The following is a 46,037-nucleotide window of genomic DNA, read 5'->3' on the forward strand; positions in this document are numbered from 1 at the left end:
TGTGCGAGGACATCGCGAACAGTTTGGCGCGCTTTGCGCCGGGAGGTTCGGGATGCCATTCGAGGACACGAGCGCGATGTCTCCGGTCCAAACAGGGGGGGAGATTGGCAGACCCAGCGTCTCGCTCATTCCTGCGGCGATGAAGGATTGGCGAAGGCTGACGTGAAGTCCGATCTCCCCCCTTGTACTGCCCCGCCGGCGTCTCAAACAAAAAACCCGGCTTCGCGCCGGGTTTTTCAAACGCTGCGAGCCAACCAGCCTCAGCTCACCTTGACCTTGGCGGCGGCAGCTTGGTCCTCGGTCAGCTTCTGCTGGAACATCTGCGCGAAATCGATCGGGTCTAGCATCAGCGGCGGGAAGCCGCCGTTGCGTGTTGCCTCGGCGATGATCTGCCGGGCGAACGGGAACAGCAGCCGCGGGCATTCGATGAACAGGATCGGCAGCATGTGCTCCTGCGGGAAGCCGCTGATGGAGAAGACGCCGCCATAGACCAGCTCGACGTTGAACAGCACTTCCTGGTCGAACGACGCTTTTGCGTTCAGCGTCAAATTGACGTCGAACTGCTTGTCCGAAAGCGGGTTGGCGTTCACGTTGACATTGATGGCGATGCCCGGAGCCTTGTCGCGGCCGCGCAACGAGTTCGGTGCGCCGGGGCTTTCGAAGGACAGGTCCTTCACATATTGCGCAAGCACGTTGAGCGAAGGCTGCGCCGCATTTCCATTACCGTTGGCTGCGCCGGTCGGCGCGTCGTCGTTGCTGGCCATAAGCTGTGGTCCTTTTGCCTGGGCAGCGTTGCTGACCGGATTGAAATTCGGGCGTTCGCTATCATGGCCGGCCCGACAAGACAAGTTTGCAAAAGACACCGGTTGCCTTGCAGCTACTCGTCCTTGAGGCGGCGCCAGGGAGAACCCGGTCCGCGCGTATGGTCGTCGGCCCGCGAATAGTCGCCGTCGTCGAGATCGATGGTCTTGCCGCGTTGCCTTGCCCGCAAACCACTGCTGAAATCGGTTGCCAGCACGATGCGGCCTTTCAGCATCCGCCAGGCAAGATCGCGCACCGGCGGCAGGAACAGCAGAAGGCCGAAAATATCCGAGATGAAGCCGGGGATGATCAAAAGGATCGCTGCCAGCACGATCATGGCGCCATGCGCAAGCTGGCCGCTCGGATCACGCCCGGCATCCATTTCGGCACGGACCCTGGCCATGACGCCAAAACCCTGGTGCCGCAGCAGCAGGGCGCCGGCGACACTCGAGGCCATCACCAAGCCGACTGTCGCCAGCGCGCCGACCTGGCGGCCGACAATAACGAAACCCGCTATCTCCAGCAGCGGAAGCGCGAGAATGAACAGGGGAAGCAGCGAGATACGCAAATCTTGACCGATCGTTTCGATGTTTTGCCGGCCGGCGAGCAATCGCCGCTGGCACCAGAGCTGTTAGATAGGTATGGCTGCCTTTGATTTGAATGATTGCGCCATGCGTTCTATATGCTTTGGATACTGAACGCTATGTGATCGCGGCCCTTGCTTGGCCGCTGGTCCGGCCAAAGCAGGGATTGATTGGCGCAAGATATGGGCTTCTTCGACTTCGGCACGATTTTCTTTCTGATTGCGGCGGTGGTGATCTTCTTCCAGCTGCGCAACGTGCTTGGCCGACGCACGGGCAACGAGCGCCCACCCTTCGATCCATATACGGCAGCGCGCAAAAACGACAAGGATGCCGCCCAGAAACCCGAGAACGTGGTCTCGCTGCCGCGCAAGCGCCTGGCGGGAGAGCCGGCGGCCGATGCCTATGTGGCGATCGATGCCTTTGCCAAGCCGGACACCGATCTCAACCGGGGCCTGCGGGCGATCAAGGACAATGATCCGACCTTCGACCCGAAGACCTTCGTCGACGGCGCCAAGATGGCGTACGAGATGATCGTCATGGCCTACGCCGATGGCGACCGCAAAACGCTGAAGAACCTTTTGTCGCGCGAGGTCTATGACGGCTTCGTCGCGGCCATCGGCGACCGTGAGGCGAAAGCCGAAAAGATCCAGTCCTCCTTCGTCGGCATCGACAAGGCCGACATCGTTTCGGCCGAGATGAAGGGCAGCGAGGCCCACATCACGCTGCGCATTGTCAGCGAACTGATTTCGGCGACCCGCGACAAGGCCGGCGCCGTCATCGACGGCGATCCCGAAACCGTCGCCGAGGTCAAGGATGTCTGGACCTTCGCTCGTGACGCGCGCTCGCGCGATCCGAACTGGAAGCTCGTCGCCACCGAAGAAGAAGACTGAACTGGACGGCGGCGGAGGCTGTCGTGTCGCTTTCTCGAGCCTTCAGCGAAAAATCCTTTGGCGAATTGCCGGGCTGGGGTGAGGACGACCATCTCCCTGCCTTTGACGCCTTTCGCCGCTCAGCCTTTCATATCCTGAGCAAACCCTACCGCTCCGGCGCGCTCGGCGTCGACTACAATGGCTTTGCCGACGCCTATGCCGAAGCGCGCACCGTTTCGCCGGCGAATCGGTCGCAGGCTCGAAGCTTTTTCGAGCGCCATTTCGTTCCGGCCCGTATCGATGCCGAAGATGGTGGTCCCGGCCTGGTCACCGGCTTTTATGAGCCGGAGGTCGAAGCCTCGCCGGTACGCACGCAACGGTTTTCGGTGCCGTTGCTGGCGCGCCCGGCCGACCTAGTCGACATCGACGACGGCAATCGTCCTTCAGCCTTGGATCCTTATCTCGCCTTTGCTCGTGCGGCGCCGAACGGCCCGGTCGAATATTTCGACCGCGGCGAGATCGAACGCGGCTCGCTTGCCGGAAAAAGGCTGGAAATCGCTTGGCTCGCCGACAAGGTCGACGCCTTCTTCATTCACGTGCAGGGCGCGGCACGCCTCAAGATGACCGACGGCAGGCTTCGCCGCATCACCTATGCCGCCAAATCCGGCCAGCGCTTTACCGGACCGGGCAAGATCTTGAGCGAGGAAGGCGAGATCCCGCGGGAGAAAGTGACGATGCAGTCGATCCGTGCCTGGTTCAAGGCGCATCCGGAACGCGTCGACGAGATCCTTTGGCGCAACCGCTCCTACATCTTCTTCCGCGAGATGGGCGTCGACGACCCAGAGCTCGGCCCGATCGCTGCCGCCAAGGTGGCGCTGACACCCGGCCGCTCGATCGCCGTCGACCGACTGCTGCACACGTTCGGCACGCCCTTCCATATCGATGCGCCGTCGCTGACCGCTTTCGACGGAAAACCGTTCCGGCGGCTGATGATCGCGCAGGACACCGGCTCGGCGATCACCGGGCCGGCCCGCGGCGATCTGTTTGCCGGGTCGGGCGATGCTGCCGGCGAGATCGCCGGCGTTATCCGCAACGCCGCAGATTTTTATGCGCTGATCCCCCGGCCGCTGGTTTCAGGAGCAGGCCGATGACCCGGCGCATCGACAGGCTGAGCGAGGACGACCGGGTGCTGTGGAACCTGGTGGCGCACACGGCAAAACCGCTGAAGGGCAGAACCGCCGTCGAAATTCCGCACGTCGGGCCGGAGATCGACGAGACCAGGCAGGCGCCGCCGCCGGCACAGGTCGCGGGCAATGCTGCCACGGCCGCAAAGCCGAAGGCGCAGCATGTCTCCCACGCACTCGACGAACCGACGCTGGACAAGCTGTCGAAGGGCCGGCTGCCGATCGAGGGCCGCGTCGACCTGCATGGCCTGACCCAGGACGAAGCCTATTCGCTGCTGTTTTCCTTTCTGCACCGGGCGCATGCCGGCGGCATCCGCTACGTCCTGGTGATCACCGGCAAGGGCTCTTCGTCGGGCGGCGATGGCGTCTTGCGGCGCGCCGTGCCGTCATGGCTGTCGACACCGGCCTTCCGGCCCCTCGTCTCCAGCCACGACCATGCCGCCCGCAAACATGGCGGCTCGGGTGCGCTCTATATCCGCTTGCGGCGGGCGCGCTCATGAGGACACGCCGATGAGGGACGCACCTATGAGGATGCACCCATGAAGGTGCGCTTGTGACCCCATTCGGCGAAAAGCTTCGCGTGCTGCGAAACGAGCGCGGCGTCAGCCAGAAGGACATGGCCAAGGCGATCGGCGTCAGCGCAGCCTATCTCTCGGCGCTGGAACACGGCCGCCGCGGTGCGCCGAGCTGGACGCTGATCCAGAAGATCATCGGCTATTTCAACATCATCTGGGACGACGCCGAGGAACTGGCGCGGCTGGCCGAAACCTCGCATCCGCGTGTCAAGCTCGACACGTCGGGCCTTAGCCCGGCGGCGACCGAGCTTGCCAACCTTCTGGCCGACAACATCGAAAAGCTTGACGAAGCCGAGCTTCGCCGCATCATTGCGTCGCTCCGCGCCGCACTGGCACGACCGAAATGAGCTGCCTTGTTACTGGACAGAGCCGACCAGCACCTGCTGGCCGCCGCGGATCGACACCCAGCGGCCGGTATTGTCGATCGCCTGCCGCTTGAGGAAACGATAGCCGGTCTGGTCCCAGGAACGGACCTGGTCGGTCAGATTGTCAAGGATGTAGTCGCCCTTGTCGGTGCGCACCGTCAGCACGGCGTGGCCTTCGCCATCCGGCTTGCGCACGACGGTCATCAGCAGATCGGAAAACGAGACGCCCAGCCGGTTCAGCTCACGGCGCTTTTCCAGGACATAGTCCTCGCAATCGCCGACGCCCTTGTCGGGATAGGCCCAGACCTCGTCCTTGCCGTAGATGTCGAAGTCGCTCTCCGGCTTGACGGCGGCGTTGACCCTTGTCGTGACGCTGAGCAGCTTGCGCCACAGCGAGCCGGTCAGACTGGCGGGCGACAGATCCTTCGGGCGGATCGAACATTCGGACGCGTAGCTCTTGCAGAAATCATAATGGCCGATCGGCTGCGAGGTCGGGCCACCTGTTATCATCGGGCTGGCTGCCGAGGCCGAACCGGCCCAACCTGCCGCCACAGTAAGTCCGGCCAGCGCACACAGGCGCAGCGTTCTCGCCATTGGTGAGGAAATCATTGTCCCCGCTTGTCCCTTGTTGTTAACGAAACGTTAAGGGGTATTTACAGTCCGTGTCAATTATGAGGATGGATTGATTTTTGCGGCATGGTTACCCGCGTGGCGCCAACGCGACTATTGTGCAACAGGTCGACCGGCCGCACGGCCCCGCCAACCGATGATTTTGGCATTGACCGACCTGATGCGGATTGACGGGCATCATCACTGGTCGCCTATTTCTTGCCGGTCCTGACCAGCTTGGGCTTGACCGCAACACGGTTCTGACGGCCGTAGCTGGTAATGAAGTCGACGATGCGCGGCACGATTTCGGAGCGGAAGCGCGAGCCGTTGAACACACCATAATGGCCGACCGCCGGCTGCATGTAATGGGCGTGCCTGTCGGCCGGGATGTTGATGCACAGGTCGTGCGCAGCCTTGGTCTGGCCGAGGCCGGAGATGTCGTCGTTCTCGCCCTCGACCGTGAACAGGGCGACATTGCGGATCGCCGAAGGGTCGACCGCCACGCCGCGATGCGTCATCGTGCCCTTGGGCAAGGCCTGGCGGACAAACACGGTGTCGACGGTCTGCAGGTAGAATTCCGCCGTCAGATCCATCACCGCCAGATATTCGTCGTAGAACTCGCGGTGCTTCTCGGCATTGTCGCCGTCATGCTTCACCAGATGCATGAAGAAGTCCTTGTGGGCGATGATGTGGCGGTCGAGGTTCATGCTCATGAACCCCGAAAGCTGCAGGAAGCCGGGATAGACCTCGCGGCCGAAGCCCGGCACCGGCCAGGGCGCGCGCATGATGACGTTGTCGCGGAACCAGTCGATGCCCTTTTCCTGCGCCAGCAGATTGACCGCCGTCGGATTGCGGCGCGTGTCGATCGGCCCGCCCATCAGCGTCATCGTCGAGGGCACGAACGGATCACCCTTGGCTTCCATCAGTGCCGCCGCCGCCAGCACCGGCACCGAAGGCTGGCACACCGCCATCACATGGGTGTCGGGACCCAGCGCATGCAGCATGTCGACGATGTAGTCGATATAGTCGTCAAGATCGAAGCTGCCGTCGGCAAGCGGCACCATGCGGGCGTCGACCCAGTCGGTGATATGCACGTCGGCATAGGGCAGCATCGCCTCAACCGTGCCGCGCAGCAGCGTCGCGTAGTGGCCAGACATCGGCGCGACGATCAACAGTTTCGGATCCGGTCGGCGCCCAGCAGGAACCGCCCGCTCGAAACGGACCAGGTTGCAGAACGGCCGCGACCAGACGGTATGTTCGCTGACCTCGACGGTTTTCCAGTCGACCACGGTCTTGGTCAGGCCGAATTGCGGCTTGCCGTAGCGGCGCGTCGTGCGCTCGAACAGTTCGGCCGTTGCCGCAACCGAGCGACCCCAGGACGTGTGTGAGACCGGGTTGAGCGGATTGGAGTAGAACAGGCGCACCGCATCGGCATAGAGGCGCGCCGGCTGCAAGGCGGCGTGGTTCAGTTCGTAGAGCTGGTAGAACATCGAGAACCCCGCTGCCGACTGCGATCGAAGGGCCGACGAGCAGCGCCGAGCCTTGAATGCCTTGCGGGGAAGTTAGCAACAATCTGCTGCGATGCAATACGTCAACTTGCGTGATTTAGGCTCGTTCTTTCGTCCAAGGCGTTGAGAATCCGCCTGGAACGGCAACAGCCGGCTCAATGTGCACCTGCGAAGGCCAGGCAGGCAGCACGGCTATTGGGGACGAGCGTCGGAGGCGGTGTCCGGCCGTGGCGGCCGTTAGACCCGTGCCATGCAGACAGCGGTGTGACCCGAGCTGATGAAGCCAAGCTGACTGGCGGCGCCCTTCGACAGATCGAGCATCCGCCCCTTGATGAACGGGCCGCGGTCGTTGATGCGCACGACGACACTGCGGCCATTGTTGCGATTGGTCACCTTCAGCTTGGTGCCGAACGGCAGGCTGCGATGCGCGGCGGTCAGCGCCGACGGGTTCATGCGTTCGCCGGAAGCGGTTCTGGAATGCAGTGAGTACCAGGACGCACGGCCGCACTGAGCGGCGGCGCTGGCAGTGGATGCGCCGACCATCAGGCCAGCCGCGATCGTGGCCGCGACAAGCGCGGTCTGGTTGCTTTTGTTCATGTGTTGGGGACTGGCTCCGTTGACAGACCCGCAGCGGTTAGGGACGAATGAGGCAGCAAATGCGGCAATGATCTGTCGGTTCCATGGCAATGTTACACGTTTGGAGTCGACGCGAAACAATTTGTCAGAGATTTCCCGCAGCGCGGCACAGCTTCCTTGATGATCTTTCCACCGATCTCCGCATGTCTTGCGCAGGATCAGAGGTTAGCATCTAAGTAGAAGTTGGCGTGATTGGGCTGCTTCTTTTAGCTGTTCCATTTCGGCCGGAATGCGGCTGATGATCGACTTGGAGAGGAGTTCTAGCGATGAGATTGATCAAAAATCTGCTGGCCTTGATTGTGCTCGCCATCGGCGTGCTGTGGTCATTGCAAGGCATCGGTTGGGTCCAGGGCAGCTTCATGACCGGCCAGTCGCAATGGCTCTATGCCGGCATCGTGACCGTGCTGGTCGGCCTGGTCGGTCTCGCCTGGGCAAACCGTTCGCGCGGTTGAGCAGGCGTCCATGCTCAGGCGCCCGCCGGAGCAGCACACAGCGGACCCGTGGCGGCCGCTCACCGCGACCAGTACTGCCAGCCCCAGTAGAAACTTTCGTCGCGCGGCGGCAGGCGGTTGCGCTCGGCATCCAGCTGGACCGGCGTCGGCGTTTTGCGTTCGCCGTCAGGCGGCTGTTTGTCTCCGGCCTTGATCAGGCGGAGCCAATGGCCGAAATGCGCAAACAGTACAGCGGTGGAATGGGGCATCGTCACGTCTCCGGTCCGGTTACTCCCGCCCCGCCCACGGGACGAGAACCCGCTCGATCCTGCGGATGATGAATTCGAGCACGAAGGCAATGGCAGCGATCACCAGTATGCCCATCACCACCACGTCGGTGACGAGGAACTGGGCAGCGGACTGGATCATGAATCCGAGCCCGCGCGTCGCGGCCACCAGCTCGGCGGCGACCAGCGTCGACCAGCCGGCGCCAAGCGCGATGCGCAGCCCCGTCAGGATCGAGGGCAGCGCGCTGGGCAGGATGACGTGCCTGATCACCTGGCGCTGCGTGGCGCCAAGCGAGCGCGCTGCACTGATGCGCTCCTGCGAGACGCCGCGAACACCCGATGCCGTCGACAGCGCAACCGGCGCCAGCATGGCAATGGCAATTACCAGGATCTTGGATGGCTCGCCAATGCCGAACCAGATAATGATCAGCGGCAGATAGGCGAGCGGCGGGATCGGCCGCAGGAATTCGAGCAGCGGATCGAAGATGCCGCGCCCGATCGTGCTGATGCCGATAGCCAGCCCGATGGGAACGCCGACGAAAACGGCCGCGACCAGCGCCGCAAACACCCGCCACAGGCTGGCGGCGATATGCTGGAGCAGCGTTGCGTCGACAAAGCCGTCACGGGCGACGACGACAAATTTGTTCCAGACTGCCACAGGCGACGGCAGGAAAACCGGCGACACCAATTGCAGGCGGGCCGATGCCGTCCACGCCGCCAGCATCATCAGAATGGTGATCGCGCTAACCACGCGGGCCGAAACGCGGCTGCGTCTCGGCCGCGGCCGCGACCATGGCACCGACAGCGCGTCGGCTCCGTCGTCGACCTTGCGCTGCGGCCGCTCGGCATAGGAGGTAACGGTCATGCTGCCTCCCCTTCGAAGATCGCGTCGGTCAGCTCGCCGCGCGCTGCGGCGAAGGCGGGATCGGCCTTGATGCTGCGAATGGCCTCGCCGGCTGCATAGCGCCGGCTGAAGCCGGTCTCGAAGCTCCACACCACCCGGCCAGGGCCGGGAGCGAGCACAATGATACGGGTTGCCAGCACCAGGGCTTCCTCGATGCCGTGCGTGACCATCAGCACGCCGACCTGGCTCGCCGTCCACAGATCGAGCAGCGTTGTCTGCATGCGTTCGCGTGTCAGCGCATCGAGCGCGCCCAGCGGCTCGTCGAGCAGCAGGAATTGCGGCTCGGCCGCCAGCGCCCGGGCCAGGCCGACCCGCTGGCGCATGCCGCCGGAAAGCTCCCAGATGCGCTTGTCGCCGGCGCCGTCGAGTTTCACCAGCGCCAGAAGGTCGTCGGCAGTCCGCGCCCGTTCCGCGGCCCTGACACCGCGCAGCCTGAGCGCAAAGGCGACATTTTCCCGCGCGGTCAGCCACGGAAACAGCGCGTCGTTCTGGAACACGACGGCGCGGTCAGAGCCTGGCGCCGTGATCGGCCGGCCGCCAATCGTGGCGCGTCCGCGCACAGGCTCGACCAGGCCCGCAGCGACGTTGAGCAACGAGGTCTTGCCGCAGCCGGAGCGGCCGACCAGGACAACGAAGTCATCCTTGGCGATCTCAATCGACACATTTTCGACCGCCGGCGCCGGCTGACCGTCATAGTGGACCGAGACCTTGTCGAGCACGAGATGCGTCATGGGAACCTCGCCGATATTCCGAATCTGTCTGCCCCGAAGCCGCTCCTCGCAAGCGGTTCGGGGCAGGGAGCACGCGGCGTCAGGGAAGGAGAACCGCGCGCGTTGGCGTCAGTTCGAGGCAAGTGCTTCGCTGACATATTTCGACGACACGTATTCCGAATAATCCGGCAGCACGGCGTCGATCTTGCCCTGCTCCTTGAGGAAGGCCGATGTCGCCTCGACCGCTTTGACCGTGCCGCCACCGAGGAACTTGTCCGAGGCTTGCTCCTCGAGCGTCGGGAAGACATAGCCCCTCAATAGTTGCGGCACGTCCTCCAGCTTGGCCCCGGTGATCGTGGCGATCTTCGCCGCTTGCGGCGACGTCACCGACCAGGCGTCCGGCTTGGCCAGGAACTCGGCATAGGCCGCGCCCGTCACCTTGACGAAGTCGCGCACCGCTTCCGGGTTCCTTTCGGCGAAATCGGTGCGCACGATCCAGGCGTCGAAGGTCGGCGCGCCCCAGGCGGCGACCTGCGAGGAATCCAGCACGACCTTGCCCGAAGTCTTGATCTGACCGAGTGCCGGATCCCAGACATAGGCGGCGTCGATGTCGCCGCGCGCCCATGCCGCCGCGATCTCCGGTGGCCGCAAATTGAGAATATCGATCGACTTCGGGTCGACACCCTCATGCTTCAGCGCGGCAAGCAGGCTGTAATGCGTCGTCGAAACGAAGGGCACCGCCACCTTCCTGCCGGCAAGGTCGGCGGCCTTCTCGATGCCGGCGCCGTTGCGGGCGACAAGGGCCTCGGATTCGCCGATCAGCCCGACAATGAAGATTGTCTGGATTGGAAGCTCGCGGCTCGCCGCCGCCGCCAGCGGGCTCGAACCGACATAGCCAATGTCGACCGATCCGGAAGCGATGGCGGCGATCACGTCGGCGCCGGAATCGAATTTCCGCCAGTCGATTGCCGCCTTGGTCGCGCTCTCATAGGCGCCGTCGGCCTGCGGCACCTTCGAGGGCTCGACGACCGTCTGGTAGCCGATAGTGATCTTGAGGTCCTGCGCATCGGCTGGGCCGAGAAAGGCGGCGCCAGCCAAGGCCGCCGAGGACAAGAGAACGATACGTCGCGAAATGGTGGACATGAAACGCTCCTTGGAAACGAGGAAAACCCGGATTGCGTTTCATAGTCATCTAACTCTATCGTTCTTGTAGAGTTAAATCCTTCCAATCGGTGCGGTCTTGTTAGAAAAATTCATCTGGCTATGGCAGTTCGCGCGCTTCTGGGTGACGGCTCGGGTGAGAACTATCGTCCTTGCCCGGGAACCTCTTCCACGTCGTCCTTGCGCGCAACAAGGATTTTCCCGTTTTCGCCCCTGCATCGGCAAATCCATACTGTGGATAGCCAAGAAATTGGAAACAAGTTCCCTGTGTTCGCGGTTAAGTCTAGTATCCTTATCGACATTGAAGGATTGGAGAGGACGATGAGCGACGCCACCCTCCTTGTTGCCGCGCGCGGCATGCTTTGGCCTTCAAATTCAGGGGCAGAAGCTGCTGTTGGTATTCTCGCCGATCGGGACATTCCTGCCGCCGGCCAGTTTGCCGGTGTGTCATTCGCGGTGGCTCCTGTGCTCGCAAGAGCACAAGCCCCGGCCAAAATGGCCATTGCGGCGTGAAAACGAAGCAAAATCAACGTTTCTCGGCTTGTATATCATGTCACTAGAATTTATCTGTAGTGACAGCTTGGACGCGGCGGGGAGGCACGCCAGGCGTTTCGCAACCGGTGGCCTTGCGCCATCGCATGACAGAGAAACGTGCGGGTTATGCTCACGAAAAAAGGTAAATACGGCCTCAAGGCGCTCGTCCATCTGGCGCGCCTGCCGGTTGGACAGCTCGCCTTCGTCAACGACATCGCCACAGGAAACAATATTCCGAAGAAGTTCCTCGATGCCATCCTTGGCGAATTGCGCAATGCCGGTTTCGTTCAGAGCCGCAAGGGCAAGGAAGGCGGCTACCGGCTGGCACGCCCAGCGGACGAGATCAAGGTCGGCCACGTCGTGCGCGTGCTCGACGGGCCGCTTGCCCCCATTCCTTGCGCCAGCCGCACCCAGTATCAGCGCTGCGAAGACTGCAACGAGGCGACATGCCAAGTCCGACACCTGATGCTGGAGGTCCGGCAGGCCATCGCCGAGGTGCTGGATCAGCGCAGCCTCGCGGAAATGCGCGACATCGCCGGCGACGAGGATTTTTCGGCGGCGTTGAAAATCCAGGCCTGAACCAATCTCTCCTGAGCCGGCGACGATCGCCAGGACAGCTGGTGTGCGCATGACCGGGCGCGCTACGCCAAGTTCGATCATCATTGTCGGCGGCGGCGCCAGCGGTGTCGTGCTTGCCGCTCATCTGCTGAAGTCGCCCAATCCCGATCTACGTGTCAGCCTGATCGAAAAACGCCCGCATTTTGGGCAAGGCATGGCCTATTCAACGCTGCTGTCGGCGCATGTGCTGAATGTCAGCGCGTCGGGCATGAGCGCCTATGCCGACGATCCCGGCAATTTCTCGCGCTGGCTGCTTGAACGCGGCCTGGCAACGCCGGAACAGGCGCCGGTCTATGCGCCGCGCAGCGTCTACGCCCGCTATCTCAAGGAGTTGCTCGACGAGCTCGAGGCGCGTGAGCAGCAGACGGGCCGGCTGCGCTTGATCCGCGAGGAGAGCCTGTCGATCTCGCCGACCGCGTCAGGCGTCGAAGTGGCGCTGGCCAACGGCACCAGCGTGGTTGCGCATCTTGCCGTGCTCGCCACCGGCCACGACGAAGAGCCGGGGGCGGGGCAGGGGCATGCGATCAGGATGGGATCCGAGGCGGACACTGCGCTCGACCCCGAAGCCCGAGTCCTGGTGCTGGGCACCGGCTTGAGCATGGTCGATGCCTTCCTGTCGCTCGAGCAGCGCGGCCACCGCGGCGCGATCGTCGCGGTGTCGCGGCGCGGCCTGCTGCCTTCGCCGCATCGCAAGGGCAATCCGATCAAGCTCGACGTTGCCGACATTCCGCTCGGCACCCAGCTTTCCTATTTCGTCGGCTGGTTCCGCGACCTGATCCGGGAAAACCAGAAGGCCGGCATCGACTGGCGCGACGTCGTCGACGGTCTGAGACCCTTCAACCAGAAGATCTGGCAGAACTGGCCGTCCTCGGCCAAGCGCCGCTTCGTCGAGCACACCAAGGCCTGGTGGGACATCCACCGCCATCGCATGGCGCCGGAAGTCTACGCCCGCGTTGCCGAGGCGGTGCAAGCGGGCCGCATCCGCCTTGTCGCCGGCCGCGTCGTCGAGATCGCCGCCGGCGACGGCTTCAGCCTACAGGTCCAGTCGCGCCACACGCAGCAGCTCGAAAGGTTCGACGTCACCCGCATCTATGATTGCACAGGCATCGCCAGGGACATCTCGACCACCTCGAACAGCGTGGTGCGGTCGCTGGTCGAGCGTGGACTGGCACGGCCGGATCCGCTGCGCCTCGGCCTCGACGTGACCGCGAACTGCGAGGTCATCGCCGGCGACGGCACGGTATTCGCCAATATCCTCGCCGTCGGGCCACTGACGCGCGGCACCTTCTTCGAAATCGACGCCATTCCCGATATTCGCGTGCAGTGCGCGCGGCTGAGCAAGCGCTTGCTCGGATGAGGCCGCCTCTGTCTTGACGCGATCTCGGATGCAAGACCACTGTCGCCGGGTGAAAAGATCTCGACCGCATAGCCGCGTTCGGTGAAGGCGAACCAGGGGTGCGGGAGCTCGCTCCACCAGAGCCGACCAGCAGCCTGTGGTGGTCGAGACAGCCAGGCGATGACGCCACACGTTTCGGCCGTCTCGCATCGACCGGATTGATGTCGCGCACGCTCGTCTTCGTTCTCCTCCATGGATTTTGTAGTCGGCGAGGCCGTGAGCCGCGACCCTGGCCAGATGGCCGGGCAAATTCTGCTTTCGTCGTCACCGTGCCTTGCCTACCATGGCGCATGACCCAACGCGGAAGACTCTACGGCTGTCCGGTCGAGTTCGCGCTCGACGCGCTCGGGGGCAAATGGAAGACGGTGATCCTGGCGCGCATCAAGGAACAGCCGATGCGCTATTCCGACCTGCGCCGGCTGATTCCCTCACTCTCGGACAAGATGCTGACGCAGCGCCTGGCCGAGCTTGTCGAGATCGGCTTCGTCACGCTCCAGACGTCGCCCGACGGCAAGGGGCGCTACGCCTTGACCGGGCGCGGTGAAGATCTCGCCGCCGCGCTCCAGGCGCTCTACGACTGGGGTAGCGTGCACGGTCGCGCCGAAGGCGTGCGCTTTCGCACCGACAGCGCAGCCACCACCTAGATCAATTCCGGGAAAGCGCGGAGCGGTTTTCCGTCCGCAATTGCGTGAAACCGTGAATGGCTCCAGCAAGCCGATTGCCCTCAACCCGCGCCGGCAAGGGCGCTGCAGAAGCTTGCGACGTTGGTGACGACGGCTTCGCCGAGGAAGCGTAGCGTCGCCATCGAGCGGTCGCGCGCTTCGCGGTTGCCGAAGCCACAGGCATCCTCGATTACCACGGAGACAAAGCCATTGTCGGTCGCCTGGCGAACGGTCGGCTCGATGCCGATCTCCATGGCGATGCCAGCGAGCGCTATCGTGCGCACGCCGCAATCGCGCAAGGCAAAGCCGAGCGCGGTGGAATCGAAGGCCGACATCGTGAGCTTGTCGAATACCGCCTCGTCCGCGCGGGGGTCCAGCTCGGGCACGATCCGCGTCGCTTCGGCGTCGCGCGGGAACCACGGCTCGACCGTGTCGGGGCTGTCGCGCCGCTGCCAGGCCATGGCGGGGCGCAGCTGCGTCGCGCCCATCCATTTGCGCGGCAGCGACAGGTGGCGCGTGAACGCCACCCGCATTCCGGCCCCGCGCGCCGCTTCCAGCACCGTGCCGGTACGCTCGACGATGGTCGCGGCGCCGGCCACCTGCCGGCAGATGCCGACCTGCATGTCGTAGACCACCAGCGCCGTGCGGCGCGGATCGCACCACTCAGCCAGGCTGGCCGGGATTTCGATCCCGTCGCTCGACCGGATCATGCCGCAGTCCGGTCCCATGGCTTGGCGATATCGACCGTCGGATCGAACAGGAATTCCAGCGGCAATGGCGCGTCGAAGGCGATGAAGTGCCATTCTAGCAGCCCGGCCTTGGACAGCGGGAAGTCCTCGGTGTAGCGCCGCGCTTCCGCGACGCTGTCGAGCTCGAAGACGATGATGACGCCGCCAATATCGGCGCGCGCATAATTCTCGCGCACGATCCCCGCCTTCCAGAGCCGCCAGACATTCGACACTTCGTCGCGCAGATAAGGCCGCAAATCGTCGAGCGTGACGCCGGGCTTGAAATTGTCATAGGCAAGAATCTTCATCGGCCGTTCCTTGTATTGCTGTTCGCCCAGCGCCGGGTAGCATGGCCGAATCGGCGGCCGCAACGAACGAGATGGTGCGTTGAAACGCCCGCACGATTGCCGTTGATCCTATGGGCGGCCGCGGGATAATTTTTGCTGAAGAGGAGGAAAAAGTGCGGTGACCATCGAAAGGCTGAACCCCGAGGGCATGCACAGCAATCCGGCCTATTCACAAGGCGTGTCGCTGCCGGCATCCGCGCGCATCGTGCTGGTCGGCGGCCAGAATGGCGTCGACGCGCAAGGCCGGATCGTCGCCAGGGACGATCTCCCTGCGCAGACCGCTCAGGCGCTTTCCAACCTGGCAAAGGTGCTGGAAGCCGGTGGGGCAAAGCCTGAAGACCTCGTCAGCCTCTCGGTCTATATCGCCGGCGACCTGGACATAGGGCCGGCCTTCGGCGCCTGGATGGCGTTCTGGGCAAACCGTGGCGCGCCGCCGATCATCAAGGTGCTGCGCGTCGCCGGCCTCGGCAATCCGGATTTTCTGATCGAGATCGAAGCCCAGGCCGCGATCGCCTGAACCCTAAGCGGGTTCTGCAAATCTTTTGCCCCTGCCTGCAGGCCGACGAAGCTTTCGCGAAATTCCATTCCCCTGCTGGCGGCCGGATTGGCACGATCTATCTTCTTTCCAACTGCAAACGGCTGGAAAAGACGGTAGGTTGCCGTCTTCCAGGGCGGTTGCTCATTCTGGCAACGGAGCATCTGACATGAGCAAGCACAAGATCGTGGCATCGGACGATGCATCGTCCCGCCTGCGCCCGCCTTATGCCTCGGTTCTCGACCTGATCGGGCAGACGCCGGTCGTCGAGCTGACCAAATTCGACATCGGCAAGTGCCGGCTGTTCATCAAGCTCGAAAGCCAGAATCCCGGCGGCTCGATCAAGGACCGCATCGCGCTGTCGATGATTGCCGCCGCCGAAAAACAGGGCAAACTGAAGCGCGGCGGGACGATTGTGGAGGCGACCGCCGGCAACACCGGTCTTGGTCTCGCCCAGGTCGGCATCCCCAAGGGCTACCGCATCATCCTGGTCGTCCCCGACAAGATGTCGCGCGAAAAGATCCAGCATTTGCGGGCGCTCGGCGCGGAGGTGCGGATGACGCGTTCCGATGTCGGCAAGGGTCATGCCGAATATTATCAGGACATGGCCGAAAAGATCGCCGCCGAGCTGCCCGGCGCCTTCTATGCCAACCAGTTTGCCAACCCGGCCAATCCGCTGGCTCATGAAACCACGACCGGACCGGAAATCTTCCAACAGCTCGAAGGCGACGTCGATGCGGTTGTCGTCGGCGTCGGGTCCGGCGGCACGCTGACCGGGCTCGGCCGCTACTTTGCGAAAGTCTCGCCAAAGACCGAGATGATTTTGGCCGATCCGGTCGGCTCGGTGCTGGCGCCGTTGATCAAGACCGGCAAGATGATAGAGGCCGGGAGCTGGACCGTCGAAGGCATCGGCGAGGATTTCGTCCCGCCCAATGCCGATCTGTCGCTGGTCAGGAAGGCCTATTCCATCCCCGACAAGCAGAGCATGCTGGCGGTGCGCGACCTGCTTTCGAAGGAAGGCATCCTCGCCGGCTCGTCGTCCGGCACGTTGCTTTCGGCAGCGCTCCGCTATTGCCGCGAGCAGACCGTGCCGAAGCGCGTCGTCACCTTCGTCTGCGACAGCGGCAACAAGTACCTGTCGAAAGTGTTCGACGACTTCTGGCTGGCCGAGCAGGGCCTTGCCGAGCAGGAGCAGCATGGTGATTTGCGCGATCTGGTGATGCGTTCGCACCGCACCGGTGACACCGTGTATGTCGGTCCGGACGAAAGCCTGCTCAACGCCTATGGCCGTATGCGCCGCTCGGACGTCTCGCAGCTGCCGGTGCTGGACGAGGGCAAGCTCGTCGGCATCATCGACGAAAGCGATATCCTCGCCAAGGTCGAAGGCCCCTATGACAGCCGCTGGGACCGCTTCAAGGCTCCGGTCAGTACGGCCATGACCTCTACCCTGCACACGCTGCAAGCCAGCCAGACGCTGGACGCGTTGCTGCCGGTGTTTGATCGCAACGAGGTCGCCATCGTCTTCGACGGCGACGAATTCATCGGGCTGATAACACGCATTGACCTGATCAACCATCTGAGGCGCGCCCGATGACCGTCAAAGCCACCGTATCGGGCAAAAACCGCCTCGCCTTTTCGACGCGCACCATCCATGGCGGCCAGAGCCACGACCCGACGACGGGCGCGGTGATGGTACCGATCTATGCCACTTCGACCTACGGTCAGCAGAGCCCGGGCGTGCACAAGGGCTTTGAATATGCCCGCAGCCAGAACCCGACCCGCTTCGCCTTCGAACGCGCTGTGGCCGATCTCGAAAGCGGCACAGCCGCCTTCGCCTTCGCTTCGGGGCTGGCAGCGATCGCCACTATTTTCGAACTGCTCGATTCCGGCGCCCACATCGTCGCCACCGACGACATCTATGGCGGCACGTTTCGGCTGCTCGAGCGGGTGCGCAAGCGCTCCGCCAACCTCCAGGTCGACTTCGTTGACTTCACCGATCTTGCCGCGGTCGAGGCGGCGATCCGCCCGGAAACCAAAATGCTCTGGGTCGAGACGCCGACCAACCCGCTGCTGCGTGTCGTCGACCTCGAAGGCGTCGCAGCACTTGCCAGGCGCAAAGGCGTGCTCTCAGTCGCCGACAACACTTTCTGCAGCCCCTATCTGCAGCGGCCGCTGGAGCTCGGCATCGACATCGTGGTCCATTCGACGACAAAATACCTCAACGGCCATTCCGACATGGTCGGCGGCGTCGCCGTGGTCGGCGACAACAAGGATCTCGCTGACCGGCTGAAATTTCTGCAGAACGCCATCGGCGCCATTTCCGGGCCGTTCGACAGTTTCCTGGCGCTGCGCGGACTGAAGACGCTGGCGCTGAGGATGGAGCGTCATTCGTCGAACGGCCAGAAGATCGCGCACTGGCTGGAAAGCCGTCCCGACATCCGCCGTGTCATCTATCCCGGCCTGCCCAGCCACCCGCAGCACGCCATCGCCAGGCGGCAGATGCACGCCTTCGGCGGCATGATCACGGTCGAGCTCGACCGCGACCTCGCCGGCACCAAACGCTTCCTCGAACATACGCAACTGTTCACGCTGGCCGAAAGCCTCGGCGGCGTCGAAAGCCTGATCGAGCACCCGGCGCTGATGACGCACGGCTCGATCCCGGCGAAAAAACGCGCCGAGATCGGGATTTCGGATTCGCTGGTAAGGCTGTCAGCCGGGATCGAGGATGGCGACGATCTGATCGCGGATCTGGATCAGGCGCTGGCGAGCTGAGCCCGCCAACAAGAACCTGCGAGACGTCGGCAGGACAGTGCCCCCCTCTGCCCTACCAGGCATCTCGGCCACGAGGGGGGAATTTGGCCGTCATCTTGCGCTGAAACACGCACGGGACGGCGAAGCTGCCGATCTCCCCGCTTGTGGGGGAGATGTCCGGCAGGACAGAGGGGGCGTGAAGGATCGCGAACGAGCGGCGCTTATTCTGCATCCATATCCATGTGTCTTACATTCTATTCCGTTGACCTTGGCGCCATCTGGCAGAATTGTAGCTTCCTGATCCACCTTGCTGCCTGGCTCCGGAAGCTATGAACAACCGACAACGCAACCAACCGACGGCAAGCGATACCCCGCTCACCTTCGCCATCCTGGTCTTCCCAGGCTTTCCGATGATGGCGTTCAGCTCGGTGATCGAGCCGCTGCGCGCGGCGAACGTGCTGGCCAAGCGGGACTGGTACCGCTGGATCATCGTCGGCGCCGCCGAAGGCCCCGTCGAGGCCTCGAATGGCGTCGTCATTCAGCCCGGCTTTTCCGCCCATGACGCGCCGAAGGTCGATCGCATCGTCGTCTGCTCAGGCGGTGACGCCGATCATCTCGTCGCCGAGGATGCCGTGAGCTGGATCCGCAAAAGCCTGCGCGGCGGTGCCCATATCGGCGCGGTGGCGGATGCCGCCTTCTTCCTGGCTCGGGCCGGCCTGCTCGACGGTCATGCCTGCACCTTGCACTGGACCAGCCAGGCTGCCTTCACCGAAGCGTTTCCGGACATCGAGCTGAGGCGCGATCTCTATGTCATCGACCGCAAGCGCTTCACTTCGGCCGGTGGCGTCGGCAGCCTCGACATGATGCTGGAGATCATCACCGGCGATTATGGCGCCGAACTGGCCGCCGGCGTCGCCGAATGGTTTGTGCACAGCCCGCTACGCTCCAGCGTCGACCGCAAGCTGATGCCGCTCAGGCTGCGGACCGGCGTGCAGAACGAACTGGTGCTGTCGGCCATCGCCATCATGGAGGATGCGGTGGAGGAGCGGCTCGGCATGGCGGAACTGGCGGGGCGACTTGGTATCTCCTCCGATAAGCTCGAACGCAATTTCCGCTCCGAACTCAGTATCTCGCCCAACGGCTATTACCGCCGCCTGCGGCTGAAGCGTGCCGCCGACCTCCTGGCGCATTCGACGCTGATGGTGCGCGACGTGGCGCTGGCCTGCGGCTTCGCCTCGATGTCGAGTTTTGCGCGGGCGTTTCGGGAGGAGCATGGCCATGCGCCGAAGGTGATGCGGAGGCATTAGGTATTTCGGACGTTGGCGGGACAGCGCCCGGGACAGCGCCCCCTCTGTCCTGCCGGACATCTCCCCCACGAGGGGGGAGATTGGCAGCTTCGATGCTCCGCTCCTCCTGCGACGGTGGAAATTCACGAAAGCGGCGATGACGAGCCGATCTCCCCCCTTGAGGCAGGGCTATCGCAGATGGAAAGCCGAGGCTTTCGCTCTACGACGTACCCCCACCCCTAACCCCTCCCCACAAGGGGGAGGGAGACTTCCGTTGGCGCTGACCTCGGCAAATTGCCTGCCTTTCGGCGCCAAAAGGGGAAGTAAGGGCGGGCGGCAGCGTTCCCTCCCCCTTGTGGGGAGGGTTAGGGTGGGGGTCCATCTTCGTAAGAATCCAAATGCGATTGCCCTGCCCCTTGAGGGGGGATGTCCGGCAGGACAGAGGGGGGCGCCGTAGAACGCTACGGAACGACTTCAAGCGGTATTTCGCACAACATCTGCGGTATCTCGCACAGCCTCTACGCGGCGCATGGCCCATCCTCGCCGCTTCCAGGAGGCACCCATGAGCATCGTCGTTTTTGACCCCGACAGCACCGAGGATGTCGACTTTAGGGATCGCATGCGCCATCCGGCGGCGGCGGATCCGGCCGGCGGTATGTGGCTGTCGGACACCGAGCCGTCCTTCATCGACGCCGACGCGCTGCGCAAGGGCCGGCTTGCCAGGCTGCGCGCCTGGATGCGCGAGGCCGGCTATGGCGGCGTCGTTTTGTTCGATCCCTACAACCAGCGCTACGCCACCGGTTCGCGCAACATGTTCGGCTATTTCCTGCGCAACTCGACGCGCTATTTCTTCATACCCACCGAAGGGCCGATCGTGCTGTTCGAATATCCGCAGAGCTACCATGTCTCGATGGTGCTCGACACGATCGACGAGGCGCGTCCGTCCAAGCTGGTCTGGTCGTCGGTGTCAGGCCGCGACGACGAGACCGCCGGCCCGTTCGCCGATGAGATCGCCGAATTGCTCAAGGTGCATGGCGGCGGCTCGATGAAGCTCGGCCTTGACCGCTGCAGTCATCTGCAGGCACTGGCGCTCGAAAAGCGCGGCTGCGAAGTGCGGGATTGCCAGGGCGAGATTTTGGCGGTGCGCGCGGTCAAGACGCCCGAGGAAGTAAAATGCCTGCAGGTGTCGATGGCTGGTGCCGAGGCTGCGGTCTATGCCGTGCGCGAGGCGATCAAACCTGGCGTTTCCGAAAACGAGCTGTTCGCCATCATGTATGGTGAGGTCATCCGGCAAGGCGGCGAGTTCATCGAGACCCGGCTGCTGACCTCGGGCCAGCGCACCAATCCGTGGTTCAACGAGGCGAGCGGCCGCAAGATCAGGCCGGGCGAACTCTTGGCGCTCGATACCGATACGATCGGCTGCTACGGCTATTATTCGGACTTTTCGCGCACCTTCCGTTGCGGACCGGGCAAGCCGACGGATTATCAGAAGTCGCTCTACCGCATGGCGCACGACCAGGTTCAGCACAATATCGGGGTCGTCAAGCCGGGCATGGCGTTTCGCGAGATTGCCGAAAGGGCCTGGAAGATACCGGACCGCTTCGTCGACCAGCGTTATACCTCGGTCATGCACGGCGTCGGCATGCATGGCGAAACGCCGTTCATAGCGCACGCCATGGACTACGAGACCTATGGCCGCGACGGTTTCATCGTGCCCGGCATGGTGGTCAGCGTCGAAAGCTATATCGGCGAGAAGGGCGGCCGCGAGGGCGTCAAGCTGGAAGACGAGATCCTGATCACCGAGACCGGCACCGAGCTCCTGTCGCGCTTCCCCTATGAGGATGATTTCCTTGACAGACACGTTTGAGTGCTGACAGGCAGTTTTGCATGAAAAGCCCGATCTCGATCAAGCGCGGCAAGGCGGCGGCGGTGTTTATCGATCTCCAGGAGGAGCATCGGCGGGACAAGCGCTATCTGGTCGAAGGCTATGGCGATATCCTCGCCAACGTCCAGCGCCTGCAGACAGCAGCACGGGCCAATCATGTGCCTTTGTATCACTGGGCCTATATCGTCGATCTCGCCACGGCGCGGCCGTTCCACCCGGTCGAGGCCAGCGGCAAGTCGGCATTTTCCGACAAGGACGATCCGCTGACTGCGATCTGCGCGGAAGTAGGCCCGGCGACAGGCGAGATGATGTTGGTCAAGACCGATGCCAGCGCCTTCCGCGCGGGGCCTGCCGCCGAGCGGCTGAAGGCCGATGGCATCGAGTGGCTGGTCGTTGCCGGCGTCTGGACCGAGGCCTGCATCGATGCCACCGTCAAGGATGCGGTGGCGCTCGGGTTTCGAGTGCTGCTGGTCAAGGATGCCTGCGGCAGTGGCAGCACGGCGATGCACCAGACGGCCATCCTCAACCTTGCCAACCGGCTCTATGGCGGTGCCGTCACCACCACCGACGGCGCCTGCCGGCTGCTGGCAGGCGAGACGGTCGAAGCCTGGCCGGTCGAGGGCTCGGTGCCGCTGCGCTTCAGCTATGAAAATGCTGCCCGGCTCTACGCCGAGCTCTGAGCGGGATCGCGCAGCGATGATCACCGAGGCCGAGCGACCCGGAACGAGAGGGCGCGGAAAATACCAGACGCTGCTCGATCCGGAGCTGTGGGCCTATATCGATCGGGTCAACGAGTGGTATCCGCCCGAAATCGTCTACATGCCGATCGACAGGCAGCGGGCGGTCTATGATGCCATGTGCCGGGCGTTTCGCGAGCCCTATCCACCCGGCGTCAAGGCCAGCGACAGCGCGGTTCCTGCCGGCGACCGTGCGATCCCGGTCCGGCGTTACCAGATGGCGGGCACGGCGCCGCAGGCGATGGTTGTCTATTATCACGGCGGCGGCTTCGTCCTTGGCGGCCTCGACAGCCATGACGACATCTGCGCCGAGATATGCGCCGGCACCGGCTTTGCCGTGCTGTCCGCCGATTACCGGCTGGCGCCCGAGCATCTGCATCCGGCCGCCTTCGACGATGCGCTGGCCGTATTCGAATGGGCGACGGCGACGGCCGGCCTGCCGATAGTGCTCTGCGGCGAAAGCGCCGGCGGCAATCTGGCCGCTGCGGTGGCACAGGCGACACACCGCCATCCTCGCCATGCGATCGGCCAGGTGCTGATCTATCCCGAGCTCGGCGGCCCGGAACCAGTTGGCAAAGAGAGCGCCGGCTCCTGTGTCGAGCACGCCGAAGCGCCGCTGCTGACGTTGCGCGATATCGAATTCTATCGCAACGTGCGCTCCGCAAAGGCACAGTCGCCCGACGATCCGACCTTTTCGCCACTCCGAGGCAGCAATTTCTCCGGCCTGCCGCCGACCTTCATCATCACGGCCGAGTGCGATCCGCTGTCCTCCGACGGCGAGGCCTATCGCGACTGCATCCTCGCCGCCGGCGGCCGCGCCTGGTGGCGCGAGGAGCCGCGTCTGGTGCACAGTTTCCTGCGCGCCCGCAAAACCGTTCCGCGCGCCGGTGAAGCCTTCGCCCGCATCATTGCGGCCATCGCCGCGCTTGGCAAAGGCGACTGGCCTTACTGAGGTTGCGAAGGCCCCCTCATCCGGCCGCTTCGCGTCCACCTTCTCCCCGCTGGCGAGAAGAGCCTGGCATCAACGCAGGCGACCTCCTCTCCCCCCGGGGGCGAGGTCGGATTGCCCCGAACTGCCCTTCGCAATTCGGTTGGCGATCCGGGTGAGGGGGACCTTCCGCTTGCGGAACAGCGCACAAGAACTGCGGAAGTCCGAACACTCCCCCACGGGCGCTCGCCCTATCATCCCCGAGGCAATGGCGCTCCGGCGATCGCATCCGTCCCCCGCGTTTGGCGATCGGCAGAGGTGCCCAACAACAGGGGAATGACGACAATGAAGTTCATGCTGACCGATCGAAAACTGCATCCGCAGGCCGAGCCCGTCGCCGATGGCTTCAAGAAAGGCCAGATGAACCGGCGCGAATATCTCGCCACCATGGCTGCGCTCGGTGTCAGCGCTGCCGGCGCGCTGGCGCTTGGCGGGCTTGCTCCGTCACCGGCCAGGGCCGAGGAGGCGAAGCGCGGCGGCGTCTTGCGCGTTGCCATGAATGTCAAGGGCTGGAAGGATCCGCGCACCTTCGACGGCGTCGAGATGTCCAACGTCGCCCGCCAGTGCAACGAATATTTGGTGCGCTGGAAGCGCGACTTCACCTTCGAGCCATGGCTGCTCGAGAGCTGGGAGACCAGCGACGACGCCCGCGTCCTGACCCTGCATATCCGCAAGGGCATCACCTGGTCGAACGGCGACACCTTCAACGCCGACGACGTGATCCACAATCTGACGCGCTGGTGTGATGCGTCCGTCGCCGGCAATTCAGTCGCCGCGCGCATGGGCGCACTGGTCAACGCCGATACCAAGAAGCCCGTCGACGGCGGCATCGAGCGCGTCGACGACGTCACCGTGCGGCTCAATTTGCCGAAGCCCGACATTTCGCTGATCGCCGGCATGGCCGACTACCCGACGCTGATCATGCACCGCAGCTATGAAGGCGACGGCGATCCGCTGAAGGCATTGGCGATCACCACCGGGCCTTGCGAACTCGTGGCATGGGACGCCGAGGTCGGCGCCGAAGTCCGCCGCAAAGACAAGCCATGGTGGAAGGGCGAGTTCTACCTCGACGGCATCAAATGGGTGGACTACGGCTCCGACCCCAATGCGATGCTGTCGGCCTTCGAATCGGGCGAGATCGACACCGATCACGAAACCGCCTCCGACACGGTTGCGCAGACCGACTCCATGGGCCTGAGCAATTCGGAAATCGCCACCGGCTCGACCATCGTCGCGCGGTTCAATATCGGCAATCCGCCCTATGACGACATCAAGGTGCGCCGCGCCGCCCAGCTCGCCGTCGACAACGCCGCCGTGCTGAAGATCGGCATGGACAACCGCGGCAAGCCTGCCGAGAACCATCATGTCGGGCCGATGCATCCCGAATATGCCGATATCGGCCCGGCCGTCCGCAACATTGATCAAGCCAAGGCCCTGCTCGCCGGGGCCGGCAAGGCCGACCACGAATACGAACTCATCTCGGTCGACGTGGACTGGCAGAAGAGCTCCGGCGACGCCATCGCTGCGCAGATGCGCGAGGCCGGGCTGAAGATCAAGCGCACCGTGCTGCCGGCCGCGACCTTCTGGAACGACTGGAGCAAATATCCTTTCTCCTGCACGGAATGGCTCGGCCGGCCGCTCGGCGTCCAGGTGCTGGCGCTCGCTTATAAGTCTGGCGCCGCGTGGAACGAGACCGCCTACGCCGATCCGGAATTCGACAGTCTGCTCGACAAGGCGCTGGCGATGCCCGATCCCGGCGCCCGCAAGGAGCTCATGGCCAAGATCGAACAGAATCTGCGCGATTCCGGCGTCATCATCCAGCCCTACTGGCGCTCGGTCTACCGCACCTACCGCAAGGGCGTGCATGGCTGCGAGCAGCACCAATCGCTCGAGCAGCATTTCGAGAAGGTCTGGCTCGAGGCGTAGCCTTGCAGACGACCAATTGTCGGGGCCAGCGCCGCTCTTTCTTCCTTCTCCCCTTGTGGGAGAAGGTGGATTGGCGCGCAGCGCCAAGACGGTTGAGGGGTGCGGACGGAGTGCCGTCAGTATCAAGCTGGAACACCCCTCATCCGGCCGCTTCGCGTCCACCTTCTCCCACAAGGGGAGAAGGAAGAGCCACGCCAGGCCTTGAAATCTCCAGTCCAAGCCGCACGGTCTCCCGCACCAGCAGGTCCAGATCGTCGCGCCGGGTGCGGTGGTTGTTGATCGCCACCCTGAGGCTATGCTGGCCATGCACCGTCGTGTCGGAAATGGCGGCGATGCCTTCTTCCTGCAGCCTCAGCATGATCTCGGTATTGAGCGCTTTCAGGCGCTCCCCGCCCAGTCCGTCCGCGCGGTAGCGAAAGCACACGATGTTGATGCTCACCGGCGCTACCAGTTCGAGTGCCGGTTCGGCCGCGATCAGCGCGCCGAGATAATGCCCTTGCGCGATGTTCTGGTCGATCAGCCGGCTCCCAAAATCGCGCAAGCTGTGTGCGCTGCTCGCCTATCTGGCGCTGGCGCCGCATCCGGTCGGCCGCAGCCGCCTCTGCGAGCTTTTGTGGGATGTGCCGCCCCCACTGTGCCTCTATTTGGCACTCCGCAGCGTTGAAAAGTCGGGCAAAGGGCACGTTTCTTTCGGCCCTCGCAAGGGTTGGCTGGGTTCGACAAAATACCACAATAGATCGCGATTGGGGTGGGTTCGTCGCGCCCTTTTTGTAGAGCTGGCGCAAAATTCACAACAGCATAGAATATTGCTTGTACTAACTCGGCTTAATGAGAACAAACCTAAGGAAGCATTCCTGAATCTTGCTGCTGGTCACATTTCAGTATCTGCTAAGATAGCCCGTGCTGATTCCGAATTATTAAGCATTTGCAAAATTCAATCCTGCGATATTGGGATTTGTCCTTGTCATAGGCTGACTTGGATGCATTTCTTGGAAGCACAGCCGCGTCAGCGGATCGTTGAAACATGCTTGGGCGGACGGGGCACTAAGCATGGAGAGGAATATTGACACTCGCTAATGCGGCGGCCCCGGCCGGGAGCGTTCGACCCGACGCAAGAGACTACGGCAACCGTCGGCTAAGTCGTCGAATGCATCGCCCACAGCCTGGCTCTCGTTTGATGGCCGGCGAAGCTTTGCCCTCCTCCGATTGGCGCCAGCCTTCGCGGCAAAAGCGGGGATCGCCGCCTGCAATGGCCTTCCGAAATGGACGATGTCCGCCGCCAGCCAGTCGGAGGAATGAATCATGAAATTCGTAATCTATGCGGCCTTGGCCACTGCTTTGATGGCGATCGCCGGTTGTACCACCGACGACTACGGCGGTTGTCGCGGAAAGGGCTGCCTGGCTGATCGGCCCCATAAAGGTGGCCGACAGATTGACTATCGGCCGCAGTTCGACAGGAACGGCAATCCCAACTTCGATACCAGGGGCCGTTACATCGGCTGCCATGGGCTCGGATGTAAAGTCGACGATCCTGATGACGGGGATCAAAGTATCGACGACAGACCGCAGTACGACAGAGAAGGCAATCCCAACTTCGATACGCAAGGCAACTACCAAGGCTGCCGCGGCATCGGCTGCGAGGTCGATACACCGGACGATGACAATTCATCCGACGATGACGATTCCGATTAACGGACTCGGGGGCGAACAAGGAGGAAGCCAATCATGTCTGAATTCAGCGGCCTGGTCCGGCGACATGCCAAAATCGTTATGGTCGGCCTTGCGGGGTTGGGAATGGCGCTGACGTCCGCTTTCGCTGCGAATAACGCCTGTGACGGTATAAAGGTCGAAGTGACGAAGGCGCGCAAGCAGGAATATGCCCCTCTCGTCGTCTCGGCGATGACCAATAAGTTCAAGCCCGCTCAGGCAAAGTTCTTCACGATCATGGAGAGCGGCAGCTGGAGCGCCGCCTACGTCTCCACGCCGGTGAGCGACGACGGCGTGATGTTCTTCCAGACAGTCGACGGAAAGAAGCAGTTTCGCGACGTGTGGGGCGGCTATGCCGAGCCGTCGGAAAAACCTGAACTGGTATCCTGGGCGAAGAAGCTCGGAGCGCCGCAAGACCTGGCAAAGTGTTTTGCCGAGGAAGTTACGGAACGACGGTGATGATCGCTGGAAATTGCCGCTGACCGTTGGTGCAGGGGGAGAATGATTGGTGAGCGCTCCGGGGCGCCGGGGCTCTGAGATCGACTCCAATCATCAGCTGCAGGATGTGCAAAATGCAAACCGTTCGAAAATCCAGACTGATAATGCAGCTCGCCCGTGCATTGGCAACTTCAGTGAAAATGACGGCTGTTGTGAGTGTAGCTGTCCCGCACACGATCAATGTTGCGTATGCCAGCAAATATGATCTGCCGAAACCCTATGTTTCCCGGGCTCTTAACGCGGTTCTGATACCGATCAATCACGCCTCTCGGCACCGCTACCAGATCCCGCCCAAGCTTCGCGGCGTGTATGTCCTGGCCGTTGCACCCCACGGTGTTGCCGCGCGGCAAGGCATCCGACCGGGTGACGTGCTTGCCACAGTGCGGCATCAGCCGATTTCGACGCCGCGCGATGTCGATAGGTTCGTTTGGGCCGCCCTTGCCGCGAGTGCCACCAGTTTCCTGTTTGGCGTGAACCGCGGGACAGAAGTCACAGACGTCGTCGAGGTCAACACCAACATCACCGTCAACAACTTCAACACCAACATCTCGGTCAACAATATCTCCCAATGGACGAGTGTCGACAATCGAGAGGAATGGACGCAGATCGTCGATGAGTATGACGAGGAGATGGAGACGGGCCTCAATGACACAAGCTATCGCGGGGACGACTCGCAGCCTGGGGACGCCAGTCAGGACGCAGAAACGTCTCCTCCCGATGCCGATGACAAAAGTTCCGATGATCAGGACGATCCGAGCGATCAGAACGACGACACTGACGACGATAGTACGGATAACGATGCGTCGGATGACAGCACTGACAACAATAGTTCCGACGATCAGGACGATTCGAGCGATCAGAATGACGATGCAGACCCAACGGACGGTGGTGATGGCGACAACAACACCGACACTGACGACAACAGCTCGGATGACGATGCGACGGATGACAGTACCGACGACGCTGCCGGATCGAACGACGACGATGCCAACTAGCAGCCGACCGGGCCGGCAGTTCTAAACAGAGGTCAACCGATGAAAACCGCGACGCTGACCATTGCCATGGTCCTGGCCATGCCGGCTTTCGTTTTTGCCCAGGACAAGTGCTACGACGCCGCCAAGGATCAGGCCGCCGCGAACGAGTGCGCCGATGCCGCGTCCAAGAAATCCGACAACAAGCTCAACGAGCTTTACAAGCAGATTGAAACCCGCGTGAAGGATGATGTGGATACCAAGACGCTTTTTGTTCAAGCACAGCGCGATTGGGTCAAATTTCGCGACGCGGAGTGCAGTTTCCAGACCGTGGGAGCGGCCGGAGGAAGTGTAATGCCAATGCTCGTCGCGCAGTGCATGGACAGCCTGACGCAATCCCGTGTCAAAGACTTCGAGGATTACCTGAAATGCCAGGAAGGCGATCCGAGCTGCCCCGTTCCGGCAGCGAACACATCACATGCTGCACCTGCGGTGGCCGAAGAGACCGTCCCTGTCCAGGCTGCCGGACCGATACTTATTCCATTGCAACACGTCAGGGAATACGGAACCGACGGTGGTTATCACAAACTCGGGATCATGGTGGGCATCAATAGTGCCAAGCCTCGTCTGTTCGAATTCGACACCGGGTCGGATGAGTTCAACGCGGAGATCGATTCGAGCGTCCCTGGCGTAAAGCCGGTGCCCGGCAGCAAGCCCGCAATGTACGCCTATGGTGACGGCACCTATGGCGATTGGGTACAACAGGTACGGTTCGACAGCCTGTCTTTTTACGATCCGGATGATGCGTGGGAGCCTGTCGTAACCTTCGACGGCGGCTTTAGCGCTGCTCGGGTGGTGGATTACGTCTACACCAAGGGTTTCGGCGACCTCGAGGATGTGAAATTGATGCAGAAGCCCGTTGGTCAATACGGCGATACGCCAGTCTACGCGGATCTTAATGCGCGCGAGAGAATGCAGAAAGGCGAACCCGGTGGTTCGACGACGTTTTACGGCATCTTTGGAGCCGCCGATTTTATCTTTCCAGGAGACCAGACCAGTGCCCCCGGCGGTCAAACCCGAAGCGGCTATGTGGTCTCTGCCAATGCAAATCTTGGAAAAAGGAAGACGACACCGGGCTGCGGTCCGTGCCTGACGCTGAATTTGTCCCCCAGTCTGAGATCCCAGTTTACGGCCCTGACGCCGTGGGGCGAAGGGGATTTTCAGGCTTACCAGAGACGATTCCCGCGATCAGGCGCGAATGCATCCAATGAGTACGAAGGGTCTTACCGTTATACGATTTCTTTTGACCATAAGGGAAAGAAGCAATCGGTTGATTTCAGCGGACCCGTCTTATTGGATACAGGAACAGCGACATTTGTTCATATTACGAATGAAGATACTTTAAATAAGCTCAAGTCGAAAGGTTTTAAAATTGATAAATACAGTTCTGGCATAATAAACTTCAAGTTTTTTGGATTTGACGATAGTTTCAACAACAGGGAATACAGCGATGTCGTTATCGATCGCCAAAGCGATGAGGAGAGAGGCCATGGAATTTGGGTCGGCCTACCCTTCTTTCAGTCCAATTCCGTGATGTATGATCTGGAGAACAAAACAACCGCCTATTCACCCTATTTTGTCAGCGCTGCCGACTTTACGACAGACGCGGCTGTCAAGGATCAAGTGCAGCTCAACCGAGTGAACGGCGAAATGGGCAGCGACGGATGGCTCGGATTGGCCGGGAACATCTTCGGCGCCGGCGACTTCACGATCGAGAAGGACGCGGACGTGCGCATGACCGGGGCCAATACCTACACGGGCACAACCCACATCGCGGCCGATGGCTATCTTACTCTGGCCGGGCCGGGCAGCATCGAGCATTCCTCGCGCGTCATAGTCGACGGTGTGCTCAACATCGATCAGAAAGGAAACCACCTGAAGCCCTGGGGAGTGGCGCACTCCCTGAACGATACGGCCATTCGCAACCTTGGCGGTAAAGGCGAGGTCTATCTGGGCGCGGGCAGACTGATCCTGACAGCAGCCGACGGGCAATTTGATGGAACCATCGCGGACTTTGATGACGCCGGCGACAGCGGCGGCCTCGTTGTTGCCGGTGGCAAGCTGACGCTGAGCGGCAAGAACAAATATTCGGGCATGACGGAAGTGGTGGCGGGAGCGGAGTTGCACGTGACCGGCTCTTTGACCGGTGACGTTTCCGTCTCGGGACTGCTTGTCGTTGACGGAGAGGTCTCCGGCGAAGTCATGGTCAAGGAGGGCGGCACGCTGACCGGCTCAGGAAAGGTCGGCAACGTCACGGTCGCCGAAGGTGGCAAAGCTGATCCAATGAAAACCAGATAATCGGGCCATGGGCCGATCGTGGCAATAACGGACAGCTGACGAGAACATAGGGCGGGGCTGAGCAACTTAAGAGCTTGACTGCAATCGGAAAGGGAAATCGATGAAAATAGCGATATTGACTGCTGCCGTGGTTCTGGCTGCGCCGACATTCGCCCTTGCCAAGGACAAGTGCGCCGATGCCAAGGATCAGGCCACCATGAATCAGTGCTTCGGTGCCGAGTTCCAGAAATCCGACAAGAAGCTCAATGAGCTTTACAAGCAGATCGAAGCCCGCCTGAAGGACGATGCGGATACCAAGAAGCTTCTTGTTCAGGCACAGCGGGATTGGGGCAAGTTTCGCGACGCGGAGTGCAGTTTTCAGACTGCTGGATCGGCCGGAGGAAGCGTAATACCGATGCTCATCGCGCAATGCATGGACGGCCTGACGCAATCCCGTGTCAAAGCCTTCGAGGGTTACCTGAATTGCAAGGAAGGCGATCTGAGTTGCCCCGTTCCGGCCGCGAACTGACACGTGCTGCAACTTATTTGATCATGATGAAGCCGGCGGCGAGCATGACGTCGCTGCCAGATATGAACAATGCGAGGGGCATCATCACTGCGTGGGGACTTGAAGGAGGTGGATTGTGAAACGCTGCGGATCATCGCTCGCAATGGCGATTGCGGCATCTGTGCTGCTGGCATCTGCCGTGCCGGCAACAGCCCAGGATGACATGGGCTTCGACGTCAACGTCACGCTGTCCAAGAAAGCAGCCGCCAAGCTCGCGGCTGAAAAGGAGGGAATCGTCGTCTTCGCCTCCTATTACGGCGACCCCAAGCCGAGCGCCGCGAAGCACGCCAACGAAGTCGGCCTGATCGATCTCACACCGCACGACGAAGAGGTGGAGATACCGGGCACAGGCGGCCACGCCCGCATCAGCGGCGCCAAGGTCGACGCAAAGCGTCTCGACTGGCTTGCCGGCCCTCCCGATGTCAACGTCAACGTTGCGTCGGCGCGCAAGAGCAGCTCGGTCAATCTGCTCGGCTGCGATTTCATCGACGGTCCACTCAGCAACGTCCAAAGGGCGCCCGTGACGCTTCATTGCGGATTGATCGAAGAACATGTGGACACGAAGTTGAAGCCATAAGGCTCGCAAAAGTCATGCGCGTCCCCGGCGCCAACGGATCGGCGGCACGACCTGACCTACTTCAGGGAGGAGATATTCATGCGCCCACTGTTCGCTATCTGTGTCTGCCTGGCTATCATGTCCTTGTCTGCAGCCGCCCATGCCGAGCGCCGTTGTGGCTGGTACTCCAGCCCGACCCCCGGCAACCTCGTCCTGACCGACAGTGACGGGGATTGGTGGATCCAGATGCAGGGACGCCCGGATCCCAAGGGCATCGACAATGTGCCGGCCTTTGACGAGCGGCAATTCGTCGAGACCAATGTGCCTGGTTCGGGTCACGGCTACGGATGTGCGTGCATGAACGTCGTAACCAACGCCAAGCAACAGAAGATCACCAGAGTGATCTCGGGCCAAATCCTTCCGCTGCTGCGCTGTCGCAACGACAGATCGCTGCCTAACCCGGAAGGATAATTGTTGGATATCTTGTGGATACCATGGCTGACGGTAGGCAGCTTAGAGCATTGGATCAAGAAAAAGCCCGGCAAACCGGGCTTTTTCTTGGGTCTCTGAAACCGCATCAATCGGTTCGAAACGGGAATTTGGTGCCCAGAAGAGGACTCGAACCTCCACTCCTTGCGGAACACGGACCTGAACCGTGCGCGTCTACCAATTCCGCCATCTGGGCTGGTGCGCGCTCATTAAGCGGGCGAGGGATGAGTGTCAACGCGCTTTTTTGAAAGCCGCGTTCCTTCTCCGGCTCAATGCTCCAGCACTTCCTTCGACGCCACCGTGGAATCGGCGTTGAGCGTGTAGATGATCGGCACACCGGTGCCGAGCTCGAGCTTGACGATCTCCTCGCCCGATTTGCCGTCCAGCGCCATGATCAGCGCGCGCAGCGAATTGCCGTGCGCCGCCACCAGCACGGTGCCGCCGCGCAGCACATGCGGTTGCAGATCGTGCAGGTAATAGGGCCAGACGCGCGCGCCGGTGTCCTTCAGGCTTTCACCGCCGGGCGGCGGCACGTCATAGGAGCGGCGCCAGACATGCACCTGCTCCTCGCCCCATTTCTTGCGCGCATCATCCTTGTTGAGGCCGGAGAGATCGCCATAGTCGCGCTCGTTCAGCGCCTGGTCGCGAATGGTCTCGAGGTCGCTCTGGCCAACGGCGTCGAGAATATGCTGGCAGGTCTTCTGCGCCCGGATCAGCGACGACGTGAAGGCGATGTCGAACTTCATGCCGCGCGCCCTGAGCTTGGCGCCGGCCGACTTGGCCTCGGCATGGCCCAGTTCGGTCAGGTCGACGTCGCGCCAGCCGGTAAATAGGTTCTTCAGGTTCCATTCGCTCTGGCCGTGGCGCACGAGCACGAGAGTTCTCGACATATTTGCTCCTTCAAATCTTGTGGATCAGCCAAATCTTGTGGATCAGCCAAATCTGTGGATCAGCTTGTCAGGCCGAGCACGTCCCGCATCGAATAGAGGCCCGGCTTGCGGCGGCGCGCCCACAGGGCTGCCTTGACCGCGCCGCGGGCAAAGATCGCCCGGTCCTCGGCATGATGGGCAAGCGTGATGCGCTCGCCGGTACCGGCCAGCACCACACTGTGGTCGCCGACCACCGAGCCGCCGCGCAAGCTGGCGAAACCGATCGAGCCTGCCTTGCGCACGCCGGTATGGCCGTCGCGCACGCGAACATCGTTGCCGGCAAGTGCTACGCCGCGCCCGGCAGCGGCGGCCTCGCCGAGCAGCAGCGCCGTGCCCGACGGAGCATCGACCTTGTGCCGGTGGTGCATTTCCAGGATCTCGATGTCGAAATCGTCGGCATCGAGCGCGCGCGCCGCCTGCTCAACCAGCACCGCCAGCAGATTGACGCCGAGGCTCATATTGCCTGACTTGACCACCGTCGCGTGCCGCGCCGCCGCCGCGATCCTGGCATTGTCTTCAGCCGAGCAGCCGGTGGTGCCGATGATATGGACGATGCGCGCCTGCGCCGCATAGCCGGCGAATTCGACGGTCGCTGCCGGCGTGGTGAAATCGAGCACGCCGTCGGCCTTGGCGAAGGCCGGCAGCGGATCGTCGCCGATCGCCACGCCGCGCCTGCCGACGCCGGCCAGCTCGCCGGCATCCTTGCCGAGATGTGGCGAACCGGCCGGCGCGATGGCGCCGGCGACACGCGCGCCCGGTATCGTGTGGATGGCGCGGATCAGCGCCTGGCCCATGCGGCCAGCCGCGCCCACCACCACCAGGCCCATTTCACTCACGGTCGGCGTGTCGCTCATGAATGTCTCCCGACCGCCTTTTTCGCGTGATCATTTTGCGCCGCAGTCTGGATTGGCTTGGCGTCATCGACAAGCCCCAGCCCTTTCCTGCCTTGCACCCGATGGAACCGCGCATAGACGCTGTGCGGGTCGGCCATCAGCGAGGCATGCGTGCCCTGTTCGACCAGCCGGCCCTGCTCCAGCACGATGATATGGTCGGCATTGACCACCGTCGACAGCCGGTGCGCGATGACAATGGTGGTGCGCCCTTCCATGACATGGGTCAGCGCTTCCTGGACGCGGGCCTCGGCCTCGTTGTCGAGCGCCGAGGTCGCTTCGTCGAGCAGCAGGATCGGCGCCTGCCGAACGATGGCGCGTGCAATCGATACGCGCTGGCGCTGGCCGCCCGACAGCGTCACGCCATTCTCGCCGACCGGCGTGTCGTAGCCTTGCGGCTGCTGGCGAATGAAATCGTGTGCCGCGGCCTGTTGGGCGGCGCGTTCAATCTCTGCGTCGGTGGCGCTCAGCCTGCCGTAGCGGATGTTGTCGCGGATGGTGCCTTCTAACAGATAGGGCTGCTGCGATACATAGGCGATCGAGCCGCGCAGCGAATGCTTGGTGACCTTTGAAATGTCCTGGCCGTCGATTTCGATCCTGCCCGACTCGACATCGTAGAAGCGCTGCAGCAGCGCAACCAGCGTCGTCTTGCCGGCGCCCGAGGCTCCGACGATGGCGGTCACCTTGCCGGCGGCGGCGACAAAGGTCAGATCCTGCAGGACCGGCGCCTCTTCGACATAGCGGAAGGACACGTTGTTGAAGCGCACTTCGCCAGAGGTGAATTTCGCCTCGGCGGCTGCCGGCACGTCACCTTGCTGCGGCTCGAGGTCGAGAAGCTCGTAGATCATGCGCGCATTGACCAGCGACTTTTCCATGCCAACCTGCATACGCGCCAGCCGCCTGGCCGGATCATAGGCAAGCAGCAGGGCGGTGATGAAGGCAAACACCGCGCCCGGCGGCTGGCCGCCGACGGTCGCCCGGTAGCCGGAATAGGCGATGACGCCGGCGACGGCGAAGCCGGCCAGCATTTCGGAGATAGGCGTCAGCCGTTCCGAGACGCGGGCGATCTTGTTTGCCCGCTGCTCGGCGCCCGCGACGAGGCCGCCGATGCGGCGCGACAGCTCTTCTTCCAGGGTGAAGGCCTTGACGATGGCGATGCCTTGCGTCGCTTCCTGCATGGCGCCGATCAGCCGCGAGTTGATCTGCACCGATTCACGGGTGATGCGACGCACCCGGCGCATCAGATAGGTGACACTGTAGATCAAGGGCGGGCCGATCAGCAGCGACATCGCCGAGAGCATCGGGTCCTGCCAGATCATGACGCCGACTAGCGCGACAAGCGATACCGCATCGCGCGCCAGCGATGTCAGCGTCATCGACAGGAGATCGCGGATGCCGTTGACGTTCTCGTTGATCTGCGCGGCGAGCCGGCCCGAGCGGGTGTCATTGAAGAAGCCGACGCCGAGCTTCATCAGATGGTCGAAGATGCGGCGTTGATAGCGCGCCACCAGATTGTTGCCGATTTTGGCCAGCGTCACTGCCTGGCCGTAGCTGGCCAGGCCGCGCAGCATAAAGGCGGCCAGGATCGACACGCTGATCAGCGCGATAAGATCGCCGCGCCGTTGGTAGAAGATCTGATCGATGACATCCTTCATGATCCAGGCTGTGAAGGCGGTCGTCGCCGCGATCGTCACCAGGCACAGCACGGCAAGAGCATAGTACCAGCGATAATCGCGGCTGTTCTCGGCGATGATGCGGCGGATCACCGCCACGATCTCGCTGGGACGGACTTTCCCTTTGGTTGGTGCTGGAATTGTCACGTTGGAGCGCTTTGTGGTTTCGGTTCGGCCGGACTGCAATTCGGCAACCTCTTAACGCCCCGATGGCGGCTTGCCTATGGCCGGGGACGGCGAAACTTCGTCGCGGCGCAGCTTGTGTCCTAAACCCGCCAGCGCCGCCCCGCCGTCTGCACGCCGAACAGCGACGGATTTCTGGCATAGGCGGCCAGCCCTAAAAGCGCCGCAAGCGGATGGGTGATGACGTAGACCGGCATGCCGCGCATCAGGGCGCTGTGCGGCGCCTTGTCCTCGAAGGCGGCGCGGAAATTGCCGGTGCGCAGCGCCGGCAGGATTTTTTGCGCGATGCCGCCGGTGAGAAACACGCCGCCGCGGCTCATGAACACCAGAGCGAGATCGCCGGCGGTGCGCCCCAGGCAAGTGACGAAGATCGACAGCGCCTCTTCGGCCACCGGATCGTTCTTTGCCAGCGCCGCGGCGGTGACCTCGGCAGGCGTTGTAAAGGGCGACGGCTTGCCGTCCGCCTTGGCCACCGCCCGGTAGGCATTGACCAGGCCGCGTCCGGACAGGATCTGTTCGCCGGAGATGCGGCCCTCGAGCTTCTCGATATGCGGAAACACCTGGAAATCGCGCGGCGAGCGCGGGCCGATATCCATATGGCCGCCCTCACCGGGTACCGGTATCCAGTGATGCAGCGCATAAACCAGCCCGGCGACACCGAGCCCGGTTCCCGGGCCGAGCACCACCCGCCCGGAATTCGGTTCCGGCTCGTCGCCGCCGATCTTCTCCATATGCTCTTCGCCGAGCGCGACGACAGCCAGCGCCTGTGCCTCGAAGTCGTTGAGCACCACGACGTCGCTGAGACCGAGACTGGCGAACATCTGTCTCGGCTTGACGATCCATGGGCAATTTGTAAGCGGGATCTCGTCGCTTTCGACAGGACCGGCTACCGCCAGCACAGCTGAATTCGGCCGGACCGACGAGCGGTCGAGCACGGCCGACTGGATCGCCTCGTCAATCGTATTGAAGTTGGCGGTCTGGACGATGGTCGGCTCGCCGGCCTCGGAATTCGCGTCTAGTACGATCGAGAAGCGCGCATTGGTGCCGCCTATATCGCCGATCAGGATCGGAAATCGCAACAGAGTGTCGTCGTCGCTTACGCCTGGCATGCTCTCGTCCGTTCCCGACGCGTATCGCCGTTCTCTCGTTGACTAGCGCATGACCGCAAAAAGGGAAATCGGTTTTCGAAGTGGAGATGCACGGATGCAGACGGCGAACACGCTGCCCGCATCAGTGCCCCGGTCGTGGCCGCGGCAGCGGAATGCCGATCTCGGGCGTCGCCACAAAGGCGTTCGCCGAGGCCGGAAGCGCTGCCGCGCCGGCTGCGACCGTCGGCGGCGGCGAAGACTCTGCCGCGGGAGCAGGTACGGCCGCGATCGGCACGCCGTCGCCATAGTAGGTGACTGCTTCCGCCGACGGCGGAGCTGGCGCGTCGAGCACGAACTGGCATTGCCTGGGCAGGTTCGCCATGGTCATCAGGTCGCGTGCCTTCGGCTTGTCCGGGTTCTTGTTGGGGCGCCACGGCTCCTCGGTGAACCACCAGGCCAGCGCCTGGTCGCAGCCATCGCTTGGCGCCGTCGCTTCCTGTGCCTTGCAGTCGGGTGATCCAGCCTGGCAGCCGATGCGAATGTGGAAGTGGTAGTCGTGGCCCCAGAACGGCCTGACCTTGCGCAACCAGCTACGGTCGCCTTTGACCGTGTCGCAGAGCTTCTTCTTGATCCCGGGATTGACCAAGATGCGCTCGACTTCGGGATAGCTCGCGGCGCGCTTCAACAACCGCGTGTGCATCGGCGTCCACAGCCCGTCCTTCACCAAATGGGTCTTTTCATCGACCATCAAGGTAGCGCTGATGTTTTCGCGCTCTTCGGCCGAGAGCTTACGGTCGGGCATCGGCGTCAGCCAGATGTCGGCGTCGAGGCCGATCTGGTGCGAGGCATGGCCGGTCAGCATCGGACCGCCGCGCGGTTGCGAGATGTCGCCGATCAGCAAGCCAGGCCAGCCGTCGGCAGCGGCATCGCGCGACAGTTTCTCGATCAGCGCGATCATTGCCGGATGGCCCCAGCGACGATTGCGCGACGGTCGCATCACCTCCCAGTGCCGGCCGTCCATGGGTAGGGCGACGCCGCCGGAAAAACAGCCTTTGGAATAAAAGCCGATCGATTGCGCTGCTGCGAGTGCCGGCAGCTTTTTGGCGCCGAACAGGTCCTTTGCCCGTTGCTCGGCGCTCCCTGGCTGCGTTGCAAGCGCCGCCAAGCCGGCGATGGCCAGTACTGCCGTCAGCAGCAGCGTTTTGCCCGGCAAGGCTCGCGCTAACGTCTTCCCCAAGCTGGACCCCTCCGCGATTTGAACCGCATCATACCATAGCCCGCGCAACGTATCGATCATGACCGTTTCATCGGGCTGCGCGCCTCGCCGTCGCGCCAGTCGCCGCTCGCCCACATGGCATCGAGCGCCGAGCGATAGTCGGGAAAGCGAAAGCCATAACCGGCCGCCTTGATTGCCGCATTGGCGACACGCTTGTTCTCGCTGTAGAAAGACCGCGCCATGGGCGAAAGTTGGGCGGTCTCGAACGGAATTTCGGGCGGCGGCTCGATGCCCATCAATTGGGCGGCATAGGCGACGACGTCCTGCGGCGGCGCCGGCAGGTCGTCGGTGACGTTGAAGATGCCGCCGCGATTGCCCTCGGCGAGATGCCAGAGCGCACCGGCAATATCGTCGCAATGGATGCGGTTGAACACCTGGCCCGGCTTGACCAGCCGCCGCGCAGTGCCGTTTTCCAGGTTGACCAGGGCGTTGCGGCCCGGCCCGTAAATGCCGGAAAGCCGCAGGATCGCCACCGGCCGGTGGATGTCATGGCCCAATTGTAGCCAATCCTGCTCGGCTGCAACACGCATCACCGACCGCTTCGACAACGGCCGGCATTCGGCGGCCTCGTCCACCCAATTGCCGCCACGGTCGCCATAGACGCCGACGGTGGAGAGATAGGCGATCCATTCGAGCTCCGGCATGTTGGCCGCGATCTCCTCGCGTGCCGCGCCCAGCATCGGGTCGCCGGCCTTGTCCGGCGCGACCGAGACGACGAGATGGGTTGTCTTCCCAAGGGCATCGCCGATTTCGGAGGTCAGCGTGCCATCGAAACGCAGCGGCACGATACCGGCTTGCCGCAGCGCCGCGAATTTTTCCAGCGACCGTGTTGTACCGAAGATCGTTGTGTCGGCATCCCTGTTGGCGCGGGCGAAGGCCCTGCCCGAATAACCGGCGCCGAAGATGAAAATCTGCTTTTTTGTCATGTATGCGCCTCGATCGGCTTTGGCAGGGCCAGAAGCCATTCGCCTCTCACCGCCTCTTCATGTTCTGCTTGCAAAGCGGCTGCGGCACGTTCGGCGAACTCCCGACCCGGCACCAGCCGCGACAGCGCCCATACCGCAGCTCCGCGAACCAGGGGCGAGGCGTCGTCGAGCAGCGCGCGAACGGCGCCGGCCAGCGACAAGTCCTGGGAATTGCCGGCCGCTATCAGCACGTTTCGGATAAAACGGTCGCGGCCGATGCGCTTGATCGGCGAGCCCGAAAAAAGCGTGCGGAAGGCAGTGTCGTCGAGACGCAGCAGCTCGGCGAGCGGCGGTTCGCGCAAGTCCGCGCGGGCGGCAAGCTTTGCCTCCGAAGCGGCTTGGGCGAACTTGTTCCACGGGCAGGCGGCCAGGCAGTCGTCGCAGCCATAGATGCGATTGCCGATCTTTTCCCGGAACTCATGCGGGATCGGTCCTTTGTTCTCGATGGTGAGGTATGAAATGCAGCGCCGCGCATCGAGCCGGTAAGGCGCCGGAAAGGCGTCCGTCGGGCAGGCGTCGAGGCAGGCCCGGCAGGAGCCGCAATGATCGTTCTCAGGCGCGTCCGGCACCAGCTCGGCCGTCGTGAAGATGGTGCCGAGGAACAGCCAGGAGCCATGCGCGCGGCTGACCAGGTTGGTGTGCTTGCCTTGCCAGCCGAGGCCGGCCGCCTCGGCCAGCGGCTTTTCCATCACCGGCGCGGTGTCGACAAACACTTTCACGTCCCCGCCGGCGCGCGCCACGATCTTGCCGGCGATCTCCTTCAGCCGGCCTTTCATCACGTCATGATAGTCGCGGTTCTGCGCATAGGCCGAGATCGCGCCGCGGTCGCGCTTTGCCAGGATGTCGCGTGGGTCGTGGTCGGGGCCGTAATTCATCGCCAGCACGATGATCGAGCGGACCTCTGGCCAAAGCGTCGTCGGTTTGCCTCGCCGCTCGAGCGTTTCGGCAATCCAGCCCATCGAGCCGTGAAAGCCGTCGGCAACGAATTCGGCCAGCCGTTCCGGCGCCTGCGGAATCGCATCGGGCGTGGTGACGGCAACGGCGTCGAAGCCGGCATTCCGCGCCTCGCGGTCGATCAGCGCGCGCAGCTTTGCCGTATCAGAAATCGAGGTCCGCATAATGTGACACCGGCGACAGGCCGCGCACCCGGTCGGACAGAAGCGGCCGGAACGAAGGCCGTGATTTCACCCTTGTATACCATTCGCGCGCGGCGCTGTGTTCGCGCCAGTCGATCTCGCCGAGATAGTCGAGCACCGACAGTGCCGCCGCCGCCGCGAGATCGGCATAGGTGACCTTGTTGCCGGCCAGCCAATGACGGGTGCCGGCCAGCCAGTTGGTGTATTTCATGTGCTGGCGGATATTGGCGCGGGCGGCGCGGATCGCCGCCGAATCGGGCGAGCCGCCGCCTGCCGTTTCCGGCATGACCGGCTTCAGGACGCGCTCGCGCACTAGGTGCCGGGTAACCTCGCTTTCCGCCTTGTTGAGGTACCAATCGGTCAGCCGTCGGATTTCGGCGCGCTCCATCGGATCCTCGGCGAACAGCCGCTTGTCGCGCTTGAGTACCCCGCGCGTCTCGTCGAGATATTCGGCAATGACCACTGCGCCGACGATCGGCACGTCGCCTTCGGCGAGCAGGATCGGCAGCGTGCCGGCCGGGTTCAGCGCCAGGAACTCCTTGCGCCGCGTCCACGGCTTCTCTTCGATCAGCGCCAGTTCCTCGCCATACTCGCCAAAGGCGAGGCGGACGAAGCGGCAGCTGGCGAACATCGGATGGTGGAAAAGCGTCAGCATGGTCCCGCGATAATAGAGCGCACTGGCAAATCGCCGGCTGCGCCGGTAAGTCTTGGCCGCCCGATTCAGGGGCTGTCAGGGTGCTGCGACCTATAGGGGGAGTTCCGCGCCGTGACAAGCAAGCCCTTTTCTCACGCCCTCACTCCAACGCCGAGGTTGCCATGGAAAGCCAGACCGTCGTCGAAGCGCTGCTGCTCGGCATGCTCGAGGGCCTGACCGAGTTTATTCCGGTGTCTTCAACCGGTCATATCCTGCTTGCCGGCCATTTCCTCGGCTTTCATTCGACCGGCAAGGCCTTCGAGATCCTGATCCAGCTCGGCGCCATATTGGCGATTCTCAGCGTCTATTTCCGCCGTCTCTGGAAGATGCTGCTCGAGCTGCCCTACGATCGGCTGACGCGGCATTTCGTCCTTGGCATCCTCATCGCATTCCTGCCGGCGGCCATTATCGGCGCGCTGGCGCACGATTTCATCAAGACGGTGCTGTTCGAATCGCCGCGGCTGATCTGCATCATGCTGATCATCGGCGGTGTCATCCTGCTGCTGGTCGATCGCATGAAGCCGAAGCCCTATTACCACGATGTCGAGCGGTTTCCGACCAGGCTTTATCTGCAGATCGGGCTGTTTCAGTGCCTGTCGCTGATCCCCGGCACGTCGCGCTCGGGTTCGACCATCGTCGGCGCGCTGCTGCTCGGGGTCGACAAACGGGCGGCGGCGGAATTCTCCTTCTTCCTTGCCATCCCGACGATGGTCGGCGCCTTCGCCTTCGACCTGTTCAAGAACCGCAATGTGCTGAGCAGCGCCGACCTGCCCATCATCGCCGTCGGTTTCGTCGCCGCCTTCGTCACCGCGCTAATCGTCGTGCGCTTCCTGCTCGACTACGTCTCGCGCCATGGCTACGCGCTGTTCGGCTGGTGGCGGCTGGTCGTCGGCATCGTCGGCCTGGCGGGGCTGGCCATCTGGGGATGAGCCGGCGCGGATAGCGCAATCCCAGCCGGAACTCTATTCTTGCCCGAAGTCGAGCCATACGATCTTGTGGACGTATGGTTGGCAGGGGGAATGCGTGAGCGAAGTTCTTGACGCCCTCGTTATTGGCGCCGGTCCGGCGGGACTCGGCGTCAGCTACTTCTTGAAACGGCAGGGCCGCGACCACCGTGTACTCGATCGAGGCCGGATCGGCGAAACGTGGCGAACGCAGCGGTGGAACTCGTTTCGACTGAATTCGCCGACCATTCGCTCCATCTTACCCGGTGATTCCTACGAGGGGCCCGAGCCGTGGGGCGCGATAACCCACCACGAATTTGTCGCGTATCTCGAAGGCTATGCCGAGCGGCACCGCCTGCCGGTAAGCACCCAAACTCCGGTGCAAGAGCTGACGAGAGACGACGGGATCTTTCGCATCACCACGACGGACGGGGCATTTCTGGCGCGCAATGTGGTGATCGCCACCGGCGACCAGAATCGGCAGGTCCGGCCAGCAGGGTCGGCGGATTTGCCAACCGCAATTCGCCAAGTCGATTCCTCGGCTTATCGCAACCCGGCCGAGTTAGAGAGTGGCGCGGTGCTGGTGGTCGGCAGCGGTCAGTCGGGCGGCCAGATCGCCGAGGATCTGGCGCTGGCCGGACGTGCGGTCTTTTTGGCGACCAGCCGCAACGGCCGTTGGGTGCGGCGCTACCGCGGGGGCAACATACTTAAATGGCTGACGCTGTCCGGTTTTCTCGACGTTCCGCGCAAGGAACTCGTCCTCCCCTCCGGCAAGCTGCAGGCCCGCGCGCTGGTCGGCGCGACCCATACGATCAGCCTGCAATCGCTGAGTGCACAGGGCGTGGTGCTGCTCGGCCGCTTCAGGGGTGTGGAGAACGGCAACCTCGTCTTCGGCGACGAGCTCGACGACCATATGCGATTTGCCGACGAGGTCTCCGCGAATGCCAAGCGCCTGGTTGACGAGTACATCGAGCGCGCCGGCCTCGAAGCGCCACTGGCCGAGGATGATCCAGCCGAGACGATTGAACCGCGCTTGCCCGATCCTCCGATCCGCTCCCTCGACTGGACGGCGAGCGGCATCAGATCAGTGATCTGGTGCACCGGCTTCACCGGCGATTTCTCATGGGTTCGGCTTCCCGGCGCGCTCGATGCAGCCGGCCAGCCCGTCCACGAGGATGGCGTCGGCGTTGTTCCAGGTCTCTTTTTCGCCGGCCTCGATTTCGGATCGACGCGGAAGTCGGGCACCATACCGGCCATTCCAGAGGAGGCGGCCGCCGTCGTGGAGCGACTCGTCCAAGCGGGAGCCGACTTGCCACGGAACGACGTCTAAACGAGCCGTCGAACGCGGGTTCTTGAACGTGCAAGAACATGACAGCTCTGGCGCGATCAAGACGACGCACGCTGCCTTTTGTCGAAGCGCACCGACAATTTTCCGTAGTCCGATTGGTGCGACAGCCAGAAATCGCCGGCACCTTCGATACGGCGCTCCGATTCGTGGCCGACTGCATCCATTGCCTCCATCAACGTGCGGCGGCCTTGACCTCGGCGTCTTGACCTCGGCTGGTCGTCGTCGTGCTGACAGCACTGGCAATATGGGGTGAGCCGGCGCAGTCGTTCGGAATGGTCGACCCGGAGACGCCAAAGGAGGTGCATCAAGGCGCGCGATCGGTCAGCGCGTTCGCACCTTCCTCCGCGGCGCAATGTGCGCAGCAGTAGATGATGTCATCCTGTTCGACGCCATGTCCGATGATCCGGCATCCGCAATGCGGACATATCGGAGCAAGTTTCTGGACCGCGCATTCGAAGCTGTCGAACGTGTAGGTCTCCTCGGCCATCGTCACTTTGAAAGCCTTGTCGTAGTCATTCCCGCATTGATCGCATCTGGCCATAGTTCGTTTCCTTCTTTCACGGCTTCAAGCTCGACCAACCTGTCGCGCGGCGATAGGTTCCCGCCAGGATCAGGGGGCCGTCCTAAGGCGGAGACGAGCGCGAGCCTACGCCACGGCGCTGTTCGATCGCACGGATCACCTCGTCGATATCCCGCGGCTCGATGTCGAGTTCCTTCAGGCCAGGCGCGTCGATTGCTGCCACATTGTCCTGACGCATAAGATCGATCTGGTTGCGCGTTATGGGGGCAGCCGGGAGGAGTTCCGCGACGCCAGCCAAGGCGTTCCATACCGCAAACGGCACCGGCATCAGCTTGACGTGCGTATCGAGCTGTCGGGCGATCTCCCGAAGCAGTTCCTTATAGGTATAGATGCGCGGGCCACCGAATTCGAATATGGATGAACCCGTGTGGGTTCGCCCGTCGATCAGCCGGCTCACTGCTTCGGCGACGTCTGCCACATGGACCGGCTGAAGCCGTGTGCCACCATCGCCGAACAGCGGATAGACCGGCAGGAGGCGTATCATCCTCACAATGGTCGTGAGGAAAGCGTCGTCAGGTCCTGTCATGACGGCGGGACGCACAATGAAAGCGCCGGGAAATGCGCTTTCCACGGCACCTTCTCCGCGCCCACGCGCCCTTATGTAATTCGAATCCGATTGAGGATCGGAGCCGATCCCTGAAATCAGCACGAACTGGTCGATCGCGCGGTCGCGCGACGCGGCAGCGAGATCGGCCGCGGCTTTCACATGCACGCGTTCAAAGGTCTGGACGCCGTGCTCGACGTAAAGACTGACAGCATTCACGACCGCCTGTGATCCGGTAATGGCCGACCCGATCGAGGACGCATCCAATATATCCGCCTCGACTGCCTCGGGCATCCTTGTAATCGAGGAAAAGACCAGGGCCACGCGAGCTGGATGGCGAGATGCAGCGCGCACCGTGAAACCTCTTTCCAGGAGCCGCTTCACGATCCTGCGCCCGAGAAAGCCGGTTCCGCCGAACACGGTGACGATCCGTACCGGGTTGAGATCGTCGGGATCCATTTGCCTCGCCATCCCTTTGTCCTCGCATAGCTGCCACGAGGATTGCCCTGGCCGGCATTTGAACCAGCCCGTCGAACATCAGGACGATTGGGGAACAACGCAGGAACGCTTTTGTTCCAGTCAGCGCTGGGCGGATGCTTGACAGATCGGCAAACCATGATCTGAACCGCAGGCGCAGCAAAACGGCCCCACTTCGGGAATAGCCTAGTTCCGCCCGTAGAAAACGTTCTCGACATGCACCGGCCAGCGCCACGGCAGCACCGCCACCATGTCGAAGCGCACCGATAATTTTCCGTAGTCGGATTGGCGCGACAGCCAGAAATCGGCGGCGCCTTCGATGCGGCGCTCCGATTCACGGCCGACTGCTTCCATTGCCTCTATCAGCGTGCGGCGCGCCTTGACCTCGACGATCAGCACCAGATCGCCGCGCCGCGCGATCAGGTCGATCTCGCCGAACCTGGTGCGGTGGCGGCGGGCCAGAATTCGGTAGCCTTTCAGCATCAGCGCCGCCGCCGCCAGCCATTCGCCGTGATGGCCGCGCCGGTAGGCCTTTTGTCGGCTGGCGCTCGGCCGTTCAGCCATCGCCGTCTTCGCCGGTCCCGTCTCTTCCGGCATTCTTGAGGTCGAGGAGCCGACGATAGAGCGCCTGCTTCTGGCCACCCGTCATCTTGGCGGCTTCCGCCGCTGCCTTGGAGGCCGGCATCTCGGCGGCGAGCGAAAGCAGCAGCCGGTCGATGTCTTCTGGCTCATCAGCGACCGCATCGGCCGGGCCGACGCAGATGACGATTTCACCCTTGGGCGTATCGGCTCCCGCATAATGGCTGGCGAGCGATTGCAGGGTGTCGGTCCGCATCTCCTCGAAGGTCTTGGTCAGCTCGCGGCCGATCGCCGCCTTGCGGGCACCGCCCAGCACCTCGACCATGGCACTGAGCGTCTCGGCCAGCCGGCGCGGCGATTCGAAGAAGATCAACGTTGCCGGCACCGCCTTCAGCGCTTCCAGCCGCGTCAGCCGCTGCCCGGTCTTCACCGGCAGGAAGCCGGCAAACAGAAACGCGTCCGAGGGCAGGCCGGATGCCGTCAACGCGGCAAGTGGCGCCGACGGTCCGGGGATCGGCACGACACGAATGCCGCGATCCAGCGCCTCACCAACCAGCCGGTAGCCGGGGTCGGAGATGAGCGGCGTGC

At 62.9% G+C, this 46,037-nt stretch carries 51 protein-coding genes and 1 tRNA gene; 26 read left to right on the plus strand and 26 right to left on the minus strand.

Annotated elements, in window-relative coordinates:
- Window positions 1-260 precede the first annotated feature (260 nt).
- Entirely contained in the window at window positions 261-764 is a 504-nt protein-coding gene (gene secB / locus NKI72_RS24025) for a protein-export chaperone SecB (RefSeq protein ID WP_352491249.1), read from the minus strand.
- 113 nt (window positions 765-877) lie between these two features.
- Entirely contained in the window at window positions 878-1,369 is a 492-nt protein-coding gene (locus NKI72_RS24030) for an FxsA family protein (RefSeq protein ID WP_352491248.1), read from the minus strand.
- A gap of 198 nt (window positions 1,370-1,567) precedes the next feature.
- On the opposite strand from NKI72_RS24030, the gene NKI72_RS24035 reads away from it, so the two are divergent.
- From NKI72_RS24035 to NKI72_RS24050, 4 genes are read left to right on the plus strand one after another with little or no spacing between them, the layout of a single operon-like run.
- Window positions 1,568-2,275: a Tim44/TimA family putative adaptor protein gene (locus NKI72_RS24035; RefSeq protein ID WP_352453662.1), complete on the plus strand. Its 708-nt coding sequence runs from the start codon at window positions 1,568-1,570 to the stop codon at window positions 2,273-2,275.
- A gap of 23 nt (window positions 2,276-2,298) precedes the next feature.
- On the plus strand, window positions 2,299-3,405 hold the full coding sequence (gene mltA, locus NKI72_RS24040; protein WP_352836181.1) for a murein transglycosylase A: 1,107 nt from the start codon (window positions 2,299-2,301) through the stop codon (window positions 3,403-3,405).
- On the plus strand, window positions 3,402-3,938 hold the full coding sequence (locus tag NKI72_RS24045) for a Smr/MutS family protein (protein ID WP_352473990.1): 537 nt from the start codon (window positions 3,402-3,404) through the stop codon (window positions 3,936-3,938). Before mltA ends, NKI72_RS24045 begins: the two co-directional genes overlap by 4 nt.
- A 53-nt stretch (window positions 3,939-3,991) precedes the next feature.
- Window positions 3,992-4,360 (plus strand): helix-turn-helix domain-containing protein, encoded by a 369-nt coding sequence (locus tag NKI72_RS24050; protein ID WP_352473989.1) that lies wholly within the window; start codon window positions 3,992-3,994, stop codon window positions 4,358-4,360.
- 9 nt (window positions 4,361-4,369) lie between these two features.
- Here the strand turns inward: NKI72_RS24050 and NKI72_RS24055 are convergent, their stop codons facing one another.
- From NKI72_RS24055 to NKI72_RS24065, 3 genes are all read right to left on the minus strand, one after another.
- Window positions 4,370-4,987, minus strand: coding sequence for a transglutaminase-like cysteine peptidase (locus NKI72_RS24055; RefSeq protein WP_352473987.1), 618 nt, complete (start codon window positions 4,985-4,987; stop codon window positions 4,370-4,372).
- A 212-nt stretch (window positions 4,988-5,199) separates the two neighbouring features.
- On the minus strand, window positions 5,200-6,477 hold the full coding sequence (locus NKI72_RS24060; protein WP_352473986.1) for a polyhydroxyalkanoate depolymerase: 1,278 nt from the start codon (window positions 6,475-6,477) through the stop codon (window positions 5,200-5,202).
- Window positions 6,478-6,732: 255 nt separating this feature from the next.
- Window positions 6,733-7,092: a septal ring lytic transglycosylase RlpA family protein gene (locus tag NKI72_RS24065; RefSeq protein ID WP_352473985.1), complete on the minus strand. Its 360-nt coding sequence runs from the start codon at window positions 7,090-7,092 to the stop codon at window positions 6,733-6,735.
- A 305-nt stretch (window positions 7,093-7,397) separates the two neighbouring features.
- On the opposite strand from NKI72_RS24065, the gene NKI72_RS24070 reads away from it, so the two are divergent.
- Entirely contained in the window at window positions 7,398-7,583 is a 186-nt protein-coding gene (locus NKI72_RS24070; protein WP_352491244.1) for a hypothetical protein, read from the plus strand.
- Window positions 7,584-7,642: 59 nt separating this feature from the next.
- Here the strand turns inward: NKI72_RS24070 and NKI72_RS24075 are convergent, their stop codons facing one another.
- The 4 genes from NKI72_RS24075 to tauA all read right to left on the minus strand — a co-directional run bounded on the left by NKI72_RS24075 (window position 7,643) and on the right by tauA (window position 10,606).
- Window positions 7,643-7,831: a hypothetical protein gene (locus tag NKI72_RS24075; protein WP_352453651.1), complete on the minus strand. Its 189-nt coding sequence runs from the start codon at window positions 7,829-7,831 to the stop codon at window positions 7,643-7,645.
- Window positions 7,832-7,850: 19 nt separating this feature from the next.
- Window positions 7,851-8,714, minus strand: a complete 864-nt coding sequence (locus NKI72_RS24080; RefSeq protein WP_352836176.1) for an ABC transporter permease subunit — start codon at window positions 8,712-8,714, stop codon at window positions 7,851-7,853.
- On the minus strand, window positions 8,711-9,484 hold the full coding sequence (locus NKI72_RS24085; protein ID WP_352686551.1) for a taurine ABC transporter ATP-binding protein: 774 nt from the start codon (window positions 9,482-9,484) through the stop codon (window positions 8,711-8,713). The genes NKI72_RS24080 and NKI72_RS24085 overlap by 4 nt, the downstream gene beginning before the upstream one ends.
- A 108-nt stretch (window positions 9,485-9,592) precedes the next feature.
- On the minus strand, window positions 9,593-10,606 hold the full coding sequence (gene tauA / locus NKI72_RS24090) for a taurine ABC transporter substrate-binding protein (RefSeq protein WP_352614697.1): 1,014 nt from the start codon (window positions 10,604-10,606) through the stop codon (window positions 9,593-9,595).
- Between the two features lie 339 nt (window positions 10,607-10,945).
- On the opposite strand from tauA, the gene NKI72_RS24095 reads away from it, so the two are divergent.
- The 4 genes from NKI72_RS24095 (at window position 10,946) to NKI72_RS24110 (ending at window position 13,816) form a co-directional block, all read left to right on the plus strand.
- A complete protein-coding gene (locus NKI72_RS24095) occupies window positions 10,946-11,137 on the plus strand; it encodes a hypothetical protein (RefSeq protein WP_352458582.1) in 192 nt (63 codons plus the stop codon).
- A gap of 147 nt (window positions 11,138-11,284) precedes the next feature.
- Entirely contained in the window at window positions 11,285-11,737 is a 453-nt protein-coding gene (locus NKI72_RS24100) for an RrF2 family transcriptional regulator (RefSeq protein ID WP_023675902.1), read from the plus strand.
- Window positions 11,738-11,786: 49 nt separating this feature from the next.
- Window positions 11,787-13,133 carry an FAD/NAD(P)-binding protein gene (locus NKI72_RS24105; protein WP_352473976.1) on the plus strand — a complete coding sequence of 449 codons (1,347 nt, stop codon included), beginning with the start codon at window positions 11,787-11,789 and terminating at the stop codon, window positions 13,131-13,133.
- Window positions 13,134-13,462: 329 nt separating this feature from the next.
- A complete protein-coding gene (locus NKI72_RS24110) occupies window positions 13,463-13,816 on the plus strand; it encodes a winged helix-turn-helix transcriptional regulator (RefSeq protein ID WP_352473975.1) in 354 nt (117 codons plus the stop codon).
- A gap of 80 nt (window positions 13,817-13,896) precedes the next feature.
- On the opposite strand, the gene NKI72_RS24115 is transcribed toward NKI72_RS24110, so the two are convergent.
- Window positions 13,897-14,544, minus strand: a complete 648-nt coding sequence (locus NKI72_RS24115) for a cysteine hydrolase family protein (protein ID WP_352851034.1) — start codon at window positions 14,542-14,544, stop codon at window positions 13,897-13,899.
- Window positions 14,541-14,870: a hypothetical protein gene (locus NKI72_RS24120; protein WP_352458586.1), complete on the minus strand. Its 330-nt coding sequence runs from the start codon at window positions 14,868-14,870 to the stop codon at window positions 14,541-14,543. The genes NKI72_RS24115 and NKI72_RS24120 overlap by 4 nt, the downstream gene beginning before the upstream one ends.
- Window positions 14,871-15,027: 157 nt before the next feature.
- On the opposite strand from NKI72_RS24120, the gene NKI72_RS24125 reads away from it, so the two are divergent.
- The 8 genes from NKI72_RS24125 (at window position 15,028) to NKI72_RS24160 (ending at window position 25,017) form a co-directional block, all read left to right on the plus strand.
- Window positions 15,028-15,426, plus strand: a complete 399-nt coding sequence (locus NKI72_RS24125) for a RidA family protein (protein WP_352614704.1) — start codon at window positions 15,028-15,030, stop codon at window positions 15,424-15,426.
- Between the two features lie 187 nt (window positions 15,427-15,613).
- Entirely contained in the window at window positions 15,614-17,038 is a 1,425-nt protein-coding gene (locus tag NKI72_RS24130) for a pyridoxal-phosphate dependent enzyme (RefSeq protein ID WP_352542812.1), read from the plus strand.
- Complete coding sequence (locus NKI72_RS24135) at window positions 17,035-18,216, plus strand: cystathionine gamma-synthase (protein WP_352458589.1); 1,182 nt, start codon at window positions 17,035-17,037, stop codon at window positions 18,214-18,216. Before NKI72_RS24130 ends, NKI72_RS24135 begins: the two co-directional genes overlap by 4 nt.
- A 308-nt stretch (window positions 18,217-18,524) precedes the next feature.
- Window positions 18,525-19,502, plus strand: a complete 978-nt coding sequence (locus tag NKI72_RS24140) for a GlxA family transcriptional regulator (protein WP_352458590.1) — start codon at window positions 18,525-18,527, stop codon at window positions 19,500-19,502.
- A 541-nt stretch (window positions 19,503-20,043) separates the two neighbouring features.
- Window positions 20,044-21,348 carry a M24 family metallopeptidase gene (locus tag NKI72_RS24145; RefSeq protein WP_352539769.1) on the plus strand — a complete coding sequence of 435 codons (1,305 nt, stop codon included), beginning with the start codon at window positions 20,044-20,046 and terminating at the stop codon, window positions 21,346-21,348.
- Between the two features lie 20 nt (window positions 21,349-21,368).
- The gene (locus tag NKI72_RS24150; protein WP_352851036.1) at window positions 21,369-22,046 is read left to right on the plus strand and encodes an isochorismatase family protein; all 678 of its coding nucleotides are present in this window, start codon (window positions 21,369-21,371) and stop codon (window positions 22,044-22,046) included.
- Window positions 22,047-22,062: 16 nt separating this feature from the next.
- On the plus strand, window positions 22,063-23,055 hold the full coding sequence (locus NKI72_RS24155; RefSeq protein WP_352539771.1) for an alpha/beta hydrolase: 993 nt from the start codon (window positions 22,063-22,065) through the stop codon (window positions 23,053-23,055).
- 321 nt (window positions 23,056-23,376) lie between these two features.
- The gene (locus tag NKI72_RS24160; protein ID WP_352851037.1) at window positions 23,377-25,017 is read left to right on the plus strand and encodes an ABC transporter substrate-binding protein; all 1,641 of its coding nucleotides are present in this window, start codon (window positions 23,377-23,379) and stop codon (window positions 25,015-25,017) included.
- 139 nt (window positions 25,018-25,156) lie between these two features.
- Here NKI72_RS24160 and NKI72_RS24165 read toward each other — a convergent pair whose 3' ends face one another.
- Entirely contained in the window at window positions 25,157-25,558 is a 402-nt protein-coding gene (locus NKI72_RS24165; RefSeq protein ID WP_352683973.1) for a hypothetical protein, read from the minus strand.
- A 761-nt stretch (window positions 25,559-26,319) separates the two neighbouring features.
- Between NKI72_RS24165 and NKI72_RS24170 the strand changes: the two genes are divergently transcribed.
- The 7 genes from NKI72_RS24170 to NKI72_RS24200 all read left to right on the plus strand — a co-directional run bounded on the left by NKI72_RS24170 (window position 26,320) and on the right by NKI72_RS24200 (window position 32,125).
- Window positions 26,320-26,709 carry a hypothetical protein gene (locus NKI72_RS24170; RefSeq protein WP_352836172.1) on the plus strand — a complete coding sequence of 130 codons (390 nt, stop codon included), beginning with the start codon at window positions 26,320-26,322 and terminating at the stop codon, window positions 26,707-26,709.
- 33 nt (window positions 26,710-26,742) lie between these two features.
- Window positions 26,743-27,183 (plus strand): hypothetical protein, encoded by a 441-nt coding sequence (locus NKI72_RS24175; protein WP_352473549.1) that lies wholly within the window; start codon window positions 26,743-26,745, stop codon window positions 27,181-27,183.
- 113 nt (window positions 27,184-27,296) lie between these two features.
- Entirely contained in the window at window positions 27,297-28,217 is a 921-nt protein-coding gene (locus NKI72_RS24180; RefSeq protein ID WP_352473550.1) for a Do family serine endopeptidase, read from the plus strand.
- A 39-nt stretch (window positions 28,218-28,256) separates the two neighbouring features.
- Complete coding sequence (locus NKI72_RS24185) at window positions 28,257-30,551, plus strand: lysozyme inhibitor LprI family protein (protein WP_352822452.1); 2,295 nt, start codon at window positions 28,257-28,259, stop codon at window positions 30,549-30,551.
- Between the two features lie 100 nt (window positions 30,552-30,651).
- Window positions 30,652-31,059, plus strand: a complete 408-nt coding sequence (locus NKI72_RS24190) for a lysozyme inhibitor LprI family protein (protein WP_352473552.1) — start codon at window positions 30,652-30,654, stop codon at window positions 31,057-31,059.
- A 115-nt stretch (window positions 31,060-31,174) separates the two neighbouring features.
- Window positions 31,175-31,675 carry a hypothetical protein gene (locus NKI72_RS24195; RefSeq protein ID WP_352614725.1) on the plus strand — a complete coding sequence of 167 codons (501 nt, stop codon included), beginning with the start codon at window positions 31,175-31,177 and terminating at the stop codon, window positions 31,673-31,675.
- Between the two features lie 78 nt (window positions 31,676-31,753).
- A complete protein-coding gene (locus tag NKI72_RS24200) occupies window positions 31,754-32,125 on the plus strand; it encodes a DUF4087 domain-containing protein (RefSeq protein WP_352851039.1) in 372 nt (123 codons plus the stop codon).
- Window positions 32,126-32,254: 129 nt separating this feature from the next.
- On the opposite strand, the gene NKI72_RS24205 is transcribed toward NKI72_RS24200, so the two are convergent.
- The 9 genes from NKI72_RS24205 to NKI72_RS24245 all read right to left on the minus strand — a co-directional run bounded on the left by NKI72_RS24205 (window position 32,255) and on the right by NKI72_RS24245 (window position 40,938).
- Window positions 32,255-32,339: transfer RNA gene (locus NKI72_RS24205), tRNA-Leu, on the minus strand.
- A gap of 73 nt (window positions 32,340-32,412) precedes the next feature.
- Window positions 32,413-33,033 (minus strand): 2,3-bisphosphoglycerate-dependent phosphoglycerate mutase, encoded by a 621-nt coding sequence (locus NKI72_RS24210; protein WP_352473555.1) that lies wholly within the window; start codon window positions 33,031-33,033, stop codon window positions 32,413-32,415.
- A gap of 59 nt (window positions 33,034-33,092) precedes the next feature.
- Complete coding sequence (gene dapB / locus NKI72_RS24215; protein ID WP_352851040.1) at window positions 33,093-33,926, minus strand: 4-hydroxy-tetrahydrodipicolinate reductase; 834 nt, start codon at window positions 33,924-33,926, stop codon at window positions 33,093-33,095.
- Window positions 33,923-35,782: an ABC transporter ATP-binding protein gene (locus tag NKI72_RS24220; protein ID WP_352851041.1), complete on the minus strand. Its 1,860-nt coding sequence runs from the start codon at window positions 35,780-35,782 to the stop codon at window positions 33,923-33,925. Before NKI72_RS24220 ends, dapB begins: the two co-directional genes overlap by 4 nt.
- A gap of 119 nt (window positions 35,783-35,901) precedes the next feature.
- Window positions 35,902-36,927, minus strand: a complete 1,026-nt coding sequence (locus NKI72_RS24225) for a glucokinase (protein ID WP_352473558.1) — start codon at window positions 36,925-36,927, stop codon at window positions 35,902-35,904.
- Window positions 36,928-37,048: 121 nt separating this feature from the next.
- Window positions 37,049-38,143 carry a penicillin-insensitive murein endopeptidase gene (gene mepA, locus NKI72_RS24230; protein WP_502908987.1) on the minus strand — a complete coding sequence of 365 codons (1,095 nt, stop codon included), beginning with the start codon at window positions 38,141-38,143 and terminating at the stop codon, window positions 37,049-37,051.
- 56 nt (window positions 38,144-38,199) lie between these two features.
- A complete protein-coding gene (locus tag NKI72_RS24235; RefSeq protein WP_352822460.1) occupies window positions 38,200-39,108 on the minus strand; it encodes an SDR family oxidoreductase in 909 nt (302 codons plus the stop codon).
- Complete coding sequence (gene queG, locus NKI72_RS24240; protein WP_352836169.1) at window positions 39,105-40,265, minus strand: tRNA epoxyqueuosine(34) reductase QueG; 1,161 nt, start codon at window positions 40,263-40,265, stop codon at window positions 39,105-39,107. Before queG ends, NKI72_RS24235 begins: the two co-directional genes overlap by 4 nt.
- Window positions 40,246-40,938, minus strand: a complete 693-nt coding sequence (locus NKI72_RS24245; protein ID WP_023678968.1) for a glutathione S-transferase family protein — start codon at window positions 40,936-40,938, stop codon at window positions 40,246-40,248. Before NKI72_RS24245 ends, queG begins: the two co-directional genes overlap by 20 nt.
- Before the next feature lie 161 nt (window positions 40,939-41,099).
- On the opposite strand from NKI72_RS24245, the gene NKI72_RS24250 reads away from it, so the two are divergent.
- Together NKI72_RS24250 and NKI72_RS24255 are read left to right on the plus strand one after the other, a co-directional pair.
- Window positions 41,100-41,906, plus strand: coding sequence for an undecaprenyl-diphosphate phosphatase (locus tag NKI72_RS24250; RefSeq protein ID WP_352473563.1), 807 nt, complete (start codon window positions 41,100-41,102; stop codon window positions 41,904-41,906).
- Window positions 41,907-41,970: 64 nt separating this feature from the next.
- A complete protein-coding gene (locus NKI72_RS24255; RefSeq protein WP_352851044.1) occupies window positions 41,971-43,251 on the plus strand; it encodes a flavin-containing monooxygenase in 1,281 nt (426 codons plus the stop codon).
- A 56-nt stretch (window positions 43,252-43,307) separates the two neighbouring features.
- Here the strand turns inward: NKI72_RS24255 and NKI72_RS24260 are convergent, their stop codons facing one another.
- The 5 genes from NKI72_RS24260 to rsmI form a co-directional block, all read right to left on the minus strand.
- On the minus strand, window positions 43,308-43,433 hold the full coding sequence (locus tag NKI72_RS24260; protein WP_352502686.1) for a PDDEXK family nuclease: 126 nt from the start codon (window positions 43,431-43,433) through the stop codon (window positions 43,308-43,310).
- Window positions 43,434-43,573: 140 nt separating this feature from the next.
- Complete coding sequence (locus NKI72_RS24265; RefSeq protein ID WP_352926009.1) at window positions 43,574-43,810, minus strand: metallothionein; 237 nt, start codon at window positions 43,808-43,810, stop codon at window positions 43,574-43,576.
- Between the two features lie 82 nt (window positions 43,811-43,892).
- A complete protein-coding gene (locus NKI72_RS24270) occupies window positions 43,893-44,864 on the minus strand; it encodes a complex I NDUFA9 subunit family protein (RefSeq protein WP_352539784.1) in 972 nt (323 codons plus the stop codon).
- A gap of 192 nt (window positions 44,865-45,056) precedes the next feature.
- Window positions 45,057-45,434 carry a YraN family protein gene (locus NKI72_RS24275; protein ID WP_352822467.1) on the minus strand — a complete coding sequence of 126 codons (378 nt, stop codon included), beginning with the start codon at window positions 45,432-45,434 and terminating at the stop codon, window positions 45,057-45,059.
- On the minus strand, window positions 45,427-46,037 hold a 611-nt coding region (rsmI, locus tag NKI72_RS24280; protein WP_352851045.1), incomplete at its 5' end, for a 16S rRNA (cytidine(1402)-2'-O)-methyltransferase. The genes rsmI and NKI72_RS24275, both read right to left, overlap by 8 nt.

The organism is Mesorhizobium sp. M0437, assembly GCF_040321335.1.
GTDB lineage: Bacteria > Pseudomonadota > Alphaproteobacteria > Rhizobiales > Rhizobiaceae > Mesorhizobium.

Excerpts from the sequence above, each read along its gene's own strand:
- NKI72_RS24260 (WP_352502686.1), bottom strand. The coding sequence starts at position 43,433 with ATGGATGCAGTCGGCCACGAATCGGAGCGCCGTATCGAAGGTGCCGGC.
- NKI72_RS24135 (WP_352458589.1), top strand. The coding sequence starts at position 17,035 with ATGACCGTCAAAGCCACCGTATCGGGCAAAAACCGCCTCGCCTTTTCG.
- NKI72_RS24080 (WP_352836176.1), bottom strand. The coding sequence starts at position 8,714 with ATGACCGTTACCTCCTATGCCGAGCGGCCGCAGCGCAAGGTCGACGAC.
- secB (WP_352491249.1), bottom strand. The coding sequence starts at position 764 with ATGGCCAGCAACGACGACGCGCCGACCGGCGCAGCCAACGGTAATGGA.
- NKI72_RS24160 (WP_352851037.1), top strand. The coding sequence starts at position 23,377 with ATGAAGTTCATGCTGACCGATCGAAAACTGCATCCGCAGGCCGAGCCC.
- NKI72_RS24185 (WP_352822452.1), top strand. The coding sequence starts at position 28,257 with ATGAAAACCGCGACGCTGACCATTGCCATGGTCCTGGCCATGCCGGCT.
- tauA (WP_352614697.1), bottom strand. The coding sequence starts at position 10,606 with ATGTCCACCATTTCGCGACGTATCGTTCTCTTGTCCTCGGCGGCCTTG.
- NKI72_RS24085 (WP_352686551.1), bottom strand. The coding sequence starts at position 9,484 with ATGACGCATCTCGTGCTCGACAAGGTCTCGGTCCACTATGACGGTCAG.
- NKI72_RS24235 (WP_352822460.1), bottom strand. The coding sequence starts at position 39,108 with ATGACAAAAAAGCAGATTTTCATCTTCGGCGCCGGTTATTCGGGCAGG.
- NKI72_RS24070 (WP_352491244.1), top strand. The coding sequence starts at position 7,398 with ATGAGATTGATCAAAAATCTGCTGGCCTTGATTGTGCTCGCCATCGGC.
- NKI72_RS24250 (WP_352473563.1), top strand. The coding sequence starts at position 41,100 with ATGGAAAGCCAGACCGTCGTCGAAGCGCTGCTGCTCGGCATGCTCGAG.
- NKI72_RS24130 (WP_352542812.1), top strand. The coding sequence starts at position 15,614 with ATGAGCAAGCACAAGATCGTGGCATCGGACGATGCATCGTCCCGCCTG.
- NKI72_RS24175 (WP_352473549.1), top strand. The coding sequence starts at position 26,743 with ATGTCTGAATTCAGCGGCCTGGTCCGGCGACATGCCAAAATCGTTATG.
- NKI72_RS24140 (WP_352458590.1), top strand. The coding sequence starts at position 18,525 with ATGAACAACCGACAACGCAACCAACCGACGGCAAGCGATACCCCGCTC.
- NKI72_RS24265 (WP_352926009.1), bottom strand. The coding sequence starts at position 43,810 with ATGGCCAGATGCGATCAATGCGGGAATGACTACGACAAGGCTTTCAAA.
- NKI72_RS24060 (WP_352473986.1), bottom strand. The coding sequence starts at position 6,477 with ATGTTCTACCAGCTCTACGAACTGAACCACGCCGCCTTGCAGCCGGCG.
- NKI72_RS24055 (WP_352473987.1), bottom strand. The coding sequence starts at position 4,987 with ATGATTTCCTCACCAATGGCGAGAACGCTGCGCCTGTGTGCGCTGGCC.
- NKI72_RS24190 (WP_352473552.1), top strand. The coding sequence starts at position 30,652 with ATGAAAATAGCGATATTGACTGCTGCCGTGGTTCTGGCTGCGCCGACA.
- NKI72_RS24110 (WP_352473975.1), top strand. The coding sequence starts at position 13,463 with ATGACCCAACGCGGAAGACTCTACGGCTGTCCGGTCGAGTTCGCGCTC.
- NKI72_RS24225 (WP_352473558.1), bottom strand. The coding sequence starts at position 36,927 with ATGCCAGGCGTAAGCGACGACGACACTCTGTTGCGATTTCCGATCCTG.
- NKI72_RS24145 (WP_352539769.1), top strand. The coding sequence starts at position 20,044 with ATGAGCATCGTCGTTTTTGACCCCGACAGCACCGAGGATGTCGACTTT.
- queG (WP_352836169.1), bottom strand. The coding sequence starts at position 40,265 with ATGCGGACCTCGATTTCTGATACGGCAAAGCTGCGCGCGCTGATCGAC.
- NKI72_RS24095 (WP_352458582.1), top strand. The coding sequence starts at position 10,946 with ATGAGCGACGCCACCCTCCTTGTTGCCGCGCGCGGCATGCTTTGGCCT.
- NKI72_RS24275 (WP_352822467.1), bottom strand. The coding sequence starts at position 45,434 with ATGGCTGAACGGCCGAGCGCCAGCCGACAAAAGGCCTACCGGCGCGGC.
- NKI72_RS24045 (WP_352473990.1), top strand. The coding sequence starts at position 3,402 with ATGACCCGGCGCATCGACAGGCTGAGCGAGGACGACCGGGTGCTGTGG.
- NKI72_RS24245 (WP_023678968.1), bottom strand. The coding sequence starts at position 40,938 with ATGCTGACGCTTTTCCACCATCCGATGTTCGCCAGCTGCCGCTTCGTC.
- NKI72_RS24100 (WP_023675902.1), top strand. The coding sequence starts at position 11,285 with ATGCTCACGAAAAAAGGTAAATACGGCCTCAAGGCGCTCGTCCATCTG.
- NKI72_RS24075 (WP_352453651.1), bottom strand. The coding sequence starts at position 7,831 with ATGCCCCATTCCACCGCTGTACTGTTTGCGCATTTCGGCCATTGGCTC.
- NKI72_RS24180 (WP_352473550.1), top strand. The coding sequence starts at position 27,297 with ATGCAAACCGTTCGAAAATCCAGACTGATAATGCAGCTCGCCCGTGCA.
- NKI72_RS24120 (WP_352458586.1), bottom strand. The coding sequence starts at position 14,870 with ATGAAGATTCTTGCCTATGACAATTTCAAGCCCGGCGTCACGCTCGAC.
- NKI72_RS24200 (WP_352851039.1), top strand. The coding sequence starts at position 31,754 with ATGCGCCCACTGTTCGCTATCTGTGTCTGCCTGGCTATCATGTCCTTG.
- NKI72_RS24210 (WP_352473555.1), bottom strand. The coding sequence starts at position 33,033 with ATGTCGAGAACTCTCGTGCTCGTGCGCCACGGCCAGAGCGAATGGAAC.
- NKI72_RS24270 (WP_352539784.1), bottom strand. The coding sequence starts at position 44,864 with ATGGCGAGGCAAATGGATCCCGACGATCTCAACCCGGTACGGATCGTC.
- NKI72_RS24150 (WP_352851036.1), top strand. The coding sequence starts at position 21,369 with ATGAAAAGCCCGATCTCGATCAAGCGCGGCAAGGCGGCGGCGGTGTTT.
- NKI72_RS24170 (WP_352836172.1), top strand. The coding sequence starts at position 26,320 with ATGAAATTCGTAATCTATGCGGCCTTGGCCACTGCTTTGATGGCGATC.
- NKI72_RS24035 (WP_352453662.1), top strand. The coding sequence starts at position 1,568 with ATGGGCTTCTTCGACTTCGGCACGATTTTCTTTCTGATTGCGGCGGTG.
- NKI72_RS24155 (WP_352539771.1), top strand. The coding sequence starts at position 22,063 with ATGATCACCGAGGCCGAGCGACCCGGAACGAGAGGGCGCGGAAAATAC.
- NKI72_RS24065 (WP_352473985.1), bottom strand. The coding sequence starts at position 7,092 with ATGAACAAAAGCAACCAGACCGCGCTTGTCGCGGCCACGATCGCGGCT.
- NKI72_RS24105 (WP_352473976.1), top strand. The coding sequence starts at position 11,787 with ATGACCGGGCGCGCTACGCCAAGTTCGATCATCATTGTCGGCGGCGGC.
- dapB (WP_352851040.1), bottom strand. The coding sequence starts at position 33,926 with ATGAGCGACACGCCGACCGTGAGTGAAATGGGCCTGGTGGTGGTGGGC.
- NKI72_RS24115 (WP_352851034.1), bottom strand. The coding sequence starts at position 14,544 with ATGATCCGGTCGAGCGACGGGATCGAAATCCCGGCCAGCCTGGCTGAG.